We start from the raw sequence: 57,671 nt of genomic DNA on the forward strand, positions 1-57,671 counted from the left end.
ACTCGCCGGTTGTGACGAAAGCGCCCGAGCCGGTCGAAATCGCCGTTGGTCTGATGCAGGAAGGGCGCTACGGCGACGCCGAGAACCTGCTGGTGCGGGAGGTCGAGCGGGCTGCCCAGGCGCACGGCGTGGGCAGCCCCGAATGGGCCTCCGCCCAGTGCGACCTGGGCAACATCCTGATCAACGCCGGTCAGGTCGACCGGGCGATCGAGTGCTTCCGCAGCGCCGTGACGATGACCGTGCACGACGAGCAGAACCGCAAGGACCAGCTCACCTACCGGATGAACCTGGGCATGGCGCTGCGGATGGCGGGCCGGCTCGACGAGGCGGAGACCGAGCTGCGGCAGGGCGTGGCCGAGCGGCTGGCCTTCTACGGGCGCGAGCACGCCGGCTACGCCTTCGGTCTCGAGCCGCTGGCCGACCTGTTGCGCCAGCGCGGCGACCTGACCGCCGCCCGGGAGGTGGTCGAGGAGACGGTCGACAACCTCTGGCGCAACGGCAACGAGCGGCTCACCTGGGCGATGGCCCTGCGGGCGCAGATCATCCTGGCCCAGGGAACCGGGGAGCCGCTCTTCGCCGGTCTCGAGGCGCTGCCCGAAGAGCTGGTCGCGATGGTCGCGCGCACGCTCTGCCATCGGATGGACCGGTCCGACCCGCAGTCCCGGGTTCTGCTGGAGGTCGCCCTCGAGGCCGTCGAGCACATCCTCGGCCCCGACCACCAGGCCACCCTCAACCTGCTCTCCGAGCTGGCCAATCTCAAGCGCGAGCAGGGCGACACGCAGGGGCGGGCCGAGCTGATCGAGCGGGCCCGCGACTCCTACGACCGGCTGGGCCGCCCGGAAGAGGCGGTGCTGACCACCCTCGCCCTGGCCCTCGCCCACAGCGAGGCCGGCGGGGTCGAGTCCTCGTTGGCCACCTACGCCTCGGCCGGTGAACGGGTGCGGCAGCTCGGCAGCCCGGAGCTGACCAGCCACGTGCTGCGCAACTGGGGGCTCGCGCTGAACGAGGCCGGGCAGAGCGAGCAGGCCGAGCCGGTGCTGGCCGAGGCGGTGAACCAGGGCCGCCGCGGCGCCGATCACGACCTGCTGGGCCGGGCCTGCGTCGCGTTCGGGTTGTTCCTGCAGCACCAGGAGCGGCTGGCCGAGGCCGGGCCGATGATCGAGGAGGGCCTGGCGGTGCTCGACCCGGTGGACCCGGACGCCCTGGTCGGGCGCAGCCACCTGGGGGCGGTGCACCAGGGGCTCAGCTGCGGCTGCGGCGACCTGGGCACCACGATGGCGGCCGCGTTCCGGGAGTTCGTCAGCGCCCGGCTGCCCGCCGACCTGCTCGACCGGCTCGAGGTGGAGCTGGTGGACGGGGATTTCAAGGTCGACGTGCACCTGCGCCGCGAGCCCACCGAGGGCGAGCTGCAGCGGCTGAACGAGGTCACCAGCACGGCCCAGGCGGAGTTCCGCCGCCGGGTCAACAGCAGGCACTGACGATGTCCCTGCAGGACGACCTGATCGACGCCGTGGCCCAGGACGGGGTTCACGTCGCCTCGTTCGGCGAGACCTTCCGGTCGCTCGGGCTGTGGCCGCTGGGCATCAACGCCCGCAACGGGGCCGCCTGGCTGTTGCTGCTGGGTACGGGCTTCCTGGTGTGGTTCGCCGAGGCCGTGCTCTTCGGCCGCTACTTCCCGGGCTTCCCGTTCTGGCCGGTGGTCGGCTGGCTGACCCTGGCCGCGATGGTCGCGTACGTGCCGGTGTTCCTCGGCGTGGCCGCCTTCATCACGGCCACTCCGGCCTGGACGGTGTTCATCGACGACGAGCACACCGCGATCATCGGGTTCCGGGTGCGCGGGCATGAGCTCACCCTCAACTCCCACCTGGCCCGGCGCCTCGGGACCGGTCAGGGCCGGGCGCTGAGAGAAACGGTGGGGCAGCGTCTTTCGCCGGTGCTCGAACGGCACCCCGAGACGGTGATCCGGTTCCGGGCCCAGCATGCACGCCTGGCCCAGATGTACGCCGACGATCTGGTGAGAATGCTGCCCGGCTGGACCCATGAGCTCGAGGGCCTGCACGGGGTGGTGCGCCGGAGCGGTGGCCCCTCAGCCGGGCAGGGTGAAGTCGACCAGGACGGGGCGGTGGTCGCTGTTGCGGGCGTTGCCGGTCCAGGCGCGCTGGGCGGTGAGGTCGCGGCCGTAGACCCAGTCCACCCGGATCTTGCGGCGGGTGGTGCCGAACCCTGAGCCGGCCTCGGCCTGCAGATCCTGAAGACCGGCGCCCAGCAGGAGTTTGCGCGGGGTGTTGGCCGGGGCGGAGTTCAGGTCGCCGCCCACCAGCAGCGGGTTGCCGGTGGTGCGCAGGGCGTCGGCGATGATCTCGGTCTCGGCCATCCGCAGCCGGGAGTTGTGGCCCAGGTCGGGCAGCCCGCGCCCGGACAGCGGGGAGGCCAGGTGCAGGGGGACGAGGTCGAGCCGGGTCCCGTCGACGTCCACGGTGACCACGGACGCCGTCCTTGCTTCGGCGGGCATCCCCTCGATCACGCGGCTGGCCACGATCGGGTAGCGGGACAGCACGGCGGTGTGCCCGCAGCAGGGGGCCTGCTCGGCGATCGGGGCGAAGTAGTGGTGGGGCAGGCCGGGGGCGGCGGCCGCCACGTCGTCCAGGTATTCGCTGGGCACCTCGGCCAGCAGCATGATGTCCGGGTCGGCCTCGGCGATCAGCGCGGCCAGGTCGGCGGAAGGGTTGCGGGGGCGCACGTTCCAGGCGATCGCCCGCACCTGGGTCGCGCCGGCCGAGTCTCCGCTCGGATCGGCCCGTCCGGGCACCAGGTAGGGGCCGAACGTGGACACCCAGACCACGGCGGGCAGCACGCTCAGCAGCGCGGCGGGCCACCAGGCCCGGCCCAGGAAGGCCAGCGGCAGCACCAGCACGGCCGGCGCCCACCAGATCACGCCGAGCATGTTGGCCACGTAGAGCCACGACCACTGGTCGCCGGCCACCTGTCGGATGATGACGTGCAGTGTGGCCAGCGCACCGTAGAGGACCACGGCAAGCATCGCCGTCGTCGCGAGCAGGGGCCGACCGGAAAGAATCCCTGCCGTCACGGCGGTGAGATTACCGGACGGATCCCCCGTTCCCCGGCACCGGGCTGTCGGTGCCGGGGAACCATCCGGGCCCCGGAGGGGAGCGAGGCCCGGATGCGGGTCGTGCACAGGGTCCACGGGTCAGGTGCCCGTCGGGTTCACCTCAGTCCCATCCGCTCGGCCTTGGTCCGCAACGTGCGCAGGGCTCACTGAACCTCGGAGCGGTCCTGGACGTGCAGCAGAGGTGAGTCTTGCCCAGGAGAGGTCAGCGTTGCTGGTCGGCCAGCAGCGCTGCGCCGAGAGCGGTGGCCGTCTGCGGGTCGGGCAGCAGCACGACCTCACGCCCCAGACTTTCGGCCAGCATCTGGCCGACCACCGGGATCTGCGCGGTACCGCCGCTGAGCAGGACCGTCGCCGGGTCGGAGCGGCCGATCCGGGCCGAGTCGAGCACCTGCCGCAGCGCCGGCAGAGCGGCTGCCAGTTGCGGGCGCAGCCACTCCTGCAGGTGCAGCCGGGTCAGTATGACGCTGTGCGACCGGCCGGGCAGCGCGACCTCGATCTCGGTCTGGGGCACCACGGCCAGGGCCTCCTTGGCGCGCACGGCCGCGGCCCGGATGCGCTCCAGGGTGCGTGCCTCGTCCGGGTCGCCCGGATCCAGCTGGGACACGGCCCCGCTGCAGGCCCGGTCGACCCGGCTGAGCACGGCCCGGTCGAGGTCGACCCCACCGAACCACTCCATCGACTCGGGCACCCCGAGTTCGCGCACCGTGACCCGGCCGTCGGGGGAGTGCACGACGTCGATCACGCAGGCATCGAAACTGCTGCCACCGGCGTCGTAAATCACCAGTGGTCCCGGCGTGCGCGGGGGCTGGCCGGACAGGTAGGCCATGGCCACCGCCTCGGGCTCCGAGCGCAGCGAGAAGCCGTCGGGGTGCAGGTCGGTCTCGCGGCAGATCTCGGCCAGTTGCTCGCGGCGGCGCGGGCCCCAGGTGGCGCGGCAGGTGATCACCACGTGGCCGGGGCGGGCGCCCTGGCCTGCGGTGACCTCTTTCAGGACGGCCGAGATCGGGGCGCCCCCCGGGAGGGACAGGGGGGCCGTGCGCCCGTCGCTGACGGCAGCCCGGGTGACCACGGTGCCCAGGTCGATGCCCAGGCCGTAGCTCACCAGAACTCCTGCGACGCATCGATCGGCACGTTCAAGGATAATCCCAGGAATCCCACCCGCTACCGTCCGACGAAGGCCCTGCGATGACTGAGACCATTGCCCGGCGCCCTTCCCTGCGGGTGGCCGTGGCCGAAGACGGCGCCCTGTTCCGCGAAGGGCTGGTGCTGCTGCTCGAGGCCATCGGGCACACCGTGGTCGGCGCGGTGGACGGCGGGGACAAGCTGGTCGACCTGCTCGACCGCGAGCCGGTGGACGTGGCGGTGCTGGACATCCGGATGCCGCCGGAGCCGGACGGCGGCCTGAGCACGGCCCGCCGGGTGCGGGCCCGGCACCCGGAGACCGGGCTGTTGTTGTTGTCCCACTACGGTGAGGCGCACTATCTGATGGAGATCCTCAAGATCGGCACCGAGGCCATCGGGTACCGGCTGAAAGACCGGATCTCCAGCTCGGAAGCATTGCACGACACCGTTTTGCGGGTGGCCGAGCGGGAGATCGTCATCGAGCCGGTGGTGGCCGGGCAGCTGGTCGAGAGCCCGGGCGCGGGGGCCGACGAGCTGGGCTCGCTCACCGAGCGCGAGCTGGACGTCCTGCGGCTGATGGCCGAGGGCCGCTCCAACGCTGGGATCGCGCGGCAGCTGTACTTCTCGCCCAAGGCGGTGGAGAAGAACGTGGCCGCGATCTTCGCCAAGCTGGCGCTGCCCACCGATGCCACCTCCCACCATCGCCGGGTGCTGGCCGTCCTCACGTATCTGCGGGCGCGTCGGGAAAGGTGAACCCGCTCAAGGGCATGCTCTGGCCGGCTCGCCGGGAATCACTGCTGGCCCAGATCGCCCGGTTCCGGCCCGGCCCCGGTGGTGCGCATCTGACCCGCCTGTGCCGGGAACTACAGGTCGGGCTGCGGGCCGAACGGGTCCGGCTCACCCTGGACAGCGGCCAGCAGTTCGGCTGGCCCGACGTGGGGGTGCCGGCCGATGGTCCACCCCCGCGCGAGGTGCCGCTGCGGAACGGCATGCTGTACGTCTATTTCCGGCCCTGGAGCTTCGGCCGGCACCGGGCAACGCTGCGCGAAGTGGCCGACCTGCTGGGGCCGGTGCTGGAGAACCTTCCCCTGCAGCACGAACTGGATCGATCGCTGGAAGAGGCTCGGGTGCACGCCGAGCTGGTGGCGGCGGCCCGGCGGCGGGCGTTCGGCGAGCGTGACGCCGAACGGCAGGAGATCGAGCGCGATCTGCACGACGGGGCACAGCATCAGCTGGTTGCCCTGGGGATGACGCTTGGCCTGCTGGAACTGCATGCTGCCAAACAGAACGAGCCGGGTGTGCAGGCGCAGATCGAGCGCTTGCGCAGCGGTTTGGACCGGGCCCAGCGCACTTTGCTCTCTTCCGTGGAAGGAGGCAGTCCTCTGCTGCGGGAGTTCGGGGTGCTGCCCGCCTTGGAGGCCGAGTTACGCGATGTCGGGCCGCAAGTCAGGCTGGAAGTAGGGCAGTGGGACGGCAGTCGCCGCTATGACGCAACGATCGAACTCGCCGTGTATTTCATCTGTCTGGAGGGGGTGAACAACGCCCGTAAGCACGCCCCGGGGGCTCAGGTGGTGGTGCGTCTGGCCGATGGCCCCTACGAGCTGACTTTCAGCGTGGCCGACGACGGGCCCGGCATGGAAGACGCCCAGATGGAGGGGACTTCCGGGCTGGCGAACATGCGTCGCCGCATCACTGCGGCCGGTGGCCGACTGCAGATTCGTACCGCTCCGGGGACGGGGACCGCCATCTACGGGTTCATCCCGCTCTGAGCGCGTCCTCGGTCTTCACCAGTCGTTCCAGTTCGTGCAGCTCGTCGTCGACGGCCAGGTCGGCAGTCTGAACCAGACGGACGATCGCGGCCAGGGCCGTACGAGCCCGCAACTCATCGGCGCGGGCCACCACCTCGGTAGTGAGTATCTGCGAAAGGTCCGGCCATTCACAGTCTTTGCGCAGCAGGCCAACGCCGGGCAGGTGCACCTCGAAGCAGCGCTGGGGCGCCGTTGCGCTGGGCCGGACGATGACGTCGGCCCCCAGGCCGGTGGTGACGTCGCCGCCCGGCATCGAGACCAGGTCTGGGCGCCGAGCCACCAGTTCGGCCAGACGCTGAGCCCGGGGGCCCGCCTCCGGCAGCCCGGTCAGGGCCACGTGCACCGGTTCGTCCAGCCAGTTGAGGATCCGGCGGGCCGGTGTCGCGCCCGGACTGTGGGCGCAGCGGGCGACCAGGGTGAGCGCCAGCGCCCGCACCCGGGTGTGCAGGTTGCCGCTGGGGACCAGGCCGACCCGGGCGACCGGTTCCAGCCGGTCCGGCACCCAGGCCTCGACCCGGATGCGCTGCGCGCCGGCCGAGACCACGACCCGGCCGCCCAGATGCCGCAACCGGTCGGCGTCTCCGGCCAGGGCCGCGCGCACCTCCGCCTCGGACTGCTGGGTCCAGGCCAGGATGATGACCTGCAGACCGGACGCCCGCTGCTCGAGGAAGTCGTGCCCGAGGAAGACCTCGAGGTCGGCGCCGGAGCGGGCCAGGGTGTGCAGGCAGCCCGCGGCCAGGTAGTAGAGCGAGGCCGAGACCTCGTGGTCGACGCGGGGCGGGATGGACCCGGTGATCCGGATGCGGCCGGGGTAGGTGGCCGCCATCTCGGTGAGGGCCGCGCGCACCCCGTGGCGGTAGAGCACCCGCGGGTGAATGCCCCGGGCCAGGGCCTGGAAGTCGGCCGTGAGCCGCTCGAGGTGGGTGCGCAGCTCCTTGACCTGCCCGGCCACGTCGGAGCTGGGCGTGAGCTGCTCCACCCCCTGCTGCAGGGCGGCCAGCCGGCCGTGGCTGAAGGTGACGATCTCGGCCGCCACCCGCCGCCGTTCCTGGTCGCGCACCCCGGCCAGGCGGCGGGACGAGTCCAGCACCTCCCCGGCCAGCTGGCTGGTGTACGCCGCCTGATCGTGCACTTCGCGCTGGAGCTCGGCGCGGCGGTGCAGCACCATGAGGCAGTTGGCGGTGTCGCTGAGTTCGCGTCGCTCACGCCGCGTTACGCGACGGCGTGATTCCAGCGTGACGGCCGCCTGGGGCCGGCCTTCGTCGTCGGCGAGAATCCTGGTCCGAGGACGGCGGGCCAGCTCGGCGGCCGGGATCTCCGGGACCGGCGGCGCCTGAGGGGGCCAGACCAGCTCGGGGCGCAGCAGGTCGGTCTGCCCGGGCTCGGGCAGCCAGAGCCGCACCGCGTCTGCGTGCATGACCTGGGCCAATCGGCGCAGCAGGGCCAGACCGGCGACCGCCTGCGGCACAGCGGGATCGAGAGCGGCGAGGGCCGCATAGGCAGAACCGCGGGAAGCCTCGTGCCCCGAGGGTGGCGCCTCAGGCAAGTCTGCTCCGTCCTGGTGCCGATGGGGCGACGGAGGTGCGTGCTCATCGGGTGGGCGCCTGACGGAGCACCATTTTAGGTCATTTCCGGATGGGCCATCTCGGTCGTGAACCCCGGGTCGGCCCCACCCGTGTGATCCGTGAGGAACACGAGCTCGGAGGCTGTGATGAGTAAGGGAGCCTGGTCCCTGCGCGAGCCCGGGACCGCCCTGGCGATGCCGGGGGAGGCCCGGATGGTGGTGATGACGACCGACCCCCTGGCCCAGGCCGAGGTGGACGGGATGCTCGGCGGCCGGCCCGGTCTACGGCAGCTGCCGATCACCCGGGCCGACGACGCGCACCTGCTTCTGCTCCTCGCCCGCCGGCCCGGCCGCAGCGTCACCGAGGCCCTGAGCGTGCGCAGTGCGCAGCACCTCCCCGTGCTGGCGGTGCTCGACGAGCCGGGCGATGCGAGCCCCTCCTCGGCCGCCGAACTGGCCGGGCTGGGAGTGGTGGCCTGCCTGTGGCGGGCCGAGGTGGACGCCCAGGTGCTCAGCGACGAGATCCGCTCGGTCGCAGCGCAGGGACGAATGCTGGTGCCGGCCCGGCGGCGTATCGGTCAGGACATGGACCGTTACCGTGAGCGATTCCTGCACGAGGCGGTCGGCCCGGCTCGCAGCCGGCGCGAGGCCGATGTGATCCGGCTGATGATGGACGGCCGCTCGGTCCGTGAGATCGCGCGCGACCTGGGTTGTTCCGAGCGCACGGTCGGGCACACGCTGGATGCGGTGGTTCGGCGCACCGGCGCCCGTAACCGCATCCAGGCGCTCACTCTGCTGTGGCGAGGGGAGGCGCTGTGATCGGCTCGGTCAATGCCCCCGGACGTACTCCACCGCGCCAAGCCGCCGGTCCGGTGGCGGTGGGTGTGCTGGCCGCGACTCAGCTGGACGAGGCCGGCATCGTCGCCCTGATCGGGCGCGACCCCGGTCTGACCCTGCGGCCGCTGGACCAGTTGAGCAAGACCGGCGTCCTGGTCGTGGCCGCGCCACGCTTGAACGGCCCACTGCTGCGGCGGGTCCGCGAGCTCACCGAACTCGCCAAAGTTCCGGTCGCCGCGGTGATCAGCCAGCTGGGTGAGGCTGATCTGCTCACGGCGGTGGACAGCGGCCTGCAGGGGGTTCTGTGGCGGGAACAGGCCACCGCCGAACGCTTCTCGGCCCTGCTCCGCACCGTGGCCTCGGGGCAGGGCGACTTCCCCCGTGAGGTGCAGAGCCGGCTGCTCAAAGACCTGGCCCGGCTGCAGCGCAACGTCCTGCGCCCGAGGGGCCTGACCCCCTCAGGGCTGGAACAGCGCGAGATCGCCGTGCTCACCCTGGCGGCCGACGGTCTGGACACGGCCGAGATCGCCGCGAAGCTGTCGTGTTCCGAGCGCACGGTGAAGAACGTGGTCTCCGGCGTGCTCGAACGTTTCAACCTGCGCAACCGCACCCACGCCGTCGCCTTCGCCCTACGCAGCGGCCTGCTCTGAGCAGCGTCAGGCGTCGGGCACGATGACGACCTTGCCCCGGAGATCCGGCGACTCAGCCAGGGTCAGGGCAAGGTCGGCCTCGGAAAGCGGGAACCGGGCGGCGATCCGGGGAGTCAGCACGTTCTCGGCCAGCAACTGCAGCACCTTGCCGGTGTCCTCGCGCCACCACTGCTGCCGCTGTCGCCCGCTGCGGAACTGGCCGCTGTGCAGGTTGAACGAGTGCGCCCGCCGACCGTTGGGCAGCAGGTTCCACAACCGCAGGCGGGCCGCGTCCTTCGCCGAGGGGCCCAGCCGGGGGTCGTCGTCGTTATTGGTCGAAAGACTGGAATAGAGCACCAGCGTGCCGCCACGGCGCAGTCCTGCCCACGACTTTGCCAGGGTTTCCTCACCCACGTGGTTGAACACGGCGTCCACGCCGTCGGGCGAGTACGCGAGCACCTGTTCGAGCAGGTCCGGAGCCCAGCAGTTCATCGCCACAGCACCCTGCTGGCGCAGCGACTCCTGATCGCGGGGCGGCGCGATCGCGATGACGCTCAACCCCGCCCGTCTGCCCAGCTGGACCAGGGATCCGCCGATCCCGCCGTCGGCCGCCAGCACCACGATGATGCCACCGGGGGGCACGGCGGCGACCCGGTGCAGCATCTGCCAGGCGATGACCCCGTGGCTCAGAACGGTTTCCACCGCCGCCGCATCGAGTTCCTCCGGCACCGGGATGAGTAGATCGGCCGGGACCACCAGATGACTGGCCCAGCCACCGGTCCGGACCACGGCCGCGTACCGCCGCCCGATCAGCCTCGGCGACACCGAGGGGCCGACCTCGACGACCCGCCCCACCACGTCGAACCCGGGGACGAAGGGAAAGGCCGGCTGGTCACGCTCGATACCCCGGCGCATGCGTACTTCGGCATTGGAGACGCCGGTGGCCTCCATCTGCAGCAGAACCTGGCCCACGGCCGGCATCGGCCGCGGCAGCCGGCGCACCTGCAGGGCCTGGGGCTCCACGATGCCCGGCAGGACGATCTGCGTGACCTGCGCACTCTCACCGTGCTGCCGCGCCAGAACTGTTCTCATGGTGGTTCAGCCTGCCTTGACCGGCGGGGGCGCTGCGTCCGCCGCAAGAAGGGGAAGGCCACCGGGACGTACTTCTTTGGATGTACTGGTACGGGGAGGGCACCGGTATTGGTGCCCTCCCCGTACTTGCAGACCGACGCTCAGTAGCGGCCGGTCACCTTCGCCAGTTCGCGGGCGTAGGTCTTGTAGCCCCGGTCGGTCGGGTGGAACATCTCCAGCTGGTTGTCCAGATCCACCTCGTGCAGCCACGGGTCGTCGGTGCAGACCTCGTGCCCGGCGAACGGCCCCCGCAGGTCGACGAACTTCACGCCCGCCTGGCCGGTGGCCGTGATGATGCCCTGGTTCACCGCGTCCACCGTGCTGGTGAACAGGGCCCGGCGCTCGGCGTTGGGCGTGACGTCACCGCAGCTGTCGGTGCCTTCCGGGTCGACCAGGTGCGGGTAGCCGAGCACGATCACCCGGGCGTTGGGGGCCTTGCCCTTGATCTCGCCGAGCAGCGCCTTCAGATCGTCGACCAGGGTGGTGGACGCGTAGTTGGTGGCCAGCGCGGCCGCGCCCTGGCACTGCGCGTCGGTGCCGCCCAGGCAGGCGTTGAGGGTGGCGCGGAAACCGGCGTCGTTACCGCCCACGGTGAGGGTGACCAGCTTGGTCTTCCGGCTCAGGGCGCCGAGCTGCTCGGCCCGTACCTGCGGGATCCGGTAGCCGCTGCAGGCCACGTCTTTCAGCTTGAGCTTGGGATGCTTGCGCGACCACGTACGCGGGTAGCTCTTCGGGCTGCGCAGGCACTCGCCACTGGCCTCGTCGTACACCGAGGCCCCCACCCCGGAGGCGTAGGAGTCGCCCAGCGCCACGTACTCGCCACGTTGATGCGCCGACGCCGGCGTCGCGCCCAGCATGGTGAGACCCATCACGGCGGCCACCGCGGTCAGAACGATCTTGCGCACGTAGAGACCCCTTCGTCGTGTTACTCGGACGTCAACCATCCTGCCTGCGTCCGATGATCAAAAGGAGCGAAACGGATAAATACCTGGGATGTCTGCCCGATGGCGTCAGGCCGTAAAGTGCGGCAGATGAGCACTCGTCCGGCCGCGGTGGCGGTTCTGCCGGCTGAGCCGGGGGTCTACCGCTTCCGCGACGAGGCCGGGCGCGCCCTCTACATCGGCCGGGCCGGCAACCTTCGCCGCAGGGTCAGCTCCTACTGGGGTGATCTGCGCGACCGGCCCCGCCTTCGGCGAATGGTGCCGCAGGTCGCGGGCATCGAGGCTCTGGTCTGCGCGTCCGAGCACGAGGCGGCCTGGCTGGAGCGCAATCTGTTGGAACACCGCAAGCCCCGGTGGAATCGGGCACGCGGAGGGCAGGAACTACCGGTCTACATCAGGCTCGACGCCACGCCTGGCGCTCCTCGTCTCGACCCTGTCTTCGGAGTCGAACCCCGCCCAGAAGTACGCTTCTTCGGCCCCTATCTGGGCTCACGCAAGGTGCGGGCGGCAGTCTCGGCTCTCAATCGCTGCTATCCGCTGGTCTACACGGCGTCTCGGCTGAGGGGAGCGGAGCGTGATCTGGCCGCCACCCGAGGTGTCGATGCGGGTGACCGGGAGCGGTTGGTGGCGAACATCGCGGCAGTGCTGGAGCGGTCGGATGAAGCGGTGCCGACGGCGATGGAACTCTTGCGGGTACGGCGCGACGAGGCCGCGGCCGGATTGCGCTTCGAGATCGCGGCCGCCGTGCAGGACGAGATCGAAGGCCTGACCTGGGTGGTGGCTCCCCAGCGGGCCACCGTCGAAGGCGCCGGAGATCTGAAGATGTCGGTGCGACAGAGCGGTCTGGCGTTGCATTTAGAGATCAACAATGGACGTTTGCGCCAGTGGAAGCAGGAGGCTCACCTGGGTGCCGATCGAGTTGTCGATGCCCCGGAAGGCTGGGCCGCCTTCCTGGAGCGCAACGCGGTCCTGGCAGCCGAGCTGGGCAGCCCGGTGCGGGCTGCCCAGCTCTGACACTCAGTTCTTCGGCACGTCGGTCACCGACCAGACCAGCCGGTCGAGCTGCTGGCCGTTCTTGCCCCAGATCGAGGTGCCGGTGAAGGTCAGCCCGTCCTGCACCGGGTAGGTACCGCGTACCCGGATCCGGTCGAAGATCTTGCCGGTCTTCGCGTCGGCCACGGTGATCCGGCCGTGTGCCCGGCCGCCCGAGTTGGCCCGCACGTCGAAGTCGACCTTGCGGCCCTCGATCACGCCGACCCCGTCGATGCCCTGCAGCTTGCCCTTCTTGTAGGTGAAGACGAAGTCACCCGACTCCAGTTCGCCGCCGAACCGGTAGGAACGGGTTCCGCTGCGGTCCATCGTCAGGCTGTCGCGCATCTTCGGCGGCTGGGTGGCGTTGACCGTGACCGCGGCCGAGGAGACGTCCTTGGCCCCGTCGGAGTCGGTCACCGTCAGCTTGGCCGTGTAGGAGCCTGCTTTGGCATAGGTGTGATCGACCACCGCGCCGGTGCCCGTTGTCCCGTCTCCGAATTCCCAGGCGTAGGTGGCAATCCCTTCCACGTCCACCGAGCTGTGACCGTCGAAGCGCACCGCCAGCGGCGCGTTTCCACTGGTCGGATTCACCGTGAAGGCCGCAGTGGGCAGGTCGTTCACTGCGCTGACAGAGAGCTTGACCGTGCCGGTGGCGGTTCCGCCCTTACCGTCCGAGACGGTGTAGGTGAACGAGTCGCTGCCGTTGTAGTCCGGGCTGGGGGCGAAGGTGCACACCCAGGCCGAGGTGCAGGACAGGTCGCCGTGGGCCGGCGTCGAGGTCGACGTGATCGTCACCGGGTCGCCGTCGGGATCGCTGACTTTCGCCTTCAGGTCGACCTGCGCCGAGACGTCCTCGGTCGTCTTGACCTCCAGGTCGGGTGCCAGAGGGGAACCGTTGGCGCAGTCCAGGACCAGCCAGAGGTCGGTGACCGGCGGCGGGATGGTCATGGTGTACGAGAGTGCGTACGGCAGACTCGGGTCGTCGGCCGAGACACACCCGGCATGCTGGGCCCGCACCTGGTAGTAGCCGGCCACCACGTCCCAGCCGAAGTAGCCGTTCTCGTTGGTGAGAGAAGGGTTCCGCCGGTTGGCCGGCGACATGATCCGCGAGCCGTCCGGCACCACGGTGAACGGGCCGTCATAGTTCTCCGAGCGGTAGAGCGTCACCACCGCGTCCTCCACCGGGTTTCCCTCGGTGTCGACCACGTGGCCGCTCGGGTCGATGTAGACGTCGAACGAGACCGTGGTGGGCGGGCCGTTCGGGCACTCCAGCCGGATCACGAACGTCGCGTACCCGTGCACCGGCTGGATCGGGGCGATAATGGTCGTGTACTCACCGTCCACCCCCTCGGTCAGCGTGCCGGAGAGCCGGACCTCGCTGTCCTGCAGCAGCTCCCAGGTCGCGACCGCGCCCTCGCAGCCGTGGGTGCGCAAGGTCAGAGGCTCGCCCCAGTACACCGTGGGCACACCCTGCGGGTTCGTCCCGATGTTGGTGATGGTCGTTCCGGCCGGCGGCGGGGCCAGGACGTTGAGCACGATGTCCTGCCCGGTCTGCATTCCGCCCGCTTCCGGAACCGTGACCTGGCGGCCGCCCGGCTCGGCGGTGGAGTTGGCCGGTGGGTAGGCCGAGAGGTAGTAGTCGCCCGGCGCCAGATCGGTGAACGAGTAGGTGCCGGCGCTGTTGGAAGAAGTGGTCTCGCACTGCCCGTCGGACGAATCATTGCTGGACGAAGGCGTGTTCGATCGGGAGTCGGTACCCGTCGGCCGCCACGAGGGGCAGATCTGCACGAAGCTGTCGGCCAGCACATTGCCCGGCGCGATCGAGTCCTCGTACACAGTGCCGCTGACTCCACCGGTCGCAGCGGCTACCCGCGCGTTCGGTTGCGGCGCCCCGGTGGCCGTGACCACCGGAGTTACGGTGTTGCCGGAAGTGTCTGATGCGCTGGGTGATCCGGCAAATGCTACCGAAGCGCTCAGAGTCAGGGCCAGGCCGCAGGCGGCGACCAGCCCTCCCCGTACGACTCGTGATGCCCGTGTGCGGGCGGTTGTTGACGCCATCTGTTTCTGCTCCCCCGAATGGCGGTAAAGGACGCTGAACCGTAGCGCCGGGAGTTTCGCGGTAGCCGCGTCTTGCCGGAAAGGCTGGCTGAACGGGGGAGCGCCGGAACCTTCAGCGGTGACAAGGCCGGTCCGATGTTCCGACGGGGGAGTTGCGTCGATACTCGGGGGTTCGGTGGTGTCCGCTGACGACGGTCTGGCCAGGCTGCTACGCAGGGAAGAGACGATCAGCGACCTGCTGGCCTTTCTGACCCAGCACGACCCGCAGCCGCTACCGGGCCTGCTGGGCCTGCCGCCGGGTACCTACGAAGTGGCCCGCGAGCGTCCTCTGGGATCGGCCGCGCGCGTGGACCTGCTGGTTCTGGATGCCGAAGGCCAACCGGCCGCGGTGCTCGAGATCAGGGCCGGTGCAACCGAATCCGGCCATCAGCGCGCACGCCTCGAAGCCTGGGCGCCGACCAGCGGACTACCTCTCGAGCGCCTGTTCTTCGTCACCCTCGCCCGCGTCGAAGCGCCCCGCGGCTGGACCTCTCTGGCCCTCGGCGACGTGTTCGCGGCCTGGGAAAGTAGCCCGGAGGCGGGCTGGCTGGCCCAGCGCATCGGCGACGAACTGAAGCTCTGGCAGACCCAGGCCGACGGCCGACTGGGTGAACTGTCCGGCTGGTTCGCCCCCGACCTGCTGCTCCAGCGCCTCGCCACCGAGCTCGACCAGCGCCTCGCCGCCGTTCCCGCCACCGAGACCCGCAGAACCGTGGCCGGAAGCACCAGCGGCGGGCAACCGCAGCTCATCGCCTGGCTCCGCCCGGCCGGATACGACGGACAGATCTGGGCCTCGGTCGAGCTGCGCGCCCAGGGCCGGGCCGAAGCCGGCGGCCAGCCCTGGAGCCTGCGGCCGTGCGTGGATGCCACCGCCGGCCCCGCACCCACCGACCAGATCCTCACCGAGGTGCACCAATCGTCCTTACATCTGCGCGAGCACCTGTCGTTCGACGCCGTCGCCGCCCACCTGCAGGTCCAGGGCCGAGCCGATCTGGCCCACCACCTGCAGCCGGGGCAGTACGGCGGTGACCTCGACACCTTCGACGCGGCCGCCGTCACCCGCTGGTACGAACTGGCCCTCGGCGGCCGTCGCCCCCGCCTTCACCCGTTCTTCTTCCACGACCGCGGCCGCCGCATGGGCACCCAGTTCCGCCTGGCCGTGCACGATCTCGACCGCACCGACCTCGGCGACCTGATCACCATCGTCCTGCAACACCTGAGCGACGGCCTGCACACCTGAGCGGTGGCCGGACCCGGTGCTGGCTGGCGGGCCGTCGAGAGCCCACGCCTGGACCAGTGAGATCAGAGCTTTTGGACGCTCGGGGCGGGCTGGGCGGCAGTGGCCCGAAGGCTACGGTCGGCGAATTCGATCAGCCACGCGTAACTTTCGTCGATATCGGTGGCAAATTGAAACCCACCGTCGGCCTCCAGGCTCGCGAACCCGTGCATCACACTCCTCAACATGCGCAGGGCGTGGATCTCCTGGGCCGGATCGAGGTCATACCCCCTCAGCACCGCCTTCATCGACTCAAGAACCTTGCCGCGGGCCGCGATCAGCGGATCGTCCGGCCCATTGGTGGGTGCGTTGTTCCCCGCCGCGTACTGGCCCGGGTGTTTCAGGACGAACGCGCGGAACGCCTGGGCAGCGGCGTAGAGCGCGTCGGACCCGGCCCGGCCCTGCGTGGCGTCGCGCAGGGCGGCGCTGAGTTCGTGGCCGGCCTGCACCGCGATGCCGTGCACCAGATCGGCCAGGCCGTTGACGTGCTTGTACAGCGAAGGGCTCTTCACCCCGAGGCGTTCGGCCAGCAGGCCCATGCTCAGCCGGTCCAGCCCCACCTCGTCGGCCAGCTCCGCGCCGGCTGCGATCACCGAGGCACTGGTCAGCCCGGCCCTAGCCACGAGCGAGCGTCCGGGCCAGGAAGGGCAGGCTCAGGTCGAGCACGGCCTGCGAGGAGCTGGTGTGCAGGTAGTGACCGCCGCCCTGGATCATCTCCAGCTGGCCCAGCCCCTCCGGCAGGTCGGCCAGGATCTTCTCGCCCTCGGCGCGGGGGTCGGCCCAGTCCGGGTCTTCGGTGCCGACGAGCACCAGGACGGGGCAGCGCACGTTGGCCAGCTGGGCGCCCGCATCGCCCGGGCTGGTCATCCCCATCGCCTTCAGCACCTTCATCCGGCCCGGCTCGCTCATCTTGGCCTCGATCCGGCCCAGCTCGGCGTCCCAGTCGGCCGGCTTGGCCGGGTTCGCCACGTCGAGGTACCGCTTCCAAGCCTTCACGTTGCCCAGCATGGCAGCGCGCCCCAGATGCAGCGTGCCGGTGCGGTAGAGCTTGTTCTTGAACAGCCCGCCGACGTCGAAGCTCTGCGCCCGGGTGAAGGGAGCCACCTCGACCAGCCCGCGGATCAGGTCGGGGGCGGTGGCGGCGGCCACCGTCGCGGCGCCGCCACTGATCGAGTGCCCCATGATCACGGCCGGCCCACCCAGGTGCCGGATCAGGGCCACCAGGTCACCGGCGATCTCGGTGCGGCTGTACCCGTCCCAGCCCAGGCTGGAGTCGCCGCAACCCCGCAGGTCGACGCTGGCCACGCGGTAGCCGGCGGCGGCCAGGGCGGGAGCGATGAAGCGGTAGGAGTGCCGGCTGTCGCCGATCCCGTGGGCGAGCACCACCAGGGGGCCTTCGCCGATCAGGTCGTAGGCGATGGTGTTGGCGCCGATGCTCAGGTGCTCGGTCATGATCCCGGTCCTCCGTGACGTTGGTTAACTGCGTTAGCTAAAAGCTACGCCGATTAGCTTTGGTCGTCAAGGGCCAGTCCAAGGATCGAGGCCCACGCCTCAGGTGCGGGCGTCGTAGTCGGCCCGCGCCGACGCGATCGCCGCGCGGTTAGCCAGGGACCAGTCGGTCAGGGCCCTGATCAGGTGGGTCAGGCCGGCGCCGGTTTCGGTGAGGCGGTAGTCGACCTGGGCCGGCACGGTGGGGTAGACGGTGCGCTGGACCAGGCCGTCGCGTTCCAGGCGCCGCACGGTCAGGGTGAGCATCCGCTGGGATATGCCGTCGATCGCCCGCTCCAGCTCTCGGAACCGGCGGGGGCCGGAGGCCAGTTCGACGATGACCAGGACCGACCACTTGTCGCCGAAGCGGTCCAGCACGTCGCGGATGCCGCAGTCGGGGTGATCGGCCTTCCCGCACGGCTCCAGCTCGGCCGTCGGCTCACTGACCTGCAGGCTTACCGCGGTGTTCGTCGCTGACACGAAAGTGCCTCCTTGTGGCGTCCGGCCCTGGGCCACAGATTCGGTTCCGGTGACCGATCCGGGTCACCCACCAGGAACCACGGTTGGGGCCATCTTGATCCTCATCACTGGCGCGGGCGGCCAGCTCGCCCGCCGCATCGTCGCTCATCTCCGCACGGCCGGCGCGCAGGTGGTGCCCGGCAGCCGGAATCCGGCCGAGGGAGGTCGCCGGCTGGACTTCGACCTTCCCGAGACCATCGACCTCACCGACGTCTCCACTTTGGTTCTTGTCTCCGCCGGATATGCCGAGGACGACATCGTTACCCAGCGCCACGCGTCCGTAATTGAAGCTGCCCGCCGCCACGGCGTGAAGCACGTGGTTTACACCAGCCTGGTCGGTGCGGGGGATCACCTGGCGTTCGCGCTGGCGCATCGCGCCACCGAGCGCCTGCTCCGCGACAGCGGGCTGAGTTGGACGATTCTGCGCAACGGGCTGTATGCGGAGCTGATCGGCGGGTTGCTGGCGTGGGAGCAGGGGGTGCTGGTGTCGCCTTTCAACAATGGACGGGTGGCGGCACCGACCCGAGAGGACCTCGCGGTTGCGGCGGCCCGGGTGGCGATCAGGGCAGAAGATCACGTCGGCCGGGTCTATGAGCTGACCGGTGTTCCTTTCAGTACGGCTGACATTGCCGCCGAGCTCGGGGTCGAGGTGCTCGGGCTGAGCCTGGGGGAGTACCGGGACCGGTTGCTGAGCAGTCCGGACCTGTTGCCTTTCCAGCCGCCGATGCTGGCCGGGATCGCCTCGTCGGTGCGGCACGACTTTCTGGGCCAGCACGGGCCTGACCTGGAGGTGCTTCTAGGCCGGACTCCGGCTCCGGGTCTACCGGTGGCCGCACGGACTGCTCGCGCGGCGCTACCTGCTAACCGTGCGCAAGACGGGGCTGCCCGTAGTCTTGGGGGGTGAGCTATTCCGAGCCTCAATTGGTCCGGCTGCGACTGCCGTCCCGTCTGCACCCCGTCTACCTCATCCGTCACCTCGGCCGGGAGGTCGAGGGATACCCGGGGGCAGATCAGTTGGAAACCTTCGAAGGGAAGCTTCTGGGGTCTGACAGCCCGGGTCTCCTGCTGAGACATCTCGGCCTGTCCGACCAGCCCCAGGTGCGCATGCTCAGCCTCGACCTGCGCCGGGCCCGGCGTGGGCTGGGCCGGCCGAGCCCGCGGTGGTCGCGGGTGGTCCGGGCCACGCTGACCGACGCCGACGACCTGTTCTTCGACGCTGCCGCTTCCCTCTCCGACCAGGCCATGGCCGATGCCACCAGTGGCGACACCCCTTTCCACCGCACCCACCAATACCTGTGGGGCCGCGCCGACACGCTGTTGCCGGCCACCGAGCGGCTGCGGTTGTGGGACGCACACCTGGAATGGCTTCAGGATTCCATTACGGTGCGGCACCGCGTCGGTGTCTGAGTAAGTCCTAAGCCCAGAATTCGAACGACATCAAAGCCTGTCGGCGGCGGTAATGTGCTGCCGCCGGCAGGCGCTATGCTGGCGCGCGGTCATGAATGCATTGCGGTGTATTCACCCCGGTAAAGCTCCGTCTGCAGGCGCCCAGGAAGGGCGCCGATGTCGTGGAATCCGAAGCGAAACCTTCGGTGAATCGAACCGGCGGCCCAGGACGAGGCCGACGGTCTCGTATGGGCTTAAGGGGAAAGATGAACATCGTCGTCACCGAATCGCTGCGTCAGGCGGCTCAGGTGCAGACCAGGGCCGCCAGTGCGGTCGGGCCGCAGGTCAGCGAGGCTGCGCGGCGTCTGGCCGAGTGCCTGCAGGCCGACCGGCGGGTGTACGTGATCGGCAACGGCGGCTCGGCGGCCGACGCCCAGCATTTCGCGGCGGAATTCACCGGTAAATATCTGCGCCCCCGACTGCCGCTCCCGGTGCTGGCCCTGACCACCGACACCAGTGCCCTCACCTGTATCGGTAACGACTACGGCTACGATGCGGTCTTCTCCCGGCAGGTCGAGGCCTTCGCCCGGCCCGGTGACATTCTCTTTGCGATCAGCACCAGCGGAAACTCGGTGAACGTGATCGAGGCCGCCCGCAGCGCCCGGCGCAAGGGTGTTTCGGTGATCGGAATGACCGGTCGGGCAGCCGCCGGTCTGGACGCTTTCTGCGATCTGGTGCTCAAGGTCCCTTCACCGGTGACCGCGCGGGTCCAGGAATGCCAGATGACGATTCTGCACATCATCTGCGACCTCACCGAACGTATTCTGCTCGACTCCCGTCGGCCCGCCCCGAAAAACCCGGGTGTGCTTCCGCCCGCGCTGTTGTCGTTGCGGCAGGAATGGCGGCGTCAGGGCCTCACCGTGGTCTCTACCAACGGCTGCTTCGATGTGCTGCACGCCGGTCACCTCGACTCGCTCGACCGGGCCGCCGCCCTGGGCGACGTGCTCGTGGTGCTGCTGAACTCGGACGAGTCGGTGCGGCGGGCCAAGGGGCCTGCCCGCCCGGTGAACCCGCAGCAGGCCCGGGCCCGGCTGCTGCAGGCCCTGACCCCGGTCGCCTACGTGTGCGTGTTCGACCAGGACAACCCGGCCGCGGCCCTGGCTGAGCTGCGGCCAGACGTGCACTGCAAGGGCGAGGAGTACGCCGCCGGCCAGCCGGTGCCCGAGCGCGAGGTGGTGGAGCGCTTCGGCGGCCGCATGGAGTTCCTGCCCCGCACCGTCGACGTCTCCACCACCCAGATCCTCGATCGCCTCGAGGTGGTCTGAATGCCCCACCGGGCGCTGGTGGTGGGCGATCTGATGCTCGACGTGTTCAGCGAGGGTCACGCCGGGCGTCTCTCGCCCGAAGCGCCGGTGCCGGTGGTGCTGCAGAGCACCCGCGTCTACACGCCCGGCGGGGCCGGCAACGCGGCCGCGAACCTGGCCGCGCTGGGAGACGAGGTCACTCTGGTGGCTGCCGTCGGTGACGATCCCGAGGGCCTCCGGCTGCGGGCCGGCCTGAACGCCGCCGGGGTGAAAGACCAGGCCCTGATCACCGGTAATGGCCCGACCACCTGCAAACACCGGGTGATCGCCAACGGCCAGCAGGTGGTCCGCCTCGATGTCGAGCAGCCCGCCGAACCCGAGCTGACCGCAGCCTGCCTGGACCAGGTGCGCCGCAGCATCGGCGCGGTCGACGTGGTGCTGATCTCCGACTACGCCAAGGGCCTGTGCACCCCCGAGGTGTGCGCCGAGGTCGTCCGCCTGGCCCGGGCCCTGCGCATCCCCGTGGTGGTCGACCCGAAAGGTGTTGACTACAGCCGTTATCGCGGAGCCAAGCTGATCACCCCGAACCTTGCCGAGCTGAACCAGGCAACGCCTGCCAACCTGAGCACCCTCCAGCAGAAGGCCCTCGCTCTGGTCGACAGCCTCGGCAGCGCGGTGCTGGTCACCCGCAGCGCCGACGGGATGTCCCTGTTCGACGGGCACTTTCCGGAACTGCACCTCCCAACCCAGGCCCGCACCGTCCTGGACGTCACCGGCGCCGGTGACACCGTCGCGTCCATTGTTGGTGCTCTTCTGGGCCGTGGACTGCCCCTGAAAGACGCCTGTCGCGTGGCCAATGCCTGCGCCGGCGTGGTGGTGGGGCGCCGGGGCACGAGCCCCATCACTTCGGGGGAGCTGCTCGAGGTGTGGGAGGCCGAACTGCCCACAGAGGCAGGTGTGAAAATTCCGGCCAAGTCATGACAACCTACTCCCGGCAACCCGCGTTGCCAGTAGCGGGCCGGGAAAGACCTGGCCCTATCGGAGGGGAAAACCTGTCATGCGTCGAGTTCTGACCGCCGTCGGCATCACCGCAGCTCTGCTCGTGGGTGGGGCCGTGGCCGCCGATGCCGCTCCCAAGAACAAGCCCTGCGTCACCACCACCGAGTTCGGCAAGGTGAAGGTCGGCCAGTCCAAGGCCAAGGTGGCCAAGATCTTCGGCACCAAGGGCAAGCGCGACTCGATCGGCCCCGACGGCCACGGCTACACCAACGAGGTGCGCCAGTACAAGGCCTGCAAGGCCCCCGGCGCCATCGTCACCGTGACGTTCGCGTCCGGCGCCGACCTGCCCGCCACGAAGGTCGGCTGGGCCAACAGCAAGTCCTGGGTCGAGGGCTGGACCCAGTAACCAACTGCTCGTCGTGGCCGTCGGATCCCGCGTAGATCCGACGGCCACACCGGCATTCAGTTGCCGGCCGGAGACTGGTCCCCGGCCCGGGCCGCCTCCAGCAGACGCAGCCAGACCTCGCTGACGGTGGGGAAGGCGGGCACGGCGTGCCACAGGCGGTCGAGGGGCACCTCGCCGACGATCGCGATCGTGGCCGCGTGGATCAGTTCCCCCACGTCCGGGCCCACCAAGGTGAAGCCCACGATCACCTGGCGGTCTTCGTCCACGACCATGCGGGCCTGCCCGCGGTAGCCCTCGGAGTGCAGTGCAGCCCCGGCCACGGTGGCGAGGTCGTAGTCCACCACACGCACGGCCAGTCCAGCGGCGGCCGCGGCTGCGGCAGTCAGCCCGACCGCGGCAACCTCGGGCGAGGTGAAAATGACCTGGGGAACGGCGCGTTCATCGGCGGTCAGGGCGTGTCGGCCCCAGGGGCGGTAGTCGAGTGGCTCTTCCGCGGCTCGGGCAGCGAGTGCATCGCCCAGCGCTCGGGCCTGGTACTTGCCCTGGTGGGTCAGGAGCACGCGGTGGTTCACGTCGCCGGCTGCATAGAGCCAGTCCACCGGGGTTCCATCAGCGTCGAGCACGCGCAGCGTGTCGTCCACCGCGAGCCAGTCGCCCGGCGTCAGGCCGATTCGGTCCAGCCCCAGGTCGTGGGTGTTCGGTTCGCGGCCGGTGGCTACCAGAAGCTCGTCGAACGCGATGGTTTCGCCGTCGGCCAGAGTGAGGTGCAGCAGGCCCTCACCGGATCGGTGCACGTTCGAGACCTGAGCCCCCACTCGCACGGTGACTCCGGCTGCGCGCAGAGATTCGGTGACCAGTTGGCCGGCGAACGGTTCGACCGCCGGCAGGATCCCGTCCCGGGCGAGCACGGTCACTGAAGACCCCAGTTCAGCGAACGCAGTGGCCATTTCGCTGGCCACGACTCCGCCGCCGATGATGGCCAGGTTCTTCGGGAGGCGCTGGGTGGCCGTTGCTTCCCGGCTTGTCCACGGCCTGGCCTCGCGGAGCCCCGAGATCTCAGGAACCAGGGCGCTGCTGCCGGTGGCGATGACCACGGCGTGCCGGGCCGTCAGCGTGATCGTCGAGTCGACCTCGACCACGCGCGGCGAGACGATGCGGCCCTGCCCCCGGAACAGTTCGATCCCGGCCTGCTCGAGCCAGGACGCCTGCCCGTCGTCTTTCCAGTCGGAGGCAAAGGCGTTTCGCCGCTGCAGCACGGCCGCCGGATCCAGGGCGCCGGTCACCGCTTCACGAGCGCCGGGCACCTGACGGGCCGTGCGTAGCGCGGCGGCGCTGCGCAGCAGAGCCTTGGTGGGCATGCAGGCCCAGTAGGAGCATTCGCCTCCCACCAGTTCGCGTTCGACGATGGCGACGCTCAGCCCGCCCTGCCGGGCTCGGTCGGCGACGTTCTCTCCGACCGGGCCGGCGCCGATCACGATCAGGTCGTAAGTGTGTGTGCTCATGTCACTTTCCCTTCGAGGCGCTGCGCAGCCGCAGGGCGGAGACCAGGAAGAAGACGCCGCCGGGGATGGCGTAACCAGCGGCACCGGTCAGGGTGGGGTCGTCGGCCCCGGCGCCCGCGATGAACGAGGCCCCGGCCAGCACGGAGATCGCGCCGCTCAGGATGAGGGGCCACTGGCCGCCCATGGCCCGACGGCTCAGGGATACGGCCAACTGCACGGCTCCCGCCACGATTGCCCAGGTACCCCAGACGCGCAGGACATCCGGGATGCCGGAGGTGGCGGCGACGGCCACCGCGATTGCGGTGATCGAGCTGACCGCCATGTTCACGTACAGGCCCACGACCGATCCGGTGCGGTGGGACGAGCGGGCGTCGACGACGGCGGCACCGACATCGAACAGCGGGTAGATCACGAGCAGGGTGCCGGCCAGGACCCCGAGGTCCTTGGCGGTGGTGAACAGGGCGAGGGCCCAGGCGATGGCGAACGCGAACCGGACGAAGTACAGGCGTTGCAGGGTGCCGGCCACTGCTGTGGTGGTGGTGGTCATGGCAGGTGTCTCCTCCTCGGAATGCAAGAACGAACGTTCTTCCCACCGAAGAGTTGCGCACGTCGGCTCACAAAGTCAAGAACGAACGTTCTTCCTACTAGGATGGCGGCATGAGCCCGACGACCCGCCCCTCCGAGGCCCGCGACCGCCTGCTGAGCACAGCGAGCGCGATCTGGTACGCGGAGGGCATCCACGCCGTCGGGGTCGACCGGCTCGTGGCGGAGGCCCAGGTCACTCGGGCGACCTTCTACCGGCACTTCCCCAGCAAAGAAGACCTGGTCGTCGCCTATCTGCGGGCGGCCGACCGGGGGCTGCGGGAGCAGGTCGAACAGGCCATCGACGGGCTGGAGCCGGCCCGGGCGCTGCAGACGATCGCGCAGGGCATCGCCGCCGGAATCGAGTCCGAAGGCTTCCGCGGCTGCGCCTTCCTGAACGCCGCAGCCGAGTACCCGGACCAGGACAACCCCGTGCACCAGGTCGTCCTCGAACACCGGGCCTGGTTCCTCGACACGCTGACCAGCCTGTTCACCCAGATCAGCACCAAGCCTGACGCCGCCGCCCGGCACTACGCGATGCTGCGCGACGGCGCCATGGCGGCCGGCTGCCTCTTCGACCCGGCCCTGGTCAACGAGACCTTCCTGCGGGGAGTCGAAGGTCTGCTGCAGGCTCAGGTGGCCGCCGCTGAGTAGGCTGCCCGGATGCGGTGGCGCCCGGGGCGAGAACGCCGCCCGGCACCATTTGGGCGGTTGATCCGGGGTTACCCCGGGCTCGGCACCACATCCTCGGCACGGCGCCGCACGTGCGCCGCAGCGCTTCGCGCAGCAAGGCACGCGCACTACAGGACAGGTCGTCGTCGGGCGTCACCGCTGTGAACTCATCCCGCCGCCGCGCCCTGGCCCGTGCCCTGGGCAATGCCTTCCTGACAGCCAACGACTGGACTGTCCGGCCATTGGTGGCCAGTGCCGAGGCAGCAATCGGCTCGCGACCGCGCTGGCTGTTCCGGTTGGCCCGCGAGGTTCTAGCGGCCTATCCGCGTCGGCCGGCAGACCGGCCCCGCGAGTTCGCCCGCTTCATTGAGCTCAGCCCGATCCTGCAGCGGGCCATCACCCGGTCGCTAGCTTCCGAGCAGCCCCTCCAAGTAGTCAGCATCCCGCCGGCGCGCACCCGGATGGCCCCGAGCCGCCCCTGGCCGGTCCCCGAACTGCACGACGCCAACGACCTGGCCGAACTGCTGGAAACTGAACACCTGGAATGGTTCGCCGACGTCTCGTTCAGACAGCGGCGCGCAAAGCCGGGACCGCTGCACCATTACCGCTACCTCTGGACAATCGCTGCCTCAGGACGTCCTCGGCTGCTGGAAGCCCCACTCCCGCGCCTGAAAAGAATCCAGCGCACCCTGCTGGAGCAGGTCCTGGCCCCGATCCCCGTGCACCCCGCCGCCCACGGCTTCGCCCCCGGCCGCAGTGCCATCACCGGCGCCCGCCTTCACACCGGCGCCCCGACAGTGGTCAACCTGGACCTGGCCTCCTTCTTCACCACCGTCAGCGCAGCCCGCATCTACGGCATCTTCCGCACGGACGGCTAGCCAGAACCAGTGGCCCACCTGCTCACCGGCCTGTGCACCACGCGTTCCCCGGTTCGAGTCATCTCGGCCATGCCCCGCAGCACGGGCGACCACAACGAGATCCGATCCCGCCTGCGCAGCCCCCATCTGCCCCAGGGCGCACCCACTTCACCAGCGCTCGCCAACCTGGCCGCGCTGGCACTGGACCGTCGGCTGGCAGGCCTCGCCGCGTCCATTGGTCTGACCTACACCCGCTACGCCGACGACCTCACCTTCTCCGGTGATCTGAGCGACCGCGCGGCCATACGGCTGATCGGCGGTGTCGAAAGGATCGTCCGAGCGGAAGGATTCTCGGTGCAGCCGGCCAAGACCCGCGTACGGCATGCCTTTCAACGGCAGGTGGTCACCGGCATCGTTGTCAACGAACGCCCCAATCTGACCCGAGCCGAGTACGACCAGCTGAAGGCCCTGCTGCACAACGCGGTTCGCCTCGGCCCGGACAGTCAGAACCGCGACCAGCACGGCGACTTCCGGGCTCATCTGCTGGGTCGTATCGCCTGGGCAACGCAGCTCCACCCGGAACGCGGGCAGCGCCTGCGGGCGGCCTTCGACCGGATCGAATGGCCGGCGGACCAGCTGAATCGGGTCACTGCGTCCCGCAGTACGTCGGCGGCTGCCGCGCGGGAGTGATCCGCTCGATCTCCCAGAAGTAGCTCCAGATGGGCGCGGCTGAGTAGGCGGCCCTGTGGGGCTGCATCCGGCCGATCGTGCCGACCGTCAGGGTGTGGGGTCTAGCACTTGTGATTGCTTGGACGATCCGTAACGGATCCTGGCTTCAAAGTTATAGATCGTGCGACCCAAGTAGACAGGCAATCCGATCCTGGCCGCGAATACACAAAGCATCCGAGTTTGCGCTTGCGGTAACGAGTGGATCGGGTGGCCAGGGCGCCGCGCGTCGACACCCCACCGCGCGACGCCACACGTGGCGGGACGCGGATGGGAGAACGACTTGTTCGTCGTGAGCGGGATCGCGTCGAGTCGCTGGCCGGCCGGGCCCGGGGGATGCTTCACGAAGGTTCCGACCCGATCACCGGAGGTACTGATGAAGGCGTTCCTCACCAAGCGACTGCGCACCTGGCTGTTGCTCACCGTTGCCGTCCCCGCGGGCGCAGCGGCTGCGCGGGCCGTGGCGCACCGCATCGAGAAGCGCAATGGCCCCACGCCGGTGTCGCGCGGGCTGATGTCGGTGAGCAACCTGGTGGTGCGGCGGGGCGGCAAGAGCCAGGACGTGTCGGTGGGTGGGCAGGCCGAGGTCAGCCCGGGCAGCCGACGCCGCTGAGCGCTTGTCATCGGATCGGGCACCCTGCACAATGAGGCGCGAGGGTGCTCGACACCCGTGTCTTCGATGGCTCCCGGTGTGCCGAAAAACGCCGATCCGATGCAGAATGCACCAAGCCTTTCCGTTCTGAGTCTGCAGTTCGAGGTCGCGGAAGAAAGCAGCCCCGACTGGCCCGACCTGGTGATCCGGGTCGATGGGCGAGATCCGTTCGAGGGATCCAGATCAGGCTGGCGCGGGTTCGATCCCTCCAGCATGCTGGGTGAGGATTGTCCGCTCATTCCAACCAGTTCCGGTCGCCGCGTGGCGGTCGTCCGCTGCGGGTGTGGCGAAGCCGGGTGCGGGTCGCTCGCGCCGCTGATCGTGGCCTCTGTTGATGGCCGGCGCATCTCCTGGCTGGACTTTCGCGACTACGTGGGCGTCTTCGCCGGCCCAGTCGTGGACGAAGAGATCAAACCCGACTGGGGACGGCCGAAAGACCTTCCTGATCTGCACTTCGACCGCGACCAGTACCTCGCCGAGGTCGAGCGGGTGCGGTGGGACCGGGGCTGGGAGACGCCGCGCAGACGGGTGGCCCGGCTGGTCGGAGAACGCCTGCGCCCTCTGAATCTGGTGTTGCCGCCGAATCTTCCCTTCCATGGGGCCGGTGCCGCCTGGCCCGACAATCAAGGCGTGGTCATCTCTTTCGCGCTCTGGGGCGAGGGAGCCGAAGAGCAGCAGTTCAGTCAGAAGCTCCTCAAACTCCGAAGCGACCTGGCTGAGCCCGAGGCCGCGGCCGAGGAGATGGTGCAGGCGCTGCTGGCGGTCCCGCCCGAGCGCTGGTCCGAGACCTTCGGCTACCGCCCGTGAAGCCCTGACGCTGCACTCCCGGGCAATCCCGAAAGGGCAGTGTTCGGCAATCGCTCCTCCCGTGAACCCGTCTTCCTGCTATCGCTAGTGGCCTGCGAACGGCCCCAGTGCGAGAGCCAGGGAGATGGCTATGTCGCAAGACAACGCGGCGGCCCCTACCAAGGTCGGCAAGCCCGAGCTGAGCGTGATCACGACTGCGCCCGAGAACACCTCCCCGCGAATACCGGCCGGCGTGCTCACCCTGGTCACGGTGGCCCTGGCCTGCGTGGTAGCCATCGCCGAGATCAACCGGCTCACCGGAGCCCTGCGCGACAAGCAGGATCGGGCCGTCTCATTGATGACGTTCGTGGGCCCCAGCCGCTTGTGGACGTGGGAGCCGTCGGGAGACGAGGCGTTCGGGCGACTCGCCGACGGTGCGGCCATCGCGGTGGTGGGTCTGCGCTGGTGGCTGCTGCTGTACGTCGTCCTGCACGTGGTCGCGCTCGGCTGCGCCCTGCTGCTGGCCCGGCGGGCACTGGAGCCCAGTCGAATCACCGGCTGGGTCCTGGTGGCCGCGGCCGGCCTGTGGCTGGTGGTCGACGTCCTGGTGGTCTGGCTCGCTCTGCTGGTCACCCGGACGGAGGCCGAGACCTATAGCGCACCTCTGGCCGAGAGCACTGAATCCTCACTCACCCCGTTCGCAGCCGGGCTGGCCAAGTTCGCCGGGGTCATGGCGTCCATTGGTTGGGTTCTGGCTCTGATTATCGGCTTGCTGCTCGTGCGCCGCCTGACTCAAGAAAGGGCAGACCGAGGACGCCCGCGGCTGGCCAGGCTGCGCAGGGTCGGGCGGGCCGTTTTCATCCAGCGTTTCTCGGTTTTCGTGGTTGCCGTCATCGGCGGGCTCGTCGTTCTGCCGGGCGGGGAGATTCGCGACCAGTTCCCCGATGCAGTGAGGTCTTGGACGGATGGCGAGCTGACCGGCGTCAAGGACGCGGTGGTCGCGGTGCTCGCCCTGGTCGCGTTGTCGGTTGTTGTCTTTCTTACAGGACGGCTGCGGTCCACTTGGGTGTGGAGGCAGCGGGTTTCGCAGGATCAGAGGCCGGCGCCGGATCGCGCGGTCTACCTGTGGTGGCTGGCGGTCGCCGGGGTGGCTCTGGTCGGCGGCCTGGTCGTCGACTTGCTGGGCATGGGTGACGTAGATCTTCGGGTGCTGGGGCTTTTCGTGGCGGCCATTGTTGCGGTGCCGGGGCTTTCCTGGCTCGTCAACCGGTTCAGACCTCAGGCCGGGCCCAGCCTTCCGAAGCAGGACGAGCCTCTGGCCCGGACCGTTTGGATGGTGGGTGACATCGCGGCCGGTGCGCTGCTGGCGATCGGTGGGCTGGGCCTGGTGCGCGCCTACACTGCGCCAACCGTGCTCGGGTTCGGAGTCTGGCCGGCGCTGGCGTTGATCGTTGGCGGCCTCGTGTCTGCGCTCGTCTGGTGGGTCGTTGCACAGGCCGAGGAAGCGCTCAACCGAGGGGAGGGGCAGGCCAAGCACCTCGTGCGGCCCGACGTAATGACCGACCTGGGGCCGAAGCTGGGCATCGGTCTAGGCGTGGTAGCCGCGCTGGGCCTGATCTTCGTGCTCTTCAAACCCCTCACCGCAGCTTCCTGGCTCGGCGTGATCGGCGCGACCACCACCGTCCTCGGTTTTCTCGTAACCCTGGCCGCCCTCGCTGTCCTGACCGTGCAGCGCAACGATCCACTACCCGTCTTCAGGCTCTTCGGGCTCAAACACACCCCGCTGCTGACCCTGCTCTTCCTCGTGCCCTTCCTGGCCTCCCTGGGCGGAGGCGACGTCGACGTGCACCGTGTTCGAGTGGTGTCCAACGCCGATCAGGCTGAGCTCGCGGTCAGCCAAAGACCGCTACTGGCTGAGGCGTTCGATCAATGGCTACAGCAAGAGGGCGGGTGCGTCGGCGCCAACGATGTGGCCGGGCACCCCGTGCGGCCTCTCGTGCTCGTGGCTGCGGCCGGAGGTGGTATCCGCGCTGCGGTCTGGACGGCCTACGGTGTTGACCGGCTGGCCCAGCACTGCGGCCCGCGGCCGATTTTCTTATCTAGCGGCGTCAGCGGTGGCTCGCTCGGACTTGCGTTGGCGCGGGGCGAGGGCTACACCCAGGCAGCCGAGAAACTGGCCGAACCCGGAGCCCTGACCGCGGCCGTCAACGGTCTGCTCGTGCGCGACCTGCTGGCCAGCACCACCGGCATCCGGGTGAACGACCAAGACGGCATGCCCAACGAAAAATGGCTCGACCGAGCCGGTCTGATGGAACACCGCTGGGAATCCCTGGCCCCGGTGCTGGGCGAGAACTTCTTGGGGTCGACCGGCGATTCCGGCCACCTGCTGCTCAACTCGACGTCGGTCGGCACGGCCTGCCGCATGATCGTCAGTGACCTGAAGCTGACCACCGGCGTCGAGCAGGTGGGCTCCGAGTCGGCCCCGGGCGCCGAACGAGACCCTGACTGCCACGCCCCCGACAGCAGCCTGCCCGCGGGCTCGGTCGACCTTCTGCACCAGTACACGCCCTGCCTGAAAGGCGCCCTGCGCAATGGCACCTCGGCCATGCTGTCGGCGCGCTTCCCCTATGTCACACCCAGCGGGGTGATCGACGGGTGCAACGATCTGACCAAGCAGCAACTGGTAGACGGCGGCTACGCCGAGGGCAGCGGGCTGGGCACTCTCGTGGACCTCGGGCCGGAGCTCATGCGTCTGGTGCGCGCCCACAACCTCGGCGTTCTGAACGGGACCGAGCCGGGCGGGTCGCTGGTGGTGCCGACCGTGGTGTTCCTGCAGAACCACTTCGGCACCGACCTCTCAGCCCCGCCCAGCGGCCTCACGTCCGAGCTGCTCGCCCCGCCCATCGCCGCCCGGGCCAAGGAGGAACTGGCCGGCGACGCAGCCCTGCGGCAACGCACCTACGCCCAGTACGCCGACCCGATCCCCTGCGACCCGGCGGAGTCGTGCGAGTCAGACATCCCACCCCTTGTAGTGGTCGCACCGGCAACCCAGCCGTCCGTGACCGCACCCCTGGGATGGACCCTGTCGGAGCGCAGCATCGAGCGCCTCTCGCAGGCCATGGACTTCCAGGTGGGGGCCTGCGCCGGCGGGCTCTGCAACCTCTTCGCCGCGACCAGACGCTGACCCAGGATCACAGCAGGGTGCGCGAGACCCATTCCCCGACCGGCAGCCCGTACACCTCGCCCGCCCCGCCCACACTGCCGATCGACAACACCGAGCCGACCGAGCCCACCGACAGCACCGAGCCGACCGAGAACGCCGAGGCCAGGCTGCCCACGCTGCCCACCGACAAGACGCTGAACATGGACCCGGCCGAGAAGGTGCCGGCGATGGAGGCCCAGCTGAAGGCCGACAGGGCCGACTGCGCAGACGAGAACGACGCGATCGACCGGTAGGAGGAGCCGGGCGACTTCCGTACCGGCTTCGCTGCGGCAGGGGAGCCGTACTGGGGGAGGGCCTGGCCAGAGTCTTCCATGATGATCTCCTCAGTCGTGTCCTTCACAGACCATCATGAGACCCCGGCGCACAGCGGAGGATGGGGATAGCCCCCGGGTCAGTCCTCCTCAGGAAGCACGATCAGCCCGGTGCGCTCCGCGATCGGCAACACCGACTGGATCCGCGCCAGGTCCCACGGCGGCGGCTGCTGACCCGGAATCGGGTCCTCACCGGCGTCGACAAAGAACTCCTCGGGCCCACCCGGGGTGTAGAAGAACAGCATCTTCGTGTTGCTCTTGCTGATGTTCTTGAACCGGTGACGGTGCCCCCGCGGCACGTACACGAAGTCACCGGGCCCAGCCACGAACTTCTGCTCCCCGTCGAGGAACTCCAGCTCGCCCTCAAGCAGGTAGAAGGTCTCGTCCTCGTCGGTGTGGGCGTGCGCCACCGGCCCACCCCCGGGCGGCACGACCGCCTCGATGAACCCCAGCCGCCCGCTGGTCTGACCACGGGTGACCTTCATCGTGTAGCTGTCCCCGGAAACCCACTTGGTCAGCCCCTGCCCGGCCGGCACGTGCAGGGCCCCCACCTTCTCGGTTCCGGGGGCTACATCAGGTACGGAAAAGCTCATCTCTTTCGCCCTCCAGGCTTGCCACAGATCTGCGATGCACCTGAAGACACGGAGGCCGGCGTTCGATAGTTCACCCAGATCCCGCTCGGCCGAGCCTGCGCTCTCGCCACGACGGCCGGGGCTCGGGAAGGCAATCGAGTGAGGTGTACGCCTGGTACACGGCGTACACCTCGAGACTGCGGTGACGGACTGCCGACCGCCAAGACGATGCTGCAGGCGGGATGCTGGGCGGCCTGCAAATGGGATGCTAGGAAGCCTGCAAATGGGATGCTAGCGAGCCTGTAAATGGGATGCTGGGGAGCCTGCAAACGGGATGCTAGCCTGAGAGGCGGTTACCCACTGTGGAGGCGAACGCACTGATGAGTCGAGGCGACCAACGGCCCGAAGCGGGGCGTCTTGCCTGGCCGGACTACCGGCGAAGAATCATCGATGATGAGTTGGACGAGCTCCTCACAGGGCTACCCGCCATCGCGCTGGACGGAGCCAAGGGTGTGGGAAAGACCAGCACGGCCCGGCAGCGGGCCAACACCCAGTTCCGGTTGGACAACCCCGCGGAGATGACGCTGCTTCGCGCCGACCCTGAGCGCCTCGGCACGGCCGACGCGCCGGTACTCGTCGATGAGTGGCAGCACTGGGCCTCCGTCTGGGACTTCGTTCGTCGGGCAGTGGACGCGAACCCGAGCCCGGGCCGGTTCCTGCTCACGGGCTCAGCCGTGCCCCTTGGGCATCCCGTGCATTCCGGGGCCGGGCGGATCGTGACCCGGCGGATGCGCCCGTTGTCCCTCGCCGAGCGCGATCTGGTCTCGCCGACGGTTTCGCTGAGCAAGATGCTCCAGAGCGATCCTCCGATCGCCATCGATGGGGAGAGCCCGATCGGGCTCGCGGAATACGTGCACGAGATCCTGGCGTCCGGGTTCCCGGCCATCCACCCTCTGAGTCAGAGGGTCCGTAACGCGCTACTGGACGGCTACCTCGACGCGTTGGTGCAGAAAGACTTTCCGCAGCAGGGGCATGACGTCCGCGTTCCGCAGACGTTGAAAACGTGGCTTGCCGCCTATGCGGCAGCGACGTCCTCGACCGCCGCCTACTCGGTCATTCTGGATGCTGCGACACCGGCAGACGCCAGCAAGCCGGCCAAGACAACTACTCAGGCCTATCGAGCGGTGCTAGAGCAACTGTGGCTGCTTGATCCGGTGCCCGGATGGGTTCCGAGTAACAATCCTTTCTCCAGACTGACCCAGCGGCCCAAGCATCACTTGGCTGACACCGCCTTGGCAGCTCGCTTACTGCGCGCCTCCGAGCGGACTCTACTGAGCACGGGCGGGGCCCCCGGGGACGTGCTGCCTCGTGATGGAACACTGCTGGGTGCTCTGTTCGAATCTCTCGTCACCCTGTCTGTGAAAACCTATGCGCAGCATGCTCAGGCCGAGACATTTCATCTTCGCACGGCGGGACAGCGCGAGGTCGATCTGATAGTCGAAGGCGAGGATCAGCGGATTGTCGCCTTGGAGGTCAAGCTTGACGGTGAGGTCCAGGCAGAGGACGTGAAACATCTGCATTGGCTTCGCGAGATGATCGGAGACCGTCTGGCGGATGCAGCCGTGATCACGACGGGACGCTTTGCCTACCGTCGACCGGACGGGATAGCCGTTGTCCCCGCTGCCCTTCTCGGGCCCTGACTCGACCGGTCGTCATGGTGTACAACGAAGGCTCGGCCAAGCGGTTGGAGAACCGATGCGACGCACGACCGCCCTGGGCCTGGGGTTGGTTCTTCTGCTTGCCGGTTGCGGCGCCGACAACACCGTCGAGGTGGTCACCGCAGAGGCGTCCCAGCAGGCCGCGACCGACTGCGGCGACCACGAGATCGGCCAGAACGAGCGCCTCAACACTCCCGCCGCCACCTGCCTGCTCGACGCGGTGAAGGCGGACGAGCAGGCCATCCTCAAGATCACCTTCTTGACCACCGAGGGCGATCCGATCAAGCAGGTCTATCGGCATCTGGGCGCGGGCGAGGTGCAGGTGGTCACCGACACGACCGAGGACAAGTTCGGGCCGAACGAGGTCCGCACCGAAACCTGCACGGGCCTGGTGCGGTCGTCGTTCGCCTTCACCTTCACCTTCAGCGCCTGCACCTAGGTCGTGTCCTGCACCTAGACGCAGAGCACCGACGGCCACCGGGGAAGAGTGGCCGTCGGTGACGCTGGTTCAGCGGTGGGCCTTCAACCACTTGCTCACGTCGTTGACGACCTTGCGGTCGGGCTCACCGAATTCGGGGGTGAACTTGGGCGTGGTGTTCATGGTGTGGGCCATGCCCGGGTAGATCACGATCTTGTGGTCCTTGTTGCCGGCCTTGGCCACGGCGGCGTCGGCGGCCAGGGCGGCGCGGGCCGGGGTCTGCAGGTCGTTCTCGCCGTTGAGCATCAGGACCGGGCCGGAGTACTTGGGCAGGGCCTCGGAGACGGTGGGGAAGCGGCTGAGGTCGTTGATGTAGTCGACCAGGGGCTTGTCGAAGCCGGGCACGTTCGGGTAGCTGCCGATGCCCGTGACCTTGCGCAGCACCGCGCCCGCCTCGGCGTCGATCGAGACCTTGCCGTCGCGGTTCTTGTCGGTGCTGGCCAGCACCTTGCCCTTGCCGTCGAGCAGGATCGGCCGGAACTGCTCGGCCACCTCCTTGGGCTGGCCGACCAGGCCGTCCTTGGCCTCGCGGGCGGTGAGCTGGCCGTCGGCGTTCACGTCGAACTCGTCGTGCAGCTGCAGCAGCAGGCGCCCGAAGATCTGCAGCGTGAGCAGCTCCTTCAGCTCCAGCCCGACCACGCCCATCTCGACCACACCGGCGGGCTTGGGGATGTCGTAGCGCTTGGGGTCGGCGGCCAGGTTGGCGGCCACGTTGGTGCCTTCGCTGTGGCCGAGCAGGAAGATCTTGGACGCGTCGACCTTGGGTGACTTGGCGGCGAACCGGATCGCGGCGGCCGCGTCCTTCTGGATCCGGGTGTAGGGGTTCTTGGGGTTCAGCTGGGCCGGGTCCTTGGTCTCCACCGGCCCGACGCCGGTCACGCCGCGCTTGTTGAACCGCAGGGTGGCGAACCCTTCGCGGCTGGCGGCCTGGGCGAGCGGCACGAAGGTGGAGCCCTTGCCGTCGGGCAGGGTCTGGTTCATGTCGTTGTGGCCGCTGCCGTGCAGCATCACCACCACCGGCAGCTTGCCCTGCGCACCCTTCGGATAGGTCAGCTCGCCCTCTGTCACCCAGCCCTGACCGAAGTCGATCCGGACCTTTTCGCGGACGATGCCCTGCCAGCCGTCGGATTCGGCGTTGGCACCCGTCGGCTGGGCGGTCGCCGAGGCCGGCAGGGCCGCAGAAGCGGCGAGCGCCCCACTGGAGGCGAGCACCGCGGCAGCGCCGACGGCGACGGTCACTTTCCGGAACTTCTGCGTCGTTGTCATGCCCTGAACGCTATTTTCGACGGGCCGAGTGGAACGATCCCGGCATCTACCCACTATTGGTATAGCTGGCTGTACCGTCACCAGGTTCGGAGCGTGCGCCATGAGTCGTCGTGAACAGTTCGTCCGTGCAGCCGTAGAGCGAGGTCACAGCCCCAGCGAGGCCGAATCTTTCACGCGGTTCCTGCGGTTCGCGATCGGTACGAATGGACGGGTGAACGGCCCCGTTGTCGGGCGGAACGGGGGCCTGCCAAGCCTGCCGGTGGGCCTGGAATGGCCGCGTTCCGAGTACGGGCCGCTGCCGTTCGTCGTTTCGTACGACTGTGCGGCCCTGCCCCAGGTCGAGGGTCTGCCCATACCGCCGACCGGCACGATGCTGTTCTTCCTGCACCACGAAGACGACTACGAGAGCGACGCCAAGGATCAGCAGCACGCGCAGGCCATCTACGTGCCGCTGGGCGCAGAAACCGTCGAGGCGGCCGAGCCCGAGCACGCCGAAAGCATGTTCTCCGACTGGGAACGCAACTTCGTCAGGCCGCAGCGCGAGCTGTACGCCTGGGTGCGCGCCGACCTGCCCGAATGGCTGAGCAGAGACGAGGCCGACCTGTCCGCGTTCCAGCGGGAATTGGTGCAAGACCTGCCGCACCGCCAAGACCTCTGCGCCCTGGCCCAAGAGCTGTGGCCGGCCGGGGAAGACTGCGACTGCCAGCTGGGCGGCTACTCCATGCACATCTCCGAGCTGAGCACCCCGCACCTGTACGAGACGCCCGAGGTCGCGATGGCCCGCGAAAAGGTAGAGGTGAGCACCGGCGAGAGCGCGAAAGACCATCTTCTGGAGCAGGAGACGCACCGGGTGATGGGGGAGTGGCTACCGCTGGCCCAGTTCCAGATCGACGAGGTCTACATCGGGCGCTTCCTGATCCGCCCCGACGACCTGGCCGCCGGCCGCCTGGAAGGCGTGATCACCTGCACCGAGTTCACCGAGTGAAGTCTCCCCGCGCACGACGATGCCCGCCCACCAAAGGTGGGCGGGCCTCGTCCTCAAATTTGCCGTAGAACCTCAGCTCACCAGCTCAGGCTCGCGATCCGCGGGCCGGTCCTTCGTCAGCTCGTGCCCCTCCACGTCCACGTTCGGCACGATCCGGTCCAGCCAGCGCGGGAGCCGCCAGGCACGCTCGCCCAGAAGCTTCATCACCGCCGGCACCAGGGTCAGCCGCACCACGAAGGCGTCGATCAGCACCCCGAAGCCCAGGGCGAAGGCGATCGGCATGATGTTCGGGTCGTGCGAGAACAGGAAGCTGACGAACACCGCGATCATGATGGCCGCCGCGGCCACCACCACCCGCCCGGCGCTGCGGCCCCCGGCCACGATCGCTGCGTCGGCGTCGCGGTGACGGGCGTAGTGCTCACGCATGGCCGAGACGAGGAAGACTTCGTAGTCCATGGCCAGGCCGAACAGCACCGCCATGATGATGATCGGCACGAAGCTGGCCACCGGTCCCTCGGAAGGCACACCCAGCGGCCCGGCCAGCCAACCCCACTGGAACACCGCCACCATCGCGCCGAACGCTGCGGCGACCGAGAGCAGGAAGCCGGACGTGGCCTTGAGCGGGATGGTCCAGGAGCGGAAGGCGATCATCAGCAGCAGGAGTGACAGCCCGACCACCACGATCGTGAAGGGCAGCAGAGCGCCGTTGAGCTTGTCGTTCACGTCGATGCTGACCGCGGTCAGGCCGGTGACCGCCGCGTAGTCGCCGGTCTGAGCACTGATCGGTTCTAGGGTTGAGCGCAGCTCCGCGACCAGGGCGTTGGTCTCGCTGTCACGGGGACCGGTCTCGGGGATGATGCCGACCATCGCGGCCTGCTCGTCGGGCGCCATCTGCACCGGGCTCACGCCGGCCACCCCGGGAACCTGCTCCACGGCGGCGGCCACGCTCTCAGCGGTGGTTTGAATCTGAGCGGGAGAGTCGCCTTCGACCAGGATGGCCAGCGGGCCGTTGGCGCCCGGCCCGAATGCGTCGGAGATGAGGTCGTAGGCCTTGCGGGGCTCGGAAGACGCTGCCGCCGAACCGTTGTCGTTCAGAGCCAGCTCCAGCTGGGCGGCCGGCACAGCAACAACACCCAAGCCAAGGACGACTGCCAGCACGACAGTGCGGGGGTAGCGGGTGACGGCGCTCACCCAGCGGACCGACCAGGTACGAGCCTCGGAGTTCAGTTCACGGCGGGCAGCGCGGGAATTCGGCTTCGGGCGCATCTTCTCGCCGGCCAGGGCCATGAGCGCCGGCAGCATGGTCAGAGCCAGCAGCACCGCGACAGCCACCGCACCGGCCGAGGCCAGACCCATCGAGGTCAGCATCGGCACCCCGGCCACCACGAGCCCGGACAGGGCGATGATGACGGTCAGCCCAGCGAACACCACCGCGCTACCAGCCGTCGCCGTGGCCATCGCCACCGACTCGGCCACGCTCATACCCCGGGCCAGCTGGCCCCGGTGCCGCGAAAGAATCAGCAGCGCATAGTCAATGCCCACCGCCAGACCCAGCATGATTGACAGCGTGAGCGCGTTCTGGTTGACCGAGAACTGGTTGGCCACCAGCAGTGTGGCCCCCACCGTGCCGCCCACGCCCAACACCGCAGTCAGCAGCGGGATCCCGGCGGCAACCATCGAGCCGAAGGTGATGAGCATGACCAACAGAGCCACGCCGATACCAATGACCTCGGTAGGCCCGAACGGTGCGTGCTCCTCCTCAAAGGCGTCACCTCCGAACAGAACCAGGCCCCCAGCGTCTTCAAATTGGCGGTTGTAGTCGGCCCCCGCCGCTCGCACCGCCTCCTGCAGGGCCGGCTCGACCTCTTCGCCGGCCGGAACGTCCAGGCTCAGCGACGTGACCGCAACCCGGCCGTCTTCGGAGACCTCCTGAGACGGGTCACTCACCTCGACGACCTTCTCGGCCCCCTGAAGCCGCTCCACGGTGGCCTGGATCTGCTGGGCGACCGCCTCGTCCGTAATTTTGGCCCCTAACGGAGCCTGGAAGACCACGTCCCCGCTGATCCCGCCGTCTTCCGGGAAGTGCCGATCCATCTTCTCCAGGGCAGCCTGGGCGGGGGAGCCCGGGATCGAGCTGCCGGACTCGAACGAACCGGGGAAGCTGAGGGCCAACCCCAGCACCACCAGCACCGATGTCAGGGACAGACTCAGGAAGGTGAGCCGGCGGCGAGCTGCCAGGGCACCCACCCGGTAGAGGAACGTAGCCACAGAATTGCCTTCCAGACGGGCCGTTTTGCTGACACGTCCAATCTGGTGGAGCAGGTTGACGCCATCCCTGCTGCGAGCGTGACGGGTTCCTGAGGGGTTGTGGGGGTAATCGTCAAGATCGCTCGCAACGCACTTCTACAAAACAGCCCACTTCTACAAAACGCCGTTGTATATTTCGATCGTGCATGTTGAGGAACTGGCCTCGCTGGTGTCTGACCTTCGTCAGGAGGGCAGTGACACCCCTGAAGTCGAGGTCAAGCGGGCCGCGGGTGGGTTCCCAGACAGCGTGCTGCCTACCGTGTCCGCCTTCGCGAACACGCCCGGTGGGGGAACGATCGTCTTCGGGCTGGACGAGAGGTCAGGCTTTGCTGCTGTCGGCGTGTACGACGCCGCCGCATGCAAGGCAACCCTGGCGACCAAGGCCCGCCAGGCTCTCGATCCGCCGGTCACCTTCGAGGCCTGGGATCTGACTTTCGAAGGCGTCGCCGTCCTGGTCGTGAAAATCCACGAACAGCCGGCCCACGGCAAGCCCTGCCGGGTTCTCTCGTCTGGAAAGGCCTACCTGCGTTCCTACGATGGGGACTACGAACTGTCACAGGTTGAGGAACAGGCCTTCGTTGCGAATCGCAGTACCCCCGTCTTCGATCAGCAACCTGTGCCGGGAACCACCACGGCCGACCTGCGCGCCGACCTGCTGGCCTCCTACTTGACGTCGTGTCGCGCTTCCTCTACCGCGCTGGGGGCGATGTCTGACGAGCAGATCCTCTATCGCACCGGCGTCACGACGGGCACTGATCGCGTACTCAGCCTTGCCGGTCTTCTCGCGCTGGGAACCTATCCGCAGCAACATGTTCCGAACTGTGTGATTCAGGCATCTGTGGCGCCCCGCAGCAGTGATCCGGCAGGCACCCGCGCCGCCGATGTGCGCCGCTTTGACGGCCCGCTGCCGTTGATGCTGGACGAGGCATTGCGATGGGTACAGCGCAACACTCGCACCAGGGTCCGGTTCGGCATCGACGGACAGGCCCGGGACGAACCCGAGTTCCCGGTCGAGGCTGTTCGAGAGTTGCTTTCCAACGCGCTGATACACCGCGATGTCGGGCCGTATGCCCTAACTCAGGCCATCACTCTGCGGCTGGATGAGCGACAGTTGATCTTGTCCAATCCTGGCGGCCTGTGGGGTATTACTGTCGATCGACTCGGCAAGAGCGGTGTCACGTCAGCCCGTAACGGCCACCTGTTGAGAATCTGCCAGAACGTGCGCAGCCAGGAGGGCAACCGTGTCGTGGAAGCTCTCGCGTCCGGTATCCCGGCCGTCCTGGAAAGTTTGCGCAATGCAGGAATGGTGCCGCCCCGGTTCCACGATCAAGGCATCAGTTTCACTGTCGCAGTCCCCAACCATGCGCTGCTAGCGGCCGACGACCTGACTTGGCTGGCCGCTCTTCCGGCCGCCGCGTCGCTCAGCGACCGCCAACGGCACGCACTGGTCGCCATGCGGCATGGTCAAACCTGGACGAACCAGACGTTCCGTGAGACCTTCCCCATGGATTCACGCGAAGCCCGGACCGAACTTGCCGGGCTCGTCGAAGCAGGTGTTGCAACAGCTGAAGGGGAGCGCGGCCAGCGCATCTACCGACTTCCAGATGCGCTGACTGGCCAACAAGACGCGGGTTCCCGCACCACGTCGCCGCTGACCTCGTCGACACACGAGCCACACGTCGCTCCTCGGACGCAGCCACAACCGACAATCGTCAACAACACCGGTGCAGGGCGCCGTATCCATTGGGAAACCATCAAGCGGCAACTGCAGACGGGCGAAAAGTCGGCGTCCGAATTGGTAATCGCCACCGGATTGACGGCCAGGCAGGTTCAGTACGCGCTTCAGCAGATGCGTGAGGCCGGTCTGGTCGTCCTGGTCGGCAGCCAAGGGCGCCGCGAAAGTCGTTACCGGGCGATCCCATAGCCCTCGAACCCGCTGTCCTCATCGCAGAAAGCTGGCCTGGCGCGTTACTACAGGCGCTGGTCGTCTGCGGCAGGGCCAAAGCCCGGTCAAGAACGGCGGTTGCGGCTTGTGCGGGTGACCCACGCGATCAGGGTCGCGTTCACCACGGCGCTGAGGGCGACGACGCCGGCGAAGGTTGCGACGTTGCCGCTCTCGCCCAGGTCCGGCAGGGCCATGGTGGCGGGCAGCGACCAGGGCAGGGTGACGAAGAGGGCCCAGACCCCCGCCAGGTTGGCGTCCGGAGCGGTGTGGGTGGCTTGGGAGACGGCGACGAACAGGCCGGTCGCGGCGACCGCGGCCAGGTAGACCTGGGCCGGTCGGCTACTGGCGATGAGCTGGAGCGGGTTCGTGCTGTGGTGGTTGCCGTTGCTGCTCGCGTTCGTCATGGCTTCTGCGCTCCTGGGCTGAGAAGGGGTGTTTCTCGGTAAGCACGAAACTAGGCGGGCAGACGGGCAAGTGCGTCCGTCCGAAGTCGCAGGACGGGGGTGCGCCAAAGGATGACCCCGGGCCCGCCGCTCAAGCCGATGCGGATCTTCGCCGATGGGCAGAGCTCACCTGTTGGCGATCAAGGAGGAGCTCCAATGGCGAAGAAGAAGGGCAGCAAGGACAAGAAGGGCAAGAACAAGAAGTCCGGCAAGAAGAAGAAGTAGCAGTCGGGCTCGACGGATGGTCACGGCCCGGATCGGCTGACGTCGGTCAGGGCCGTGACCACCCGACTAAGCATGCTTACTCAGCTGCCGCGCCGCGCCCTAAGGTGGCGGCATCGCTCTGGCCCGACCAGGTCGCCAAGCTGAGCTACCACGACCCGGAGACCTACGGGCTCGACCCGACCAAGCTGCCGCCAGAGGCCCTGGCCCGCATGGCCGGCAACCGCCAGACCCTGATGGCCTACGCCCCCGAGATGACCGACCCCACCCTGGCCGGCCGGCTCGCCCGCGTCACGGCACCGACCCTGGTGCTCTGGGGCGAGGCCGACCAGATCGCAAATCCCAATTATGGACGGGTGTTTGCGGCTGCGATCCCCGGCGCGCGTTTCGCTCTGATCACCGAGGCGGGACACCTCCCGCAGATCGAGAGGCCGCGCGAGCTCATCGAGAGCATCTGGTCATTCCTCGAAGAGGTGGGGGACTAGTCGAAGGGGCAGGGTTTGTCTGACGGAGCGCACACCGAAAGCCCCTGCGTGAGCGTCAGACTTCCTGAACGACGACCCTCCTTGTATGCCATCGTCACCGTGTCGTACTTCCAGGCTCCTTCTTTCAGCGCCCGGTACTGGACCAGCACCGACACTCTGACGCCAGGCGCCAGTTCGTAACCGGCCAACGGCGAGCGCTTGGCCTCAGGGATGACCTTCTCTCCGGCGCCGGCGGACATGCCAATCGTCGTCTCGCCTTTCAGAGACTCGGTGGGTACGACCTGCAGGCGCTGGACCTCGATCGGGTCCTGTACCTGACTGGTGTCCTGGTCGGGATTCAGCGGCAAGTCTTCCAGCACGATCGGCGAGTCCCCGGTGTTCCAGACGAGCAGCATGCCCCACGTCGCAACATCATCTACGTCCATGGTCAAGCCGGTGATCGTCTCGGTCGTCGGGCCGGCCAGCGCATCGGAGGCGCGGATCGCGAGGACGTACACCATCACGGATGCCACGACCGCCGTGGCGGCGACCGCTGAAACCATCAAGGCGAACAGTCTGCGCCGGCCGATCCCTCGTGCGTGTGTCACGGGCCCGAGTATCCACCGGTGGCTCCAAGCAGCTCAGTCCGGATCGTTCGGGTTCAGCAGGCGGGTGATGGCTGCCCGATCGGAGCCCTCGGCTGCCGGAACGCTCGAAACGCAATTCGCTCATTCGACGCTGCTCCCGAGCCTGGGTCTCAAAGTGTGGTTTGTCCGACCTTACGTGATCATGATTCGGTGGCCGATCCCGACCTGGCAGTCGTAGCCCGCCGACGCCAAAAGCGCTTCTTCGTAATAGCTTCGCCGCTGTTCGTTCTTCTGGTTCCGGCAATGGCCCTGGTGAGCTTCGCTTCAACCAGGTCTATGGACGATCTGCCAGCCGGGAGCTGGATCATCTTGGCTGCTTCGGCCGTCCCTGCGCTGCTCGTCGTGGGTGTGCTGCTCTGGGCTCGCCGATGGGGTGTGCGGGCGGTGCAGCCGCCGCTTTCTTGGGGGTTGAGCTGGGCCGAGCGCTGGCGGATCTCGAAGGCCATCCGGACCAATCAGCCGGTGGGTGAACATCTCGAGGTCGCCCGTGACATGGCTCATCGGTCGGTCAGCAGTCGGTGGGTGGCCTACGTGCTCGGCCCGATCGGAGTGGCTCTCCTGTCGCTGCGGTTCCTGATCGACGACGGGGAGGGTGCGGGCGGATTCCCGGCCTACGTTGCCCCGGTCATTGCGATCGCCCTGGCTCCCAATATCTGGCTCGAGGCCAAGCGGGCGCAGCGCTGGCTCGACGAGCACGGCCAGGGGGAGACGGCGTGACGCGCCTCGTGTACCCGAAGCCGGAACCGGACCGTCGTCGGTCTGCCTGGTGGTGGGCGGTGGTCGCGGTGGTCGCGGTGGTGTGGGTGGTGATGGCGGTCTGGGTTGTCGGCTGGGGGAGGGCGGTCATGCTGGCCGCGATCGGGATGTTCTGCAGCTGGTACGACCAGCGAGTGCAGACTGTCGTCACAGCGGAGGAGATCGCGGTCAAGGGATGGTTTCGCAACTGGACGCTGCCGGTGGGCGACCTCATCGAGGTTCAGACGCGCGATCTGGCGGGCGACCCGGTGTACGCGGTTACCCGCGCCGGTCGCCGCAGGCAGTTGGCGAAGGTGAAGCCCCAGCACCTCTCTGAGATCGGCGCCTTGACCGGCCTGCCTGTGCGCGACTACACAGACAAGGCCTGAGCCTGCCCAGGGGCTTGCTTCGGGCTGGCTGTTGGACGCCGAGGAGGGGCAAGAAGTGAAGCGCTGGGCGATTGTCCTGTTGGTCTGTGGCATCGCGGGTGCGGTCATCAACGAGTGGGCGTTTCGGCAGTTTCCCGAGACCTGGGGTGGGCCCAACATTGGCGGCGGTGCTCTCCAGGTCTGTTTCTACGCAATGATTCTCGGTGGGGTTGTGCTGCTTGCTCGGGTTGCCCTCTCGAAGCGCGGCTGAGCGGTCGGACAGTTTTCCGCTCGCCGGTAGCGCAAGAATGGTCAAGTTTGGGCGCCGCCGGGTTGGTACGGTCACAGGGTGTTGTCGCGCACTCGCGAACTGTTGCACCTCCTGGCCGTCGTCAACACGCGGCTGAGTGAGGACGTCTCGCTGGGCACCTTGGCGGGGTGGGCCCACCGGTCGCGGTTCGACCTGCATCGGCGGCTGCGGCAGCTGACCGGTGAGACGCCGAAGGCGTACGCGATGCGGGTGCGGCTGGTTCGGGCCGCGGGGGAGTTGGTGGCTTCCGGTCGTCCTGTGTCGGTGATTGCGGCTCGGCAGGGGTTCCGTAGCCATGAGGTGTTCACCCGGGCCTTCACGCGCCACTTTGGGCGTAGCCCGCGGAGTTACCGGGTGCGGGGGTTGCATGTGGATGTTCCGGGTGCGGCTGCTGCGCACGCCTTGGCGGCCGGCTCGGCGGCGCCGTGTCTTGGCCTTTACCGCGTAAGTCTTACCGAGAGGAAAGCTGCTGTGTCTCTTGATGTATCGGTTCGTGAACTGCCGACCATCCACGCGCTGGTGATGCGCCGGCGGGTCACTCGCGACGAGATCGCGACCGCACTGGGGGAGATTCTGCCCACCGTGTTCGAGTTTGCTCAGCGAGAAGGGCTGGCGATTGCTGGGCCGCCGTTCGCTCGCTATCCAGAGATGGGCATGGGGTCGCTCGTCATCGAGGGTGGGATCACGATCGTCGAGCCCACGTCGGTCGAACTGCCCGAGGGGGTTGAGGCGATCGAGATCCCGGCCGGGCGGGCAGCGACGGCCATTCATCGGGGGCCGTACGAAACCCTGCAGGAGTCGTATCAGGGGATTGAGAAGTGGATGCGAGAGCAGGGTTTGAGCGCGGCGGGTGCGCCGTGGGAAACGTACCTGACTGATCCGGGGGAGCAGCCGGACCCGGCGCTCTGGGAGACGGAGATCGTCCAGCCTGTGCAGTGACAGTTCGTCGCGGGGACAGACGTCTGTGGCAGTCTCGCGAAGGAGACTCCCACAGACGTAAGCGAGTCGTCGGGATGAGCCCGTCAGTCGAGGACGCTGGTCACCTGGAACTTTGAGCCGGTGGAAAGCACAGCTCGAGGGGTGCCGTCGGCATCGATGATCTGGAGCTCGCCGTTGGCGTCCTGCTTCACGCCGGCCGCGTTCTTGACGATCGGGCCGGACTGCCACTCTCCCGGTAGAAGGAGGTACTCGGCCTCCGACCTGGCCACGATCCTTTGGCACCCGCCCTTCGCCTTGAACTCCTCGCAGTTCAGGACCAGGCCGTCGACGTCATAGTTCTCGCGGTCGATTCGGCACAGGACGGTGTCGTGGTTGGGGTCGTCCGAGGTGTTGTTGCCGCAGTACACCGCGTCGGGCGTCACCGTGAACCAGGTGGATGCGGTGCTGAGGGGTTCCCTCCTGTTGATGCTCACGGTCTCGGACACACTCACTCCACCGGCCTGCGGAAAGGCTCGCAGGATGCGGCTGCCGTCCTGCGACAACAACAGCAGTTCGCTGTACTCGCTCAGGTCGCAGAGGTCGTAGATCGGAATGGCCCGGTCCTGGGGCAGGCAACCCTCCTCGTCGACGGCCGGCGCTTCCTGAAAGACCGGGCTGCTGAGCACCCAGAGGCCCTCCGGGGTGCTCACCGCCGGAGCAATGATCTTGCCGACCCGCTGCTTCAGCGGCAGGTCGGCCACCACTGCGTAGACGTCGTCGCGCAGGTAGTCATTCCGGGCCTGGCTGGGTCCCTCGACCTCGGGGATCTGCAGCGTCGGGGTGGGGGAGGCCGGCGCCGACTCGTTCTGGGCCTTGCCCAGGATGCCGGTGCCCAGGAGCACGGCCAGGACAGCGACGGCGGCGAGGGCTGGGACCAGAACCTTGTAGGCCCGCATCCTTGGTGACCTTTCTGATCGAGGCGCGACGGACGTCCTTTGTTCTAGTGATTCGTGGGTGCGGGCGTGCCGTTCGTGCAGGGCGGCACGAATCCGGTCGTCCAGGTCGCTGTCGTTCATCGGGAGTCCTCCTCGCTCAGGATCGTGGCCAGTCGGGTGCGCGCTCGGAACAGGTGGGCCTTGGCGGTGCCCTCTGCGCAGCCCAGGATCTCTGCGACGTCCTTGACGCTGCGGTCTTCCAGGTAGACCAGCACCACCACGGCCCGCTGATGCTTGGGCAACTGGCGGATCGCGGCCATCACCCGGTCGAGCTCCTCAGGTCCGGAGCGGATCACCGGGGGCGGTGGCCCCAGCCGCAGCAGTGCAGCCGCCTCGGCCCGGGCCCGGCGCAGCCGCTTGGAGGCCATATTGATCGTCACCCTTCGCAGCCAGGCACCGGGCCACTCGTACTGCCGGACGGTGTCCCAGTTCTGCTCAGCCTTCAGCAGGGCGTCCTGGGCCACGTCCTCGGCCATCGCCGAGCTGTTCGAGACCAGGGCGGCCAGCGTGACCATCCGGGGGAACTCCTGACGGTAGAACTCCTCGAAACTCAGAGCCGTCTCTCTCCCCTTGAGGGCGCCTGCGGGCATCTGGGCAATCCTTCCCCTTGTGCGTGGGTCATGCCCGTACAAGGCCGCGGGGTGGGGGGAGAGGTTTACCGGGTTGGGGCATGAGGTTCGACGAGCACGGTCGGGCCGAGACTGTTCGGAGCGTCTGGTCTACCCGGAGCTGCGCGCGGGGATGGGCTTGCCGAGCATCGTGCAGATCGCGGCATCCACCAGCGCAGCTTCTGCGGCGCCGGCCTTCGGGTCGGCCTGCAGCCCGAAGTGGGTCGTGTTCAGCACCGACACTGTGCGCTTGCCGACCTTGTCCGTGTAGTTGTAGCTGCGGTAGCCGGGCAGCGATCCCTCGTGGCCCCAGACGGTGCCGCACGAGCTGTGCACTTCTTCCAGCCCCAGCCCGTAGCGGGACGTGCCGCTGCCGTCGTCCACAGTGGTGCGCATCTGGTTGAGCTGAGCCTGGGGCAGCAACCGGCCGGACAGCAGGGCCCGATCGAACGTGGCCCAGTCTTTCGCGGTGGAGACCATCGAGCCGGCCGCCCAGTTCCAGTTCGGGTTGATCGCGGTGACATCGACCCGCTTCCCCCGGGCCGGACCGACGAACCCGAACCCTTCCGGCACCTCAACGCCCAAGTGCTCGATCAGCGGCGCCAGATGAGCTGCATCCGGCTCATACCCGTGAGCCAGCTGCGAATCCTGCTTCTCAGTGGAAGTATTGGCTGGCATGTAGGTGTCTTTCAGCCCCAGAGGCTTGACGATCCGCTGCTGGATCAAGCTGGGCAGAGAGCGCCCGCTCACCTTCTCCAGAATCAGGCCAAGGGCGATGTACCCGGTGTTGCTGTACGAGTAGCCCTCGCCCGGGGCGAAGTGCACCGGGTGGCTGGTCGCCACAGCGATCAGCTCCAGCGGGGCGGGGTAGACATCGGACTGCCCAGTCATCACCGCTAGCGACTGGGGGTCCCAGGCATAGTCGAACAGGCCGCTGGTGTGGTTTAGCAACATCCGCAGCGTCAAGTTCTCGCCGTTGGGAATGACGCCGGGCAGCCACTTCTCGACCGATTCGTCCAGCCCGAGCCGGCGCTCGGCGACCATCTGCAGAACCAGCGTGGCGGTGACAGTCTTGGTGTTGGAGGCCATCCGGAAGCGGTCGTCGGCCGCCAGCTTGTGGTCATTGACGCTCCAGAGCGCCTGCCGGCTGATGGTCAGCGGCTTCCCCTTACCAGTGTCCACCCGCACGATGCTGCCCGGAACACCAGCTGCCACAGCCTGATCCACGACTGAGGCCAGCTTCGGCTTCGTCTCCGCTGGGGCCGAGCGCACGCTCGTCTCGGACGCGAAGGCAGCACCCGCTCCCGTCGCAGCAATCAGGCACGTTGCCAGAGCGACTGCCGTGAACGTTGCCCGCCGCACACCCGACGCCAGATTCCTCTTGCCCGCCACGATGAACTCCCCTGTTCGAGCTGCGACCCGTGTCGCAGCGACGTGAACGACATTAGGAGTGGCGCCGGGACGCTCACGTCACTCCAGGAGGAGTCGGTTTGTAACTCTTGCGAGGGACGCGCAGACTTATGGCTGCGCCAGGAAGTACCCTGACGAAGAACGCTGTCGAGCAACGAAAATGGCTGTTGACCTGCGCAAAGACCCCACCGCGGTCGCCTGGGACCCAGATTGTGCGTGGTCCATGCCCGGACAAGGCCGCGGGGTGGGGCGAGGTTCATCGTTGCCCATGCCGTGAGACTGAGACGCCAGCTACGCAAGTTGCTGGGATGGCCCGAACTGCCCGCCTCTTGACCCCTACGTTCGCCCCAAGACTCACGAGTTCAGCCAGTTCCCGGGCTCTCACCCTGCGAGGCTGCGGTCTTCGGGATCGCATCACCGTGGGGTTCCGTCATGACCTTTGCCGGCCGCTCGATCGGGAGTTCTGTGTCTGACCGTTTGTTCACCTCTGAGTCCGTCACCGAGGGGCACCCCGACAAGATCTGTGACCAGATCAGTGACGCGGTCCTGGATGCTCTGCTGGAGCAGGACCCCACGAGCCGGGTGGCGGTGGAGACCATGGTCACCACCGGCCTGGTCCACGTCGCCGGTGAGGTGACCACCAAGGCCTACGCCGATATCCCGTCGATCGTGCGTAAGACGATCCTGGACATCGGGTACGACTCCTCCACGAAGGGCTTCGACGGCAACTCCTGCGGCGTCGAGGTCAGTATTGGTGCGCAGTCGCCGGACATTGCCCAGGGTGTGGACACCGCTTACGAGGCTCGCGTCGAGGCCGGGGAAGACCCCCTTGACCTGCAGGGCGCGGGCGATCAGGGCTTGATGTTCGGTTACGCCAACGACGACACCCCGGAACTGCTGCCGTTGCCGATCTGGCTGGCGCACCGTCTGGCCGAGCGTCTGACTGAGGTCCGCAAGTCCGGCGAGGTCCCGTACCTGCGCCCGGACGGTAAGACCCAGGTCACCATTGCCTATGACGGCGACAAGGCTGTCCGCCTGGACACCGTCGTGGTCTCGTCGCAGCACGCCGCTGACGTGTCGCTGGAGAACCTGCTGCTGCCCGACGTGGTCAACCACGTGATCAAGCCGGTCCTGGAGCGCGTGTCGATCGACACCAGCGACTACCGGTTGCTGGTCAACCCGACCGGTCGTTTCGAGGTCGGTGGCCCGATGGGTGACGCCGGCCTGACCGGGCGGAAGATCATCGTGGACACCTACGGTGGTTTCGCCCGCCACGGCGGCGGTGCCTTCTCCGGTAAGGACCCGAGCAAGGTTGACCGTTCCGCCGCGTACGCGATGCGCTGGGTGGCCAAGAACGTGGTCGCCGCCGGCCTGGCCAAGCGGTGCGAGGTCCAGGTCGCGTACGCGATCGGTAAGGCTCAGCCGGTCGGCCTGTACGTGGAGACCTTCGGCACCGAGACCGTGGCCACCGACAAGATCACGGCAGCGATCAAGGAGGTCTTCGACCTGCGCCCGGCCGCGATCATCCGTGACCTGGACCTGCTGAAGCCGAAGTACCACCAGACCGCGGCCTACGGTCACTTCGGGCGTGACCTGGAGGGCATGACCTGGGAGCAGACCGACCGCGTCGACGCCCTACAGAGTGCGGCTGGCCTTAGTTCAGCGATCGATCTAAGGCAAGTAGCTACGGAGCTTCCGTCCAATAGTCGATGACGAGAACGAAAAGCACCAGCGGTTGAACTGTTTCATTTCGCTCCAATCAATCGCCAGCAGTCGAACCTCATGCGAGGCAATAAGATCAGCGACGTTTATCGCCGACTTCCGACGGGTAGGAAATGATGGGGCAGTTATCTTTGCGCAGTATCGCTATGCGCGTGGGCAGCAACCGCAGCTTCACCCGAAGGCTGCCCGAAAACCTCGGTGGCGCGCGCTATCCCGCTTCGACCGAAGGTGGCCTGAAGCATTTGAAGTGGGATGTGAACAAGATAGACCCGGACCTCACCAGATTTGCGAAGGAGCATGTCGGGCCCGGACACAGTGTTTGGGATGTTGGCGCGAACGTGGGTCTTTTCAGCTTTGCCGCAGCGGGACTGGCAGGACCAGGTGGAGCCGTTCTCGCCATTGAACCGGACCCACTGCTAGCAGGTCGCCTTCAAGCCGCAGCGGCTTTGCATGATCAAAGAGCCCCCGTGACTGTGCTTGCGGCCGCCGTAAGTGACGAGTCTGGGTTGGCAGTCTTCGAAATAGCTGAGACAAGCCGCGCGATGAACCACCTAGCAGGATTCGGGGCTCCTCAGAGCTTGGAGAAAGGAACCCGCTCGCAGCAGCCCGTGCCGACGCTGACCTTGGACTCATTACTGGACGGGCTGCGAGCTCCCGACGTGGTCAAAATCGACGTAGAGCGCGCAGAGCTCCTAGTTCTACGGGGAGCAGAAAATCTACTTGCCAAGGTTCGCCCAAAGATAATGATCGAAGTAGCGGAGACTGTCGCCCTTGAGGTGGGCGACCTCCTCGCCAAATTTGGATACGAAATTTTTGACTGGGAGACCGGCCGGGCAATAGAGAGCCCGGCCTGGGCCACACTGGCATTACCAAAATGATCTCGAGTTGCTCGGTAGTGGCAACCAAGTCTGGACCTGCGCCAAAATCGTAGAAGCGGAAAGATTGGAATGGCTGGAACTCATGACCCTCACGGCTCAAGCGCGACGTCTCGCGGAAAAGCACCTGCCGGAATCCGCGCTAAATGTGGTTATGACGGTGGCCCACCTACGTCCGACTCATCGTCGATTCTTGGTTGCACGTGAACAAACCGCTGCTCGAAGGGCTGCGATCGACGATCAAGTCATTGCTGAACTGGGTGGATCCTTCAGGGTGCAATCTGGCCCCTTCAAAGGAATGACATTGCTCCGCCAAAAAGCGTGGGGCTTCGACTACTCCGCCCGATTGCTCGGCACCTACGAACTTGAACTTTCGCAGGTAGTCGAGACCGTTGCCGCGTCCAAGCCATCAAACATCATTGATGTCGGCTGCGCTGATGGCTGGTATACCACCGGCCTAGCCAGACTATGTCCTCAAGCCAGGGTAGTCGGGTTCGATATCTCAGAAAATGCCCGGGCTCACACCGTCGCTATGGCCGCAGCAAATCAGGTATCAGACCGAGTAGCAGTGCGTGCCAAGTGTAAGCCTCAAGATTTGACGGAATTGCCTGAAGGCACAATTGTCATTGTTGACATCGAAGGCGCGGAACTTGATTTGGTGACCGAAGAAGTCATCGCTAGTAGTCCGCATGCAACTTGGATTATTGAATGCCACGACATGTATATACCTGATGCTTCGAAAATTATGAACGAACGTTTTGCTGGGCGCGAAATGACCCTGCTGCGTGAGCTACCGAGGACGCCGGACATGGCGCCAAACCTCGAAGCTGGTCTCGCCGCCCTCGCTATGGACGAACAGCGGAGCGGTGAAGGACTTTGGCTTGTCGTGCAACCTGTGTGAGACCACCTTTCTGCTGCTTATAAGGGCGAATGAATGACGAGTTCCTCAACACCGCGAAGTCAGCCTGAAATGGCAAACACAAGCAATCCGTTAAAGGTCCTCATTGTTAGCCATGCCTTCGCTCCGACGGTAGGCGGCATCGAAGCCGTTGGGCAACAACTGGCAACCGGACTGACTAAACGTGGGCATCTCGTCGCTGTTGTCACGCCGACGGCCGGCGACGAGTGCGTCCACCCGTTCCAAATCGTGCGGGATCCAAATCCTCGCCGCATGATGCAGTTGGCCAGATGGGCTGACGTAATCCTTCACAACGGTATTGCCACCCGGTATCTCTGGTCGGGACTCTTGTTCTTGCGTCCAACGCTCATTGCTCATCACACGTGGCTTGGGTACGGTAGGAGATCGCGCAACCCTAAACTAATCGTCAAGAGAAGCGTTGCGTCCATGTTCCCGACCGTGGCAGTCAGTCGTATCATCGCCGAAGACTTCGCATGGCAAAGTACGGTAATTCTTAACGGGTTCGACGAGCAGGTCTTCTTTTCTGATTCCCGTGAGCGCCGCCAAGGGGTCGTGGCAGTCGGTCGAATGGTGCGAGATAAAGGATTCGACCTTCTCATTAGTGCATTCGCCATGATTCAGAACGACATGAATCCTGACGCCAAACTTACCTTGATCGGCGATGGTCCCGAACGGCGCTCTCTGGAAGAGCAAGCCGAACGACTTGGCGTGCCCGTTCATTTCACTGGCACCCTCAAGCCAGCAGAAATAGCGGAGCAGCTCCGAGACCATCACGTCGCAGCAGTTCCTAGTCGCTGGCGGGAACCTTTTGGGCTGGTCGGGCTTGAAGCCGCAGCTTGCGGGTGCGTGACCCTGGTTCCCGACGAGACGGGGCTCACGGAGGCCGTTGGGCCGGCTGGGATCCACTTTCGGCGGAACGATGCCCGCGACCTGGCCCGTGCTCTCCGACGCGCCCAATCCATGGTTGTAGACAAGGAAGCCCTCGACGCCCATCTGGCGGGCCTCACGATCGACCGGCAGGTCTCCGCCTACGAGGCAACACTCATCGATCTCGCGCACGGAAAATTCAAAACAAGCGTTTCTCTACCCCGCCTGCCGCCACTTGCTGACACCACATGACCAGCAGCACCAGGTTGCTATGGCGGCACGCTGGCCCGGGCTCGCTGTATGTCGACACCCAGTCCAGACAGTGCCCTTCGCACGTTCGTCGGATGGACGAGTCCGCCGGTTGGCCCTGAAAGCGCTGGCACCAGGTGAGGATTGTTCCTGCAGCATCGAACCGTCAGTGGGCGGCAAGCACGTGCGGTAGTCTCGTCCGCACCGATTGTGACGATGCAAAGTCGGTCTGTACCCCTGACGACGACGTCGGCGATGCCCGGCCCGTGCAGCTCGCATGGCTTGGCCCCGGACTCTCGTAGCACCATCGCTCGCACCCGAGGAGGCCTTCAGATGCGGTCTGACTTCAAGATACCTGTCTCAGTCGTCATTCCGACTAAGAATGAAGAGGCTTCGATTGTGGAGTGTGTCGCCTCCGTCGATGCCTTTGAACAGGTCATTGTGGTCGACTCCGAGAGTCCTGACCAAACTCAAGCACTGGCTAGGTCGTCGGGCGCGCAAGTCGTGAACTATCGCTGGGACGGGGGGTACCCGAAGAAAAAGCAGTGGTGCCTGCAGGAACTTGATCTGAGGCACGACTGGGTCCTCTTTCTTGACGGAGACGAGCGACCCAGTCGTGATCTGGTTGATGCCATTCGGCGGTCAGTAGAAGACGGCACCTTAGATCAATACGGTGCTTTCGACCTTGATCTCGAATATCACTTTTTGGGTAAGCCTCTACGGCACGGTCACCAAGTCGTCAAACGTGCTCTTGTTCATCGAACCCGAACTGTCTTCCCGGCTCTAGGTGATCTTGGTGCTCCAGGCATGGGAGAGCAAGAAGGTCACTATCAACCCACGGTCGAGGGAAAAATAGGGCATCTCGACGGGAAACTGGTTCACGACGATCCCGATCCGTTTGCGACTTGGGTTGCGCGCCACAATCGTTACTCAGATTGGGAGGCGTATTTACAAGAACATCCAGACCTGGCGGGGCAGATCCAGCGACTGCGATCGAGCAGAGCCAGACGCTATCGGGATGCTCCGTTCAAGCCCTTGGCCTTCTTCGTCTACTCCTACATCATCCGACGAGGATTTCTGGACGGAGCAGCGGGCTTCAACTATGCCATTGCGCATGCCTTCTACTTTTGGATGATCTCGGTAAAGCGTGGTGAGGCCCGACGCGAGCGGCATCGGGTAGCCATTGTCGACCTAGCCCAAAAGGCAGGAACCGCGCAAAGTGCCTCTTTGGAGCCCAAGTGACCCTCAATATTCTTCGAGTAGCAGCGTCGGTTTCTGCACTTGATGGTGGGCCGGCAACTGGAATCGTCGCCCTATCGCGAGAGCTGAGAAAGCTCGGCGTTGACGATGTAGTAGTCGCGGGCGATGCGCACGGAAAGGGCAATTTGCGCATCGAACAGCTTGGGGACCTTGAGGGGCTCGATCTAACACTAACCCGCGTTCACGCCCCACGTGCTCTTAAGACATCGTTCGGGATGATCCCCACATTATTCAGGAAGATCCGCAGAGCGGATGTTGTCCATATTCACGGCTTCTATTTGTTCCACACGGCAGTGGCAGCGTTGCTTGCTAAGGGATTCGGAAAACCCTACCTGATCCAGCCGCATGGAGTCTTCGAGCCATATCAAGAAGCGCAGTCACAGAAAAGAAAAGCACTTTATAACCGTATCGTGGGCAAGTATGTGTTGCAGCAGGCCGCTGGCCTGATCTTCGCGACCCGCTCTGAGAAAGAGCATGCCGAGGGGCTTCTCGAAAAGTTTAGGCTGAATTCTTGGCTCATGCCCCTGGGCTCCACCGTCTCAGGTGCTGGCCAGGAAAATGAGACGGCAGAGCGAAACTTCAGGAACAGCAATAACGTCCTGTTCTTGGCCCGAATCGCGCCAAAAAAGCGTGTGGATCTAGTGGTGTCGGCCGTCCCACTCGTCCGGGCAGAACATCCGAATGTACGTCTCACAATTGCTGGCACCGGTGATATGTCGCTGGTGACAGATGCTCTCGACCGACTGTCTCCTCAGGACCAAGCATGCATCACCTTGGCCGGATTCGTTCAGGGTGAGGAGAAAACGGCAGCGTTCAGCGAAGCAGACGTTTACGTCTTGCCTTCAGAAAACGAAAATTTTGGTATCAGTGTGGCTGAAGCCCTGGCCCACGGACTCCCAGTTGTTATCACTCCTGACGTGGCTATCGCCGACCAGGTACACGAATGGAATGCTGGAATTGTCGTCCCGCAGAGGAACGTTGAAGACGTTGCCTCAGGTATCTTGGCCGCATTGGCTCCTGCGAACCGCGCGACTATGTCCCAGAACGCAGTTCAATTAGCGGATACGCATTTTAGCTGGGAGGCAAGTGCCCGCCGAGCGATTGATGTCTATAGGGCTGCGATCGCCAATCCCATCCCGGACAGGTCGAGCGTGGGCAGTCTGAACTGCATCGGGTGCGCCAAGAATGAATAACTTCTTCTCAGCTGCGGACGGCCTCGTGGTTGAGGGCGTAGCAAAGGAACTGAAAGGGCAGCAGGAGAGTCTGGTGACATCAGCCTTGGTGGCTTGGCAACTATGAGCGCAAGTCGAAAATATGAGCATGTTGCCTCGAAACGCAGGACAGTGAACCTCCGAAAAGGGGGAACGTTAGCTCGCTTTTTTGGGACGCAAGCTTTAGCTCAGGTTGTAGCCCTCATTGTGGGCCTAATAGTGGTCAACCAATTGACTAAGGAAGAATACTCCTACTACACAATCGTAGTCGCAGTCACGTCAGCAATTACAGTTTTAGGGAGCTCGGGCTTTGGTGCCGTGCTCCTGTCCAACGGCGCCCAACTGCGCGAGGATCCGACCTTTTCATCATTCATCGTTTCGGTGCTGTCGCTGAGAAGGAAGCTCTTCTTCCGTGTAGCTTGTGGGGCAGTGCCAATTTTAGGCTTCCTGCTCTTGCGAAACGACGCCAGCATCTGGAATATCACGGCGTTAACCTGTCTGGCGCTTCTTACGTGCGCAACTATGACGAGTACAACCGTTTTCAACGATCTTCTTGCCTTAGAATACCAAAGAAGTCGGTTGCAATACATATCTCTAGTGGCTTCTGGGCTTCGGCTTCTTGGTGCAGGATCGCTTTTTCTCATTCCGTTGAAATATGCGGTCATCCCGGTCGCCGTAAATTCTGCGGTTACATTTATAACTCTCCGGATGCAGCGCAAGACAGCAAGTAACCTAGTCAATTTTCGGGCTGCGGTAACGGCCAGGTACAAGAAGATGGCAATGATGGGCTACACCAAACTCTTGCCGGTTAACCTCTTTGCCATTTTTCAAGGGCAAGTTATTGTATTCATTCTTAGCTTGCAGGGGCTAACAAATGCTTTGGCCGAAGTGGGCGCACTCTCACGCTTTCCCGTTGCTTTCGTAGTTCTGACCAGCACAATAGCCTCGCTCGCCGGCCCTATCGTAGCTCGCGCATCTGCCGACCGATTGAAGAGAACCTACGGTCAGGCGGTCGCTGGTTCTTGTTTCCTTATCGTCTGCCTCGTGGGCCTGGTGTACCTCGCAAGTCCTTGGCTTGTGCTCCTTCTAGGCTCGGAATATTCGGGACTAAAAGACGAACTTATGGTGATGTTTGTGGCTGGAGCGGTCTTTTGCTTGGGCGACGTGCTCAGGATTCTTAATCAAGCAAGAGGATGGATAGACCTTTCTTGGATGCAGATCCCGCTCAGCCTCTTGGCCATTGCTTGCGGCCTCCTGTGGATCGACCTCGACACCAGCATGGGGGGGTGCCTCCTTATGCTGACAATCAGTTTCCCCCAGTTGGTCACGCAACTGGTGCTGCTTGTTCGCGGGATCCGAAGTCCATGCTCTATAGATCTTGAAAATCTCCGCCAATCGGCGTCAGTTGACCGCAGACACGCTGAGGAACGTACCGATTGAGGAACACGGTCATCTTGCTGAGTAAGCGAATAAATCTCATACATTGTTGCCGACTTGCGAGGCCTGGCTCGAGGTCGTCGTACTTGAGAGCGGGAGAAGCAATGCTTCCTAAGAGCGATCCCACCCACGTACCCACTTTGGGCATTGTCATGCTCAACTGGAACCAGGGACGCTTCCTGCGGGATGCGGTGGAAAGTATACTGGCACAATCGTTTACGGACTGGCGGCTGCAAATTGTGGATCCAGGTTCCGCTGACGGTTCGCGAGCGTTGTATGAAATGCCGTTCATCGCTGACGATCGCCGAATCGAAGTCCTGCTGGAGCCAGATGATGGTCCTAGCGATGGACTCAACAAAGGTTTTTCCAAGCTACGGTGCCCATATAGCTACTATCTGAACGCTGACGACAGAGTGATTCCTGGTGCCTTTTCGGAGGCCGTGGGGTATCTCAAGAGTCATCCATCAGTGGACATGGTTATGGGCCACGGCGTCCAGATCGACGCATGGGGTCACGTGATGCGCCGCGTCTACTCTGATGCTTTCGATCCTTGGGCGTACGTCTCAGGAAAAGCAGTTACCGTTCAACAGGCCACCTTTTTTCGCCAGCGAGTATTTGAGCAGGCGGGTGGCTTCAATGTGTCGAATAAGGTTTCGTGGGATGGAGAGTTTGTCTTAGCCGCAGGCATGTCTGGGGCTTCTATGCATGTCCTTAACCGTACCTGGGGCGAATTTCGGGTGTATGGCGGCACGATAACGTCCGACTCGTCGACGCGAGCCAAGGCGCAGCGCGAGTTAGCACGTATGCGTGACCAGTACCTAACAGGAAATCTCCGGTCAGGCCCTTCCCCCATAATGCTGGAGGCGCGTCGGCGGCTTGCGCATCCGATTCGTTCGATGAGTATCTTAACCGAGAAATTTCTGGGAAGGCTGCCGGCATGACGGACTTGGCGACCGACCCCTCGGTAAGGAAACCCCCAAGCGCGGATAGGTCCAGGGAATCGAGGTTGCCCTTCCTCTTGGGGCTAATTGCTTTTCTGCACTTCGATGTGTTGGGGGAGGTCTATGTAGTGGAGTTGATTTTAAGTGGCATCATAATAAATGAAATGATTCGCAGGCGCAAGGACGGACGAGGAACGCGAAGAGCTGCCTTCGTAAAGTACATTCCGAAGTGGTCGCCAATGATTCTTTACGCAATCATTGTCGTTCAGCTATTCAGGTCACCTGAGCTTCTACCTGCGGCAAAGGGATTTCTGCTTTACGCCTTTTTCCTGATCAATGTTTCAGGATTGGTGATCTTACTTCGAGACGATGAGCGTAAAGCTCGTCAGTTGGTCTATGGGTTTATCTGTTCAGTTCCTTTGTCCTTTGTCGTCCAGCCAAATGCGTATATGCTTGGTGACCCCTGGAAGTTCGCGTTCGCCCTGCCCGCCATGTTGCTGGTTGCCACACTTTGCTGGAAAGCCTCTCGCATGTGGATGGCGTCTTTGGCACTAGCTGGCGTCGGCTTCATCAGTATGATTTTGAACGCGCGAAGCACCGGGGGCATCTGTATAGCCGCCGCCTTGGTTGTACTTATGTACGGGGCCGAATCGGTGACCCTGAGGGCCTATGCCAAGACCGTCCTTACCCCGGCACTCCTCATCGTCGCTGTTAGCGGCTATATGGTGTACGCGCACTTGGCCAACTCGGGTCAACTGGGGATAGAAATGCAATGGAAGTACAACACCCAGTCAGAGGGGGACCTTGGTGTTCTAGCCG

General features: G+C 66.4%; 56 protein-coding genes and 1 pseudogene (1 of these 57 running past the window's edge). 38 read left to right on the forward strand and 19 right to left on the reverse strand.

The window, feature by feature from the left end:
• On the forward strand, positions 1-1,478 hold a 1,478-nt coding region (locus tag LWF15_RS19620; RefSeq protein WP_232812312.1), incomplete at its 5' end, for a tetratricopeptide repeat protein.
• Between the two features lie 608 nt (positions 1,479-2,086).
• Here the strand turns inward: LWF15_RS19620 and LWF15_RS19625 are convergent.
• Positions 2,087-3,088 (reverse strand): endonuclease/exonuclease/phosphatase family protein, encoded by a 1,002-nt coding sequence (locus LWF15_RS19625; RefSeq protein WP_232812313.1) that lies wholly within the window; start codon positions 3,086-3,088, stop codon positions 2,087-2,089.
• Positions 3,089-3,332: 244 nt separating this feature from the next.
• The gene (locus tag LWF15_RS19630) at positions 3,333-4,232 is read right to left on the reverse strand and encodes an Hsp70 family protein (RefSeq protein WP_232812314.1); all 900 of its coding nucleotides are present in this window, start codon (positions 4,230-4,232) and stop codon (positions 3,333-3,335) included.
• Between the two features lie 113 nt (positions 4,233-4,345).
• Here LWF15_RS19630 and LWF15_RS19635 point away from each other — a divergent pair, with 113 nt between their 5' ends.
• Complete coding sequence (locus tag LWF15_RS19635) at positions 4,346-5,005, forward strand: response regulator transcription factor (protein WP_352396550.1); 660 nt, start codon at positions 4,346-4,348, stop codon at positions 5,003-5,005.
• The gene (locus tag LWF15_RS19640; protein WP_232812316.1) at positions 5,002-6,021 is read left to right on the forward strand and encodes a sensor histidine kinase; all 1,020 of its coding nucleotides are present in this window, start codon (positions 5,002-5,004) and stop codon (positions 6,019-6,021) included. The genes LWF15_RS19635 and LWF15_RS19640 overlap by 4 nt, the downstream gene beginning before the upstream one ends.
• Here LWF15_RS19640 and LWF15_RS19645 read toward each other — a convergent pair.
• Positions 6,008-7,606 (reverse strand): hypothetical protein, encoded by a 1,599-nt coding sequence (locus LWF15_RS19645; RefSeq protein WP_232812317.1) that lies wholly within the window; start codon positions 7,604-7,606, stop codon positions 6,008-6,010. The genes LWF15_RS19640 and LWF15_RS19645 overlap by 14 nt on opposite strands.
• Positions 7,607-7,771: 165 nt before the next feature.
• Here LWF15_RS19645 and LWF15_RS19650 point away from each other — a divergent pair, with 165 nt between their 5' ends.
• Together LWF15_RS19650 and LWF15_RS19655 are read left to right on the forward strand one after the other, a co-directional pair.
• The gene (locus tag LWF15_RS19650) at positions 7,772-8,443 is read left to right on the forward strand and encodes a helix-turn-helix transcriptional regulator (RefSeq protein ID WP_232812318.1); all 672 of its coding nucleotides are present in this window, start codon (positions 7,772-7,774) and stop codon (positions 8,441-8,443) included.
• On the forward strand, positions 8,440-9,111 hold the full coding sequence (locus LWF15_RS19655) for a helix-turn-helix transcriptional regulator (protein WP_232812319.1): 672 nt from the start codon (positions 8,440-8,442) through the stop codon (positions 9,109-9,111). The genes LWF15_RS19650 and LWF15_RS19655 overlap by 4 nt, the downstream gene beginning before the upstream one ends.
• Before the next feature lie 6 nt (positions 9,112-9,117).
• Here the strand turns inward: LWF15_RS19655 and LWF15_RS19660 are convergent, their stop codons facing one another.
• Together LWF15_RS19660 and LWF15_RS19665 are read right to left on the reverse strand one after the other, a co-directional pair.
• The gene (locus LWF15_RS19660; RefSeq protein WP_232812320.1) at positions 9,118-10,182 is read right to left on the reverse strand and encodes a zinc-binding dehydrogenase; all 1,065 of its coding nucleotides are present in this window, start codon (positions 10,180-10,182) and stop codon (positions 9,118-9,120) included.
• Positions 10,183-10,322: 140 nt separating this feature from the next.
• A complete protein-coding gene (locus LWF15_RS19665) occupies positions 10,323-11,126 on the reverse strand; it encodes an SGNH/GDSL hydrolase family protein (protein WP_232812321.1) in 804 nt (267 codons plus the stop codon).
• Between the two features lie 126 nt (positions 11,127-11,252).
• Between LWF15_RS19665 and LWF15_RS19670 the strand changes: the two genes are divergently transcribed.
• Positions 11,253-12,176 (forward strand): GIY-YIG nuclease family protein, encoded by a 924-nt coding sequence (locus tag LWF15_RS19670; RefSeq protein ID WP_232812322.1) that lies wholly within the window; start codon positions 11,253-11,255, stop codon positions 12,174-12,176.
• Between the two features lie 3 nt (positions 12,177-12,179).
• Here LWF15_RS19670 and LWF15_RS37665 read toward each other — a convergent pair whose 3' ends face one another.
• Entirely contained in the window at positions 12,180-14,102 is a 1,923-nt protein-coding gene (locus LWF15_RS37665) for a PKD domain-containing protein (RefSeq protein WP_232812323.1), read from the reverse strand.
• A 328-nt stretch (positions 14,103-14,430) separates the two neighbouring features.
• Between LWF15_RS37665 and LWF15_RS19680 the strand changes: the two genes are divergently transcribed.
• Positions 14,431-15,531: a hypothetical protein gene (locus tag LWF15_RS19680; protein ID WP_232812324.1), complete on the forward strand. Its 1,101-nt coding sequence runs from the start codon at positions 14,431-14,433 to the stop codon at positions 15,529-15,531.
• 62 nt (positions 15,532-15,593) lie between these two features.
• Here LWF15_RS19680 and LWF15_RS19685 read toward each other — a convergent pair whose 3' ends face one another.
• The 3 genes from LWF15_RS19685 to LWF15_RS19695 form a co-directional block, all read right to left on the reverse strand.
• Positions 15,594-16,190 (reverse strand): TetR/AcrR family transcriptional regulator, encoded by a 597-nt coding sequence (locus LWF15_RS19685; protein WP_232812325.1) that lies wholly within the window; start codon positions 16,188-16,190, stop codon positions 15,594-15,596.
• Positions 16,183-17,019: an alpha/beta fold hydrolase gene (locus LWF15_RS19690; protein WP_232812326.1), complete on the reverse strand. Its 837-nt coding sequence runs from the start codon at positions 17,017-17,019 to the stop codon at positions 16,183-16,185. Before LWF15_RS19690 ends, LWF15_RS19685 begins: the two co-directional genes overlap by 8 nt.
• Positions 17,020-17,118: 99 nt before the next feature.
• The gene (locus LWF15_RS19695; RefSeq protein WP_232812327.1) at positions 17,119-17,535 is read right to left on the reverse strand and encodes a winged helix-turn-helix transcriptional regulator; all 417 of its coding nucleotides are present in this window, start codon (positions 17,533-17,535) and stop codon (positions 17,119-17,121) included.
• A gap of 94 nt (positions 17,536-17,629) precedes the next feature.
• Here LWF15_RS19695 and LWF15_RS19700 point away from each other — a divergent pair, with 94 nt between their 5' ends.
• From LWF15_RS19700 to LWF15_RS19720, 5 genes are all read left to right on the forward strand, one after another.
• Entirely contained in the window at positions 17,630-18,478 is an 849-nt protein-coding gene (locus LWF15_RS19700; protein ID WP_232812328.1) for an NAD(P)H-binding protein, read from the forward strand.
• Complete coding sequence (locus LWF15_RS19705; protein WP_232812329.1) at positions 18,475-18,981, forward strand: hypothetical protein; 507 nt, start codon at positions 18,475-18,477, stop codon at positions 18,979-18,981. Before LWF15_RS19700 ends, LWF15_RS19705 begins: the two co-directional genes overlap by 4 nt.
• Positions 18,982-19,226: 245 nt before the next feature.
• Positions 19,227-20,285, forward strand: coding sequence for an SIS domain-containing protein (locus tag LWF15_RS19710; RefSeq protein ID WP_232812330.1), 1,059 nt, complete (start codon positions 19,227-19,229; stop codon positions 20,283-20,285).
• On the forward strand, positions 20,286-21,245 hold the full coding sequence (locus LWF15_RS19715) for a bifunctional heptose 7-phosphate kinase/heptose 1-phosphate adenyltransferase (protein WP_232812331.1): 960 nt from the start codon (positions 20,286-20,288) through the stop codon (positions 21,243-21,245).
• Between the two features lie 76 nt (positions 21,246-21,321).
• The gene (locus tag LWF15_RS19720) at positions 21,322-21,669 is read left to right on the forward strand and encodes a hypothetical protein (RefSeq protein ID WP_232812332.1); all 348 of its coding nucleotides are present in this window, start codon (positions 21,322-21,324) and stop codon (positions 21,667-21,669) included.
• 56 nt (positions 21,670-21,725) lie between these two features.
• Here LWF15_RS19720 and LWF15_RS19725 read toward each other — a convergent pair whose 3' ends face one another.
• Together LWF15_RS19725 and LWF15_RS19730 are read right to left on the reverse strand one after the other, a co-directional pair.
• Positions 21,726-23,171 (reverse strand): dihydrolipoyl dehydrogenase family protein, encoded by a 1,446-nt coding sequence (locus LWF15_RS19725; RefSeq protein ID WP_232812333.1) that lies wholly within the window; start codon positions 23,169-23,171, stop codon positions 21,726-21,728.
• 1 nt (position 23,172) lies between these two features.
• Positions 23,173-23,718 carry a hypothetical protein gene (locus LWF15_RS19730; RefSeq protein WP_232812334.1) on the reverse strand — a complete coding sequence of 182 codons (546 nt, stop codon included), beginning with the start codon at positions 23,716-23,718 and terminating at the stop codon, positions 23,173-23,175.
• A 110-nt stretch (positions 23,719-23,828) separates the two neighbouring features.
• Between LWF15_RS19730 and LWF15_RS19735 the strand changes: the two genes are divergently transcribed.
• From LWF15_RS19735 to LWF15_RS19765, 7 genes are all read left to right on the forward strand, one after another.
• A complete protein-coding gene (locus tag LWF15_RS19735; protein ID WP_232812335.1) occupies positions 23,829-24,407 on the forward strand; it encodes a TetR/AcrR family transcriptional regulator in 579 nt (192 codons plus the stop codon).
• Positions 24,408-24,586: 179 nt separating this feature from the next.
• A complete protein-coding gene (locus LWF15_RS19740; protein ID WP_232812336.1) occupies positions 24,587-25,303 on the forward strand; it encodes an RNA-dependent RNA polymerase family protein in 717 nt (238 codons plus the stop codon).
• Between the two features lie 9 nt (positions 25,304-25,312).
• The gene (locus LWF15_RS19745; protein WP_232812337.1) at positions 25,313-25,972 is read left to right on the forward strand and encodes a reverse transcriptase domain-containing protein; all 660 of its coding nucleotides are present in this window, start codon (positions 25,313-25,315) and stop codon (positions 25,970-25,972) included.
• 412 nt (positions 25,973-26,384) lie between these two features.
• Complete coding sequence (locus LWF15_RS19750) at positions 26,385-26,621, forward strand: hypothetical protein (RefSeq protein ID WP_232812338.1); 237 nt, start codon at positions 26,385-26,387, stop codon at positions 26,619-26,621.
• A gap of 57 nt (positions 26,622-26,678) precedes the next feature.
• Complete coding sequence (locus tag LWF15_RS19755) at positions 26,679-27,467, forward strand: hypothetical protein (protein ID WP_232812339.1); 789 nt, start codon at positions 26,679-26,681, stop codon at positions 27,465-27,467.
• A 130-nt stretch (positions 27,468-27,597) separates the two neighbouring features.
• Entirely contained in the window at positions 27,598-30,630 is a 3,033-nt protein-coding gene (locus LWF15_RS19760) for a hypothetical protein (protein WP_232812340.1), read from the forward strand.
• Positions 30,631-30,647: 17 nt separating this feature from the next.
• Complete coding sequence (locus LWF15_RS19765; protein WP_232812341.1) at positions 30,648-30,902, forward strand: hypothetical protein; 255 nt, start codon at positions 30,648-30,650, stop codon at positions 30,900-30,902.
• A gap of 158 nt (positions 30,903-31,060) precedes the next feature.
• On the opposite strand, the gene LWF15_RS19770 is transcribed toward LWF15_RS19765, so the two are convergent.
• Positions 31,061-31,573, reverse strand: coding sequence for a cupin domain-containing protein (locus tag LWF15_RS19770; RefSeq protein WP_232812342.1), 513 nt, complete (start codon positions 31,571-31,573; stop codon positions 31,061-31,063).
• Positions 31,574-31,914: 341 nt separating this feature from the next.
• Here LWF15_RS19770 and LWF15_RS19775 point away from each other — a divergent pair, with 341 nt between their 5' ends.
• Positions 31,915-33,252, forward strand: coding sequence for an ATP-binding protein (locus LWF15_RS19775; RefSeq protein WP_232812343.1), 1,338 nt, complete (start codon positions 31,915-31,917; stop codon positions 33,250-33,252).
• A gap of 55 nt (positions 33,253-33,307) precedes the next feature.
• The gene (locus LWF15_RS19780) at positions 33,308-33,709 is read left to right on the forward strand and encodes a DUF4362 domain-containing protein (RefSeq protein ID WP_232812344.1); all 402 of its coding nucleotides are present in this window, start codon (positions 33,308-33,310) and stop codon (positions 33,707-33,709) included.
• A 69-nt stretch (positions 33,710-33,778) separates the two neighbouring features.
• Here LWF15_RS19780 and LWF15_RS19785 read toward each other — a convergent pair whose 3' ends face one another.
• Positions 33,779-35,014, reverse strand: coding sequence for an alpha/beta hydrolase (locus LWF15_RS19785; protein ID WP_232812345.1), 1,236 nt, complete (start codon positions 35,012-35,014; stop codon positions 33,779-33,781).
• Positions 35,015-35,225: 211 nt separating this feature from the next.
• On the opposite strand from LWF15_RS19785, the gene LWF15_RS19790 reads away from it, so the two are divergent.
• Positions 35,226-35,999 (forward strand): DUF1963 domain-containing protein, encoded by a 774-nt coding sequence (locus LWF15_RS19790; protein ID WP_232812346.1) that lies wholly within the window; start codon positions 35,226-35,228, stop codon positions 35,997-35,999.
• A gap of 72 nt (positions 36,000-36,071) precedes the next feature.
• On the opposite strand, the gene LWF15_RS19795 is transcribed toward LWF15_RS19790, so the two are convergent.
• Positions 36,072-38,267, reverse strand: a complete 2,196-nt coding sequence (locus tag LWF15_RS19795) for an MMPL family transporter (protein WP_232812347.1) — start codon at positions 38,265-38,267, stop codon at positions 36,072-36,074.
• Positions 38,268-38,448: 181 nt separating this feature from the next.
• Between LWF15_RS19795 and LWF15_RS19800 the strand changes: the two genes are divergently transcribed.
• Positions 38,449-40,230, forward strand: a complete 1,782-nt coding sequence (locus LWF15_RS19800; protein WP_232812348.1) for an RNA-binding domain-containing protein — start codon at positions 38,449-38,451, stop codon at positions 40,228-40,230.
• 86 nt (positions 40,231-40,316) lie between these two features.
• On the opposite strand, the gene LWF15_RS19805 is transcribed toward LWF15_RS19800, so the two are convergent.
• Positions 40,317-40,655, reverse strand: coding sequence for an SCO4225 family membrane protein (locus tag LWF15_RS19805; RefSeq protein ID WP_232812349.1), 339 nt, complete (start codon positions 40,653-40,655; stop codon positions 40,317-40,319).
• 99 nt (positions 40,656-40,754) lie between these two features.
• On the opposite strand from LWF15_RS19805, the gene LWF15_RS19810 reads away from it, so the two are divergent.
• Both LWF15_RS19810 and LWF15_RS19815 read left to right on the forward strand, forming a co-directional pair.
• Entirely contained in the window at positions 40,755-40,919 is a 165-nt protein-coding gene (locus tag LWF15_RS19810) for a hypothetical protein (protein WP_232812350.1), read from the forward strand.
• A gap of 101 nt (positions 40,920-41,020) precedes the next feature.
• Positions 41,021-41,401 (forward strand): annotated as a pseudogene (locus LWF15_RS19815) (alpha/beta fold hydrolase); the annotation flags it as partial.
• Here LWF15_RS19815 and LWF15_RS19820 read toward each other — a convergent pair.
• Positions 41,398-41,988, reverse strand: coding sequence for a hypothetical protein (locus LWF15_RS19820; protein WP_232812352.1), 591 nt, complete (start codon positions 41,986-41,988; stop codon positions 41,398-41,400). The pseudogene LWF15_RS19815 and the gene LWF15_RS19820 overlap by 4 nt on opposite strands.
• Positions 41,989-42,177: 189 nt before the next feature.
• Here LWF15_RS19820 and LWF15_RS19825 point away from each other — a divergent pair, with 189 nt between their 5' ends.
• From LWF15_RS19825 to LWF15_RS19840, 4 genes are all read left to right on the forward strand, one after another.
• On the forward strand, positions 42,178-42,744 hold the full coding sequence (locus LWF15_RS19825; protein ID WP_232812353.1) for a hypothetical protein: 567 nt from the start codon (positions 42,178-42,180) through the stop codon (positions 42,742-42,744).
• The gene (locus tag LWF15_RS19830) at positions 42,741-43,151 is read left to right on the forward strand and encodes a hypothetical protein (protein WP_232812354.1); all 411 of its coding nucleotides are present in this window, start codon (positions 42,741-42,743) and stop codon (positions 43,149-43,151) included. The genes LWF15_RS19825 and LWF15_RS19830 overlap by 4 nt, the downstream gene beginning before the upstream one ends.
• A 31-nt stretch (positions 43,152-43,182) precedes the next feature.
• Positions 43,183-43,401 (forward strand): hypothetical protein, encoded by a 219-nt coding sequence (locus LWF15_RS19835; RefSeq protein ID WP_232812355.1) that lies wholly within the window; start codon positions 43,183-43,185, stop codon positions 43,399-43,401.
• 78 nt (positions 43,402-43,479) lie between these two features.
• A complete protein-coding gene (locus LWF15_RS19840; protein WP_232812356.1) occupies positions 43,480-44,379 on the forward strand; it encodes a helix-turn-helix domain-containing protein in 900 nt (299 codons plus the stop codon).
• Between the two features lie 83 nt (positions 44,380-44,462).
• Here the strand turns inward: LWF15_RS19840 and LWF15_RS19845 are convergent, their stop codons facing one another.
• From LWF15_RS19845 to LWF15_RS19855, 3 genes are all read right to left on the reverse strand, one after another.
• Positions 44,463-45,434: a hypothetical protein gene (locus LWF15_RS19845; RefSeq protein ID WP_232812357.1), complete on the reverse strand. Its 972-nt coding sequence runs from the start codon at positions 45,432-45,434 to the stop codon at positions 44,463-44,465.
• Positions 45,431-45,943 carry an RNA polymerase sigma factor gene (locus LWF15_RS19850; protein ID WP_232812358.1) on the reverse strand — a complete coding sequence of 171 codons (513 nt, stop codon included), beginning with the start codon at positions 45,941-45,943 and terminating at the stop codon, positions 45,431-45,433. The genes LWF15_RS19845 and LWF15_RS19850 overlap by 4 nt, the downstream gene beginning before the upstream one ends.
• 129 nt (positions 45,944-46,072) lie before the next feature.
• Positions 46,073-47,353, reverse strand: a complete 1,281-nt coding sequence (locus LWF15_RS19855) for a serine hydrolase domain-containing protein (protein ID WP_232812359.1) — start codon at positions 47,351-47,353, stop codon at positions 46,073-46,075.
• Positions 47,354-47,836: 483 nt separating this feature from the next.
• Here LWF15_RS19855 and metK point away from each other — a divergent pair, with 483 nt between their 5' ends.
• The 9 genes from metK to LWF15_RS19900 form a co-directional block, all read left to right on the forward strand.
• Positions 47,837-49,084: a methionine adenosyltransferase gene (gene metK / locus LWF15_RS19860; protein ID WP_232812360.1), complete on the forward strand. Its 1,248-nt coding sequence runs from the start codon at positions 47,837-47,839 to the stop codon at positions 49,082-49,084.
• 155 nt (positions 49,085-49,239) lie between these two features.
• Positions 49,240-49,971, forward strand: a complete 732-nt coding sequence (locus LWF15_RS19865; protein ID WP_232812361.1) for an FkbM family methyltransferase — start codon at positions 49,240-49,242, stop codon at positions 49,969-49,971.
• A gap of 7 nt (positions 49,972-49,978) precedes the next feature.
• Positions 49,979-50,869, forward strand: coding sequence for a class I SAM-dependent methyltransferase (locus LWF15_RS19870; RefSeq protein ID WP_232812362.1), 891 nt, complete (start codon positions 49,979-49,981; stop codon positions 50,867-50,869).
• 444 nt (positions 50,870-51,313) lie between these two features.
• Positions 51,314-52,006 (forward strand): glycosyltransferase family 4 protein, encoded by a 693-nt coding sequence (locus LWF15_RS19875; protein ID WP_232812363.1) that lies wholly within the window; start codon positions 51,314-51,316, stop codon positions 52,004-52,006.
• Positions 52,007-52,336: 330 nt separating this feature from the next.
• Positions 52,337-53,245: a glycosyltransferase family 2 protein gene (locus tag LWF15_RS19880; protein ID WP_232812364.1), complete on the forward strand. Its 909-nt coding sequence runs from the start codon at positions 52,337-52,339 to the stop codon at positions 53,243-53,245.
• Complete coding sequence (locus LWF15_RS37670) at positions 53,242-54,456, forward strand: glycosyltransferase (protein ID WP_232812365.1); 1,215 nt, start codon at positions 53,242-53,244, stop codon at positions 54,454-54,456. The genes LWF15_RS19880 and LWF15_RS37670 overlap by 4 nt, the downstream gene beginning before the upstream one ends.
• Before the next feature lie 93 nt (positions 54,457-54,549).
• A complete protein-coding gene (locus LWF15_RS19890) occupies positions 54,550-55,914 on the forward strand; it encodes a lipopolysaccharide biosynthesis protein (RefSeq protein ID WP_232812366.1) in 1,365 nt (454 codons plus the stop codon).
• 101 nt (positions 55,915-56,015) lie between these two features.
• The gene (locus tag LWF15_RS19895) at positions 56,016-56,852 is read left to right on the forward strand and encodes a glycosyltransferase (RefSeq protein WP_232812367.1); all 837 of its coding nucleotides are present in this window, start codon (positions 56,016-56,018) and stop codon (positions 56,850-56,852) included.
• A gap of 65 nt (positions 56,853-56,917) precedes the next feature.
• Positions 56,918-57,671, forward strand: partial view of a hypothetical protein gene (locus tag LWF15_RS19900; RefSeq protein ID WP_232812368.1) — the 5' portion only. It continues 458 nt past the right edge of the window; only the first 754 of its 1,212 coding nucleotides appear in the window; it begins with the start codon at positions 56,918-56,920; its stop codon lies beyond the right edge, outside the window.

The organism is Kineosporia rhizophila (assembly GCF_021277265.1).
Taxonomy (GTDB): Bacteria; Actinomycetota; Actinomycetes; order Actinomycetales; family Kineosporiaceae; genus Kineosporia; species Kineosporia rhizophila.

Excerpts from the sequence above, each read along its gene's own strand:
- LWF15_RS19650 (WP_232812318.1), top strand. The coding sequence starts at position 7,772 with ATGAGTAAGGGAGCCTGGTCCCTGCGCGAGCCCGGGACCGCCCTGGCG.
- LWF15_RS19660 (WP_232812320.1), bottom strand. The coding sequence starts at position 10,182 with ATGAGAACAGTTCTGGCGCGGCAGCACGGTGAGAGTGCGCAGGTCACG.
- LWF15_RS19670 (WP_232812322.1), top strand. The coding sequence starts at position 11,253 with ATGAGCACTCGTCCGGCCGCGGTGGCGGTTCTGCCGGCTGAGCCGGGG.
- LWF15_RS19690 (WP_232812326.1), bottom strand. The coding sequence starts at position 17,019 with ATGACCGAGCACCTGAGCATCGGCGCCAACACCATCGCCTACGACCTG.
- LWF15_RS19710 (WP_232812330.1), top strand. The coding sequence starts at position 19,227 with ATGAACATCGTCGTCACCGAATCGCTGCGTCAGGCGGCTCAGGTGCAG.
- LWF15_RS19715 (WP_232812331.1), top strand. The coding sequence starts at position 20,286 with ATGCCCCACCGGGCGCTGGTGGTGGGCGATCTGATGCTCGACGTGTTC.
- LWF15_RS19720 (WP_232812332.1), top strand. The coding sequence starts at position 21,322 with ATGCGTCGAGTTCTGACCGCCGTCGGCATCACCGCAGCTCTGCTCGTG.
- LWF15_RS19725 (WP_232812333.1), bottom strand. The coding sequence starts at position 23,171 with ATGAGCACACACACTTACGACCTGATCGTGATCGGCGCCGGCCCGGTC.
- LWF15_RS19730 (WP_232812334.1), bottom strand. The coding sequence starts at position 23,718 with ATGACCACCACCACCACAGCAGTGGCCGGCACCCTGCAACGCCTGTAC.
- LWF15_RS19735 (WP_232812335.1), top strand. The coding sequence starts at position 23,829 with ATGAGCCCGACGACCCGCCCCTCCGAGGCCCGCGACCGCCTGCTGAGC.
- LWF15_RS19750 (WP_232812338.1), top strand. The coding sequence starts at position 26,385 with ATGAAGGCGTTCCTCACCAAGCGACTGCGCACCTGGCTGTTGCTCACC.
- LWF15_RS19760 (WP_232812340.1), top strand. The coding sequence starts at position 27,598 with ATGTCGCAAGACAACGCGGCGGCCCCTACCAAGGTCGGCAAGCCCGAG.
- LWF15_RS19770 (WP_232812342.1), bottom strand. The coding sequence starts at position 31,573 with ATGAGCTTTTCCGTACCTGATGTAGCCCCCGGAACCGAGAAGGTGGGG.
- LWF15_RS19780 (WP_232812344.1), top strand. The coding sequence starts at position 33,308 with ATGCGACGCACGACCGCCCTGGGCCTGGGGTTGGTTCTTCTGCTTGCC.
- LWF15_RS19785 (WP_232812345.1), bottom strand. The coding sequence starts at position 35,014 with ATGACAACGACGCAGAAGTTCCGGAAAGTGACCGTCGCCGTCGGCGCT.
- LWF15_RS19805 (WP_232812349.1), bottom strand. The coding sequence starts at position 40,655 with ATGACGAACGCGAGCAGCAACGGCAACCACCACAGCACGAACCCGCTC.
- LWF15_RS19845 (WP_232812357.1), bottom strand. The coding sequence starts at position 45,434 with ATGAACGACAGCGACCTGGACGACCGGATTCGTGCCGCCCTGCACGAA.
- LWF15_RS19850 (WP_232812358.1), bottom strand. The coding sequence starts at position 45,943 with ATGCCCGCAGGCGCCCTCAAGGGGAGAGAGACGGCTCTGAGTTTCGAG.
- LWF15_RS19865 (WP_232812361.1), top strand. The coding sequence starts at position 49,240 with ATGCGCGTGGGCAGCAACCGCAGCTTCACCCGAAGGCTGCCCGAAAAC.
- LWF15_RS19875 (WP_232812363.1), top strand. The coding sequence starts at position 51,314 with ATGTTCCCGACCGTGGCAGTCAGTCGTATCATCGCCGAAGACTTCGCA.
- LWF15_RS19880 (WP_232812364.1), top strand. The coding sequence starts at position 52,337 with ATGCGGTCTGACTTCAAGATACCTGTCTCAGTCGTCATTCCGACTAAG.
- LWF15_RS19895 (WP_232812367.1), top strand. The coding sequence starts at position 56,016 with ATGCTTCCTAAGAGCGATCCCACCCACGTACCCACTTTGGGCATTGTC.